This is a genomic window from Mucilaginibacter sp., assembly GCF_039925265.1.
Lineage (GTDB): Bacteria > Bacteroidota > Bacteroidia > Sphingobacteriales > Sphingobacteriaceae > Mucilaginibacter.
Genome location: NZ_JBDSZG010000007.1, coordinates 115,344 through 173,014, shown reverse-complemented (window position 1 = coordinate 173,014; position 57,671 = coordinate 115,344). Strand labels below are relative to the sequence as shown.

The following is a 57,671-nucleotide window of genomic DNA, read 5'->3' as shown; positions in this document are numbered from 1 at the left end:
AGTGGACAAAAGCAAGTGCCTCATGTCATGTTGACTTGTTTCACCACCCCGTCATAAAGGTAGCCACTATATTTGCTCCTATGCATGCTGCCTGCCATGTGAGGTGCTGAAATAAATTCGGCATGACGGTTTGGTTAACCGGTTGCCTTAAATATCTGTTTTATAACTGAATATTGCAACAATTATCGGGACGCCTCTTAGCTCATAAACTTCTTCCACCAATTGGTAACCAATGGCAGCACTTCGGTAGGTTTACCGGGTTCAGGGAGGAAGAGTTTGATATTTTTGTCTTTACCAAATTGCACCAGGCGTTCGGCGGGTTCGTACCAGGCGTGTGGAGCCAGGTTAAAAGTGCCCCAGTGGATCCCCATCATGATATCGCCCTTCAGGTCGATATGGGCGTTGGAGGCATTATCGGGCCCCATGTGGATATCCGGCCAGTAGGTACCATAGGCGCCTATCTCCAGCATCGTCAGGTCGAAAGGGCCAAAGGTTTCGCCAATTACTTTAAAATCTGGCGAGTAGCCGGAATCGGCACCAAAATAAATATTATGCTGCGGCCCTTTGATCACAAAAGACGACCACAAAGTTTCGTCCCTGTGCGTAATGCCCCTGCCCGAGAAATGCCTCGCAGGTGCGGCTATAATGCTGCAGTTGCCAATCATCACGCTATCGCCCCAATCTACCTCGTGGATAAAAGCCTTGTGTATACCCCAGCTTTCAAGGTAGGTACATACACCTAATGAGCAAATAAAAGGAACGTTCTTATCCGCAAAAAACTTAATGGTGGCTTTGTCAAGATGGTCGTAATGGTCGTGAGAAGAGATGATTACATCTATTTTTGGCAGATCGGCCAATGCTATGGGCGGCTGAAAAAAGCGTTTTGGCCCAAACGATTGGGAAAAGGATACCCGCTGGCTCCAAACCGGGTCGGTAAGGATGCGGATGCCGTCAACTTCAATCAATAAACTGGAATGCCCCACCCAGGTAATACGCAGGCCGCTTTCCGGCGGGGTATCGTAAATGGAAATATCGGTTTTGAACGGACCCAAGGTTATCTTCGGCGTGTTTTCTGCCTTATTATTGATGTATTCCTTTAATATCGGCAGCATTTTGCCCAACCCGGCAGATTCGGTAGGGATAGTATTGATGAATTTGTTTCCTTTCTTGCGCGATCCGGATAAGCTCATATAACAAGTATTTAGCGCAATAACGCAAAAAACCATGTTATTGATTGCAACATCTGACCTATTCTTTCAAAAATTCAATAGAAACATCACAAAATTGCAATAGCGTGGCAGGCAGCTCGTTGGTAAGGTAAGGGTGCACAGCATTAAACACATGGTCGGCACCTTTTATAACCGCCAATTTAGCATTGGGTTGGGCGGTATGCAGTGCCTCCGCATGGCTCAAAGGCACGCTGGTATCTTCGTCGCCATGAACAATTAACCAGGGCTGTTTAATATGGGCTGCTTTTGCAACAATGTTTAGGCGGTCGGGGTTCTTCTCCAGATCCTGCAGCAGGCTTACTTTGTAGGGCATATTTTGGCCGGTGCGCGAGTTGCGCATGTACATTACGCCCTGTAGCTTCCATTGCTGCTCGGCTTGTTTTGGCCAGAGGTTATAAAAGCTGGAGATAGCCGCCATGCTAACCAGTTTGGTAATGCGCTTATCTTCGGCGGTTTTAACAATGCTGATACCGCCGCCCAAGCTGTGCCCAATCAGGTAAACTTCCCTAACAGCGGGCATGTACGATCCACCGCAGGCAAAATCAATAACGGCGGTCAGGTCCTCCAGTTCCATGGTGAAAGTATTATCGCTGAAGGCGATCAGGTCGGCAAAATCTGTGGGGCTGTCCGTGGTGGTTCCGTTATGCGAGAAATTGAATTTAAGGAACCGGAACCCACTCTCCGCAAAATATTGGGCAACAAGATTATGCGTACCCCAATCTTTAAACCCGCGGATGCCATGCGCGAAGATCACCAGCGGCGCTTTCGGGTTGGTATCGTTATAGGTAACATCGGCCAGCATTGCCCTGCCTTTGGCGCCCGGGATGGTATAGTAGTTTTTGCGGATCATGGCCGCAATTTAATAATGATTAAGCAAGATTACTTATACACTTATGCTATTTACTCCCTGTGCCACCATGCCCAAAGTATGAGCAATGGTTGTAATATTACCAGGCGGATCCAGGCAACCAAAAGGGACACCTTTAGCGTACCTAATATTACAGGAGCATCAATAACCATTTTGATATGTACCGGCAAAAAAGCAAGGAGCATTAAAATGATGCCATACGCCGCGAGCCGCCTTGTTCTTTGGAATATGAGCATCAGGGCGAATAATATTTCAAAAATGCCGGCTAAAATATTTAATGCTATGGGATAAGGAAGATATGACGGAATTATATGGTAATACGATTGCGGGTTATAAAAGTGGTTGCATCCGGCCAAAAAATAAAATATGACCAATATCACAAGACTGATTTTTTTGATATTTGTATTTTTTATAGCCATAATGTTGTTTAAAAAGGAAATATTATAAATTTAGTGCGCTTAATAAGTAAATTCTATTTTATTTATAAGCATTCTAAATACCTCTGTTTGACAAAGCCTTGACATTGCATCCTCTACAGTATGCTATTTTTGTTGGGTCAAATTTAAAACTGCTTTGAAGTATCTAAAGGTAATAGCTTTTACGCATAAACAAATCGAGCTGAAGGAATTGGGAAAGTTGGTATTATGCCAGGAAAATCTTACCGATAAACTTCATGAAGTTAAGGCCCGTTTTGGTATAAACGAAATATTTTACCTTGCTACCTGCAATCGTGTAGAATTTGTACTGTCCACACCGCAAAAGGTAGATAAGGAGTTTGCTCATCAGTTTATCGATTCTTTAGGAATGGGCCTTTGCCACAATTCCATGGGGACATTCCTGGATGCTGCTTCTATATATGAAGACCATGCCGCTATGGAGCATTTACTGCGTACTTCATGCTCTTTAGAAAGCCTTATCGTTGGCGAAAAGGAGATCCTTGCTCAACTACGCAAAGCTTATGAAAGTGGCCGCGAAGCTGGCCTCACGGGCGATAAGCTCCGTTTGATAATGGAGTGCGTGGTGAAAACCGCTAAAGAAGTTTACACCCATACCAATATCTCTAAAAACCCAATTTCGGTAGTATCATTGGCTTACCGTAAATTAAAAGACCTTAAACTTTGTTCAAACGCGCGTATCCTCATCATTGGTGCGGGCGAAACCAACAGGAATATATCTAAATACCTGCAAAAACATAAATTTTCTAACTTCTCTGTTTTTAACCGTACGCTTTCTAAGGCGCAGCAGCTTGCCAACGATTTAGGCGGCGAGGCTTTTGAACTGGAAGATCTGAAAACGTATAAAAGAGGTTTCGATGCTATTATTACCTGCACATCAGCAGTGGAGCCTATTATTACTACAGAAATTTACGCTTCTCTTTTAAACGGCGATACCGACAGGAAAACTATCGTAGATCTGGCTATCCCGAATGATACAGCCGCCGAAGTTCTGGAGCAATTCGAGGTGAACTTTATTGAAGTGCATTCGTTAAACGAGGTTGCTAAAAAGAACCTGCAGGAGCGCTACCACGAATTATCGCACGCCGAAACCATCATTGAGCAAAACATCAACGAGTTTTTGGTGATGCTTAAACAACGCAGGATAGAATTGGCGATGCGCCAGGTACCCGAGAAGATAAAAGAGATCCGCAATAACGCCGTAAATACCGTATTTGCCGAAGAAGTACAGAGCCTCGACAAAGAATCGCGCGAGATCCTCGAAAAGGTGATGAATTACATGGAGAAAAAATATATCAGCGTGCCTATGATCATGGCTAAGGATATATTAATCAACAGTAATTAACAAGCAAATTTCTTAATTTGGCGTTCAGAATGAATGAGCGCCTTTCCCTAAAATACAACCTGTTTCAAAAAATAATATTGGCCGTAATGATATGGTTTGTATTATCGCTACCTTCCCCCGTTGCCATATTTGAATATGTGGTAATTAAAACCGATTACGATCTTCTCAATCTGCTGCAACGTGCAATACATTTTAGCATCTGCCTGTTTATCTCTTTTTACATCTATCGCGATAGAATAGTTTTGGAGTATAACGCTACCAGCCTGATAGTTATTGATAAACGCAATAAAGAAACATACACTATCCCCCTTAGCCGGTTTACTGCTGTAAAGCTAAAGCAAAGCTACGTTAAGAGTCAGGCCCGGTCTTTTGAGATTACTTATTTAACCGCAAATAAAGACGAAGAAACGCTTACTTTTAAGGCTTACAGTGGTAAAAAAATTAATAAGTTTATTGAAGCATTGAAAAGCGCAAACCCTAATGTCGACGAAAAGTATTGGAGTTTTTATTAATAAGCATGTAGAGAAAACCCCCTTTTGCGCCACGAGTTACGCTGCGCTAAACTCGCGGCAGCAAATAGCTTTATTGCATTTTTTACTTTTTACTTTCAACTTTCAACTTTTTACTTAATACAAAGGTCATTTTGTTGCAATTCATTCAATTCCTGTTCTCTACCATCCCCATAAAAAATTAAATTTGCAGGAAAATAGAAATCCCTTTGGACAGAAAAATAATTATAGGAACGCGTGGCAGCGAATTAGCTTTATGGCAGGCCAACTTTGTAAAGGATAGCCTGGAAGCGATACACATATCCGCCGAACTTAAAATTATAAAAACACAGGGCGATCGCATCCTCAACCTCAGCTTTGATAAACTGGAAGGTAAGGGCTTTTTTACCAAGGAGTTGGAGGAAGAACTGATTGCCGGCACCATAGATATCGCCGTGCATTCGCATAAAGATCTTCCTACCGAAAACCCTCCTGGATTAGTCATCGCAGCGGTGTCCGAACGTGAAGACCCGGCTGAACTGCTATTGGTGTTGAAGGACTGTACAGATGTGCGCCAAAAACTATCCGTAAAGTTTGGCGGCCTGGTGGGTACTTCGTCTAACCGCCGCAAAGCACAATTGCTGGCCGTTCGCCCCGATCTGGAGATAAAAGACCTTCGTGGAAACGTACCTACCCGCATAGGCAAACTGCGCGACGAAAAGTACGACGCTATTATGCTGGCCAAAGCGGGCGTAAGTCGTTTAGGTATTAACCTGGATGAATTTCATGTGGAGGAATTAGGCGCGACGGAATTTATACCGGCACCCGCGCAAGGTGTTTTAGCTATACAAGTTCGCGAACGCGACCATATATTATATGAGGCTCTGCAAGACCTTAACCATCCAGATGTGGCTGCGGAACTGTCTGTAGAGCGTACCGTACTTAAATTATTCGGCGGTGGCTGCCACCTGCCGCTTGGTGTTTATTGCCGCAAGGACGATGATAAATACCAGGTTTTTACCAGCAAAGCCGAGGATGGCGAAGGCTTCCCCGACAGGCTTTTTATTGAATCTGACACGCTGGAAGGCTTGCCGGAACGGATAGTAGCCAAATTTGCCAAAGACCGCAAATTCCCGCTGAAGGTTTTTATATCCCGCGATATTTCTGCCGGAAGTTATTTCCGCAGAGCATTAGAAAAAAATAAGATAGAGATAGAGGCCCGCTCGTTAATTCGTACGGTACGCACCATTACCCGTTTTGATAGCTACATCCTTAAAAATATAGATTGGGTGTTCTTCAGCAGCAAAAACGCGGTTGAATACTTTTTCCAGTTAAATCCAACTTTCCCCAAAAAGGTAAAGTTTGGCGTAATGGGTACGGGTTCTGAAGATATGCTGCGCAAAAACGGCCACTTTGCCGATTTTGTTGGCGAAAGTACCGATACCGCAGATGTAGCCGCAGATTTCGCGGCCATGGCAAATGGTACAGCTATATTATTCCCGGGGGCGGATAGCCCGATGAGGAGTATTCAGCAGGGTTTATCGGCAGAAACGAAGATTATCGACCTCCCTGTTTACGAAACCGTATTGGAAGAGAACGTACAGCCAACCGGAGCCGATATACTGGTATTTACCAGCCCGAGCAACGTAGAGGCGTATTTTATAGATAACCTGTTACAGCCACAGCAAAAGGTAATAGCCATAGGTAAATCAACCGGCAAAAAGTTCGAAGAAATGGGTGTAAGCTATACGCTCCCCTTCTCGCCGGATGAAATAGGCCTGGCAGAAGCGGTGTTTGGGATATAAGGTAGTTCATGGGTGATGGTTCATAGATCATAGTGAGCTACGGATTATCTATCACGAACAAACATTTAATTTAGAGGTTGCCGGTTCTACCATGAACTATCAACCATGAACTATGAACTCAATGTTACAACGACCAAGAAGAAACCGGAAGAGTGAAGTTATCCGCCAGATGGTGCAGGAAACGCATGTTAGCGCGGCTAACCTGATATTCCCGCTGTTTATTGTGGATGGCGAAAAGCAGAAGACAGAGGTGGCATCCATGCCCGGTATCTTCCGGTATTCGATAGATAATTTGCTACGCGAAGTGGAGAGCTGCATGAATTTGGGCTTGAAATCATTCGACCTGTTCCCAAACATCCACGACGATTTTAAAGACAAATACGCTACCGAAAGCTACCGCGAGGAAAGCCTTTACCTGCGCGCTATCCGTGCGGTAAAAAAGGAATTCCCGGAAGCTTGTGTAATTACCGATGTGGCGATGGACCCGTACAGCAGCGACGGCCATGATGGGATTGTAGAGAACGGCGAGATCCTGAACGACGAAACGCTGGACGTATTAGGTAAAATGGCCCTCGCCCACGCACGCAGTGGTGCAGATATCATTGCCCCAAGCGATATGATGGATGGCAGGGTTGGCTACATCCGCAAAACGCTGGATGATGCCGGTTTTACCAATGTATCTATCATGTCGTACTCGGCAAAATACGCCAGTGCTTTTTATGGTCCGTTTAGAGATGCCTTAAACTCGGCACCAAAATTTGGCGATAAAAAAACCTACCAGATGAACCCCGCCAACCAGCGCGAAGCTTTAATTGAAGCCAACCTGGATGAATTGGAAGGCGCCGATTTCCTGATGGTAAAACCTGCGCTTGCTTACCTGGATGTAATAAAACTGATAAAAGATAACACAGAACTGCCTGTTGCTGCCTACAATGTAAGCGGCGAATATGCCATGATAAAAGCCGCCGTACAAAACGGCTGGCTGAACGAGCAGCGCGCTACCATGGAGGTGCTTACCAGCATCCGCCGGGCAGGCGCAACAGCCATATTGAGCTATCACGCTAAGGAAGTGTTGTTGAACAAGTGGCTTTGATAAAGTCAAAAGGTTAAAGTCAAAAGTAAAAGGCTTTGGACTTTCACTAAAATAATAAAGCGTCATTGCGAGGTACGAAGCAATCTCCCGATAAGCAAATCGGATATGCAAAGTTCAGAGATTGGTTCGTTCCCCGCAATGACGAGTAGGATAACATAACAAAATGAGTATACCCGATATAAGCAGAGCAAAATCTGCAGAACTGTACGAGAAAGCAAAAACCTATTTCCCCGGTGGGGTAAACTCGCCTGTGCGCGCCTTTAAATCTGTTTATGGTACGCCGCTTTTTATTGAAAAAGGCGACGGCAGCCATATTTGGGATGCCGACGGCAACGAGTTTATTGATTTTTGCTGCTCGTGGGGGCCACTTATTTTAGGACATAACCACCCGGCTGTCCGCAACAAAGTGATAGAAGTGATGCAGAATGGGATGTCGTTCGGTGCGCCAACGGCGTTGGAGAACGAACTGGCAGAGCTTATCATTAGCAATAACCGTTTTATTGAGAAAATACGGTTTGTAAGTTCGGGCACCGAAGCGGTGATGTCGGCCATCAGGTTGGCGAGGGGTTACACCAAAAGGGATAAGATCTTAAAGTTTGAAGGTTGCTATCATGGCCATACCGACGCTTTGCTAGTAAAAGCAGGCTCGGGCCTGGTAACGTTTGGCGAAACCTCATCCGCCGGTGTACCAAAAGCTTTTGCAGATGAAACCATCGTGGTAGCGCTTAATGATAAAGAGGCATTACTAAAAGCCTTCGCGGATTTTAAGGATCAGATAGCTACGGTTATTATCGAACCTATCCCCGCTAACAACGGCTTGCTGTTGCAAACCAAAGAATACTTAAATTTCTTGAGAGATACCTGTACCCAAAATGGTACGCTGCTGATATTTGATGAAGTAATATCTGGTTTTCGTGTTGGTTTTGAGGGCGCTGCGGCATATTACGGCATCCAGCCTGATATTCTTACCTATGGAAAAATTATTGGTGGTGGCTTGCCGGTTGGTGCCTATGGGGCATCGGCAGAAGTGATGGATCATATCTCGCCGGTTGGTTCGGTTTACCAGGCAGGTACGCTATCAGGTAACCCGGTTGCTATGGCGGCAGGTATTGCACAGCTCAGCGAATTACTGCAGCCAGGTTTTTATGAGGAACTGCACGCAAAAACTGCCGACTTTGTAAAATCGATACAAAACTTTGTGGCCCAAAAGGGTTATGAGTTTAAAGTGTTCACCATCGGCTCGATATTTTGGTTTGCCTTTACGGATAAGGATGCTATCAGCTCAGCGGATGATATTGACCCGGCAAGTATGCTCAAATTCAAAACAATGCACCGCGAACTGATAAACCGCGGTATATATTTAGGCCCTTCGGGTTACGAAGTTGGCTTTATATCATCGGCCCATACAATAGCCGATTTGGAAACAACAAAAACAGCTATATTTGATAGCCTTGATATTGTATTTAACCAATAATAATTTGCTTTAGCGGTAAGCAGTTTCCATTAAACTACTCACCACTCACCATTCACTACTGAAAAATGAAAAGATCGCTTGTTATATTTTATGCCATTATCATTTACGCGCTGGCGGAATTGATGTGGTGGGGGTACATGCTGGTGAGCCTACAGCCCCGTCGTTTCGCCATGATTATGGGCGAGGGTTCGATGTTCATTATTGTATTTTTATTGGGTGCCTATCACATGCAAGCCTCCGTAAAAAAAGAACGCAAGCTGATGGAGCAGAAGAAAAATTTCCTGCTATCGGTTACGCACGAGTTGAAATCGCCGCTGGCGTCTATCAAAATCTTGCTGCAAACTATCCAAAAGCGCGATCTGACCAAGGCGCAGATATTGGATTTTATTGATAAATCCTTACTGGATGTAGAGCGATTGGATGATATGGTGGAGAATATGCTGCTGGCCTCTAAAATAGATAACCGCTCTTATAGTTTCCCCAAAGCGGAGTTTAACCTGTCGGTTTTGGTGGATAGCATTGTAAACCGCTTGCAGATAACCAAATGCGACTGCAACCAGCAGATCATCAATGCCGAGATCGAACCTAAGATTGAGATAACCGGTGATAAATTCGCGCTTACTTCGGTGGTTACCAACCTGGTAGAGAACGCCGTAAAGTATTCAAAACCTTGTATGGCGGTGGATGTTAAACTTTTTCAGAAAGACGGTAAGGTGTTCTTCCAGGTGGCCGACCACGGCATCGGAATATCTGACAGTGAAAAAACACGCATTTTTGACAAATTTTACCGTGTTGGCAGTGAAGATACCCGAAATACCAAGGGAACCGGTCTTGGCTTGTATATTGTAAAGGAAGTACTGGACAAACACCAGGCCAGCATTAAGGTGAGAGACAACCGCCCTGCCGGCAGTGTTTTTGAAGTTGTATTTGCATAATACCTAAATTTATAGAATGATGCCTAAAAAAAGAATTTTATTAGCCGAAGACGAAGATCATTTGTTGGAAGCCATCAAATTAAACCTGGAGCTGGAAGGTTACAAAGTTTCTACAGCAAATAATGGTAAAAAGGCGCTCCAGATCTTTAAAGAAGAGCGTTTTAACCTGGTGATACTGGATGTAATGATGCCGGAGATAGACGGCTTTGTGGTTGCAGAAACCATCAGGCTCGAAAACTCTGAGGTGCCTATTATGTTCCTTACCGCTAAAAACACCAATGAGGATAAAATTTCGGGTCTTAAAAAAGGCGCGGACGATTACCTTACCAAACCTTTTAACCTCGAAGAGCTTATTTTACGGGTGAACAACCTGGTAAAACGCAGCCTGAAAGGTGACGAGCTAAAAGAGTTTAACAGCTACAAAATCGGCGAGAAAACCATCCATTTCAACTCGTTTGAGTTGGTGAACGAGGATGCCAGCATCACCCCATTAACCAAAAAGGAAACTATGCTGCTGAAGCTTTTGATAGAGCGCCGCAATGAGGCCGTATCGCGCGAGCAGATCCTGGAAACCGTTTGGAACTATGATGTGTACCCGAGTACCCGTACCATAGATAACTTTATCCTTACTTTCCGTAAGTATTTTGAGCCGGATCCTAAGAACCCGGTTTATTTTCACTCCATCCGTGGGGTAGGTTATAAGTTTACAGATCAGCATTAATACATGTTCACAAAAAGGGCACGCATATTAGTCACCGGTCTTTTTGTGGTACTGCTTTCGGTGGTATTATACATGCACATCTATCCATTGGCGGCGGTGTCGGTAATGTTTATTGTGCTGCTGGTTTGGGGCTATTTTAAGCAGGGGCCGATAGTATTGGCGGCTAAACATTTCCACAACAAAGATTACCGCGGTGCCGAACGCCTGCTGAGCGAAGTGGGTCGCCCGGAGTGGCTAAGCAAAAGGCGCAGGGGCTTTTACGAGTTTATTTACGGCGGTATCTGCCTGCAAAAGAAAGAATACGAAGAAGCCGAGCGGCATTACGAAATAGCCGCCCAATATCCGCTGCGCAGTGCTAACGACCACGTTGCAGCCCTGGTACATGTGGCCAACATAAACGTACGCAACGGTAACTACGACAAGGCACGAGCCTACCTGCAGTTAACCGAGAAACATAAAGACAATATAACTGCTAAAATGAAGGACGTGATAGATCGCGTTGAGCAGGAACTGAGAAAACACTAAAACAGAGACAAGAAATAAGAATCAAGAAACAAGAAGAAAAAGAAGTCTTGTCTCTTGGTTCTTAACTCTTGCCTCTCTACTAATTATGAGAGATTCGTTATTTTTAAAAGCCGCATTTTCTGAAACTACCGAGCGCCCACCCGTATGGATGATGCGCCAGGCTGGCCGTTTTATGCCCGAGTATTGGGAGATCAAAAACAAGTACTCCTTCCTGGAAATGTGCAAAACACCCGAGCTGGCTGCGGATGTTACCATGCTGCCGGTAGACCTGTTAGATATTGATGCTGCCATCCTCTTTTCGGATATCCTGGTAACAGGTGAAGCCATGGGCGGCGATCTGAGCTTTACCCAAGGCGTTGGCCCTAAATTTGCCAACCCTGTGCGTACACAAGCCGATATTGATAACCTGCAAACCAACGTTGGCGATAAGCTGCAATATGTTGCCGATGCCATAAAGGTTATTCAACAACGACTGAATGGTAAGATCCCTTTGATCGGTTTTGCAGGGGCACCTTTTACCGTAATGAGTTATTTGGTAGAAGGTGGTTCCTCAAAAGATTTTAAGCTGACCAAACTGATGCTGCATAACCATCCCGAAATGGCGCATCAACTGTTATCGAAAATTGCCACCGTTACTGCGGATTATTTAAACCTACAGATAGCTGCCGGCGTAAACGCGGTGCAGATCTTCGATAGCTGGGCGCAGGCATTATCGTGGGATGATTATACCGAATTTTCGCACCGCTACATTGTAGAGATCATCAGCAAGCTTAACCGTAAGGATATCCCGGTGATATCGTTCTGTAAAGGCAGCTCGGTTTTTGCACCGCTGATGGCAGAAGCTAAACCGGATGTAATTTCTATCGACTGGAATGTTGACCTGCTGGATATCAAGAACCGCTTATCAAAAGGCATTGCGGTACAAGGTAACCTCGATCCGCATATTTTGTATGCCGATAAAAAGGTAATCAAAGACCGTATCCACCGCCTTTTCGAGCGTATGCGCGGCGAGAACGGCTTCATCTTCAACCTTGGCCACGGCATTATGCCCGATATTCCGTTTGATAACGTGAAGTACGCGGTAGAAGTGATAAAAGAATATAAGTACTAAATCCAGCCCCCTAACCCCCTAAAGGGGGAACAGGAGTTGGTTATTTTAATAGAAGTTCAAAAGTACCCCCTTCAGGGGGCGGAGGGGGCATGTATCCATACGTTTTAGCCATTCATATCATATTTGTTGTCTGCTGGATGGCGGGGCTGTTTTACATTGTGCGCCTGTTTATTTACCACCGCGAAGCACAGGATAAAACCGAACCGGCACGCACCATCCTGTCCGATCAGTTTGAGATCATCGAGAAGAAGCTGTGGTGGATCATCGCAACGCCGAGCATGTATCTCGTTATTGCGGCCGGCGCAACCATGCTGCACCTCAACCCCGGCTTGTGGACAATGCCCTGGCTGCACGTAAAGCTTACTTTTGTTGTAGGTTTGATTGCCTATCACTTCACCTGCCAAAAAATAATGAGGCAGATGGCCAAAGGTACCTACAAATGGACCTCCATCCAATTGCGCCTTTGGAACGAACTGGCTACTATATTGCTCTTCGCCATCGTATTCCTCGTGGTGCTTAAAAGCGCGGTGAACTGGATCTTTGGCGTTATCGGGATTATCCTTTTCAGCCTCATCATCATGTCGGCCGTGAAGATTTATAAGTATTTTAGGGAGAAGAAGTAGTTATCTGATCAACCCGTTGTGCAAGTCATGCAACGGGAATATGAGGTCGTAATCGTTCCAATTGAGGTTACCATTAGCTAAGTTGAACTGCTTAAATAAATCTTCATTCAAGTATTTCGATATGGAAGGGTGTAAAGATTTGGTGAGAAAAGCTTTAAAGTCCACCAACTTTTCATGGCCATCATTGAAAGATATTCTGATAGCGTAATCACCAATATAAGTTGCCGATGTAATTTCTATAACATCAGCAACTGATTCAAATTCGGTATAATCTTGGATGATCTTCATTTTAGTTTTTCGGTGATTCTTTCAAATTCTATATTCTTGTGATATACAAAATAGTCAACCCATTTTTCAACTATTTTGTTGGCGTAGGCTTCTAAGAACTTTTCAAAATCTTTTAGTTTGGCCCCCTTTAATGGTTTTCTATCTTTTACCAGCTTAATCTTTATTTCTGATATTTCGCCATCTATAATATAAAACTCAGCCTTACTTTCCAATCCGCCATACGTTGCATGCACATGTATTGGTTCGTGTTCATTCGAATAGAAAAAAAGGATAATCCCTAAGTATTCAAATATTTTTGGCATAATTTACTAATGCTAATATACCAAAAATTGGCGTTAATTCTTTATTTCCCTCTCACCGCTATTAAAACACTATTCCTTCCACTCCGCGCATCGGGGTTTAGGCCAACGGTCATCAAAAATTTACCAGAGTAGGTTGCAGTAGCGAAGCTGGAATTGTGGCCTGGCATCATGTTTACTTCGCTTACTTCGTACATCTTATCTTCCTGCAAACCCTTCATGCGGATAGGCAAATGGCTGCCGGCCTGGTAGCGCTGGTTCACTAAATAGTTGAACATGATAGCGTTGTTTTTAGCAGAATCTACATACATGATGGATGCTACATCATTGGTTTTGGGGTCCTGCAGGCGGTATTGCTCGCCGTGCCAGATGGCTTCGCTGAATTCTTTATAGGTTTTTAGGGCACCCTGGCAATAGGCCAGTTCTTCGGGCTTTAACTTGCTTACCACAATATCAAAACCAAGTTTACCCATCATGGCTACATCCGTACGGAACTTGATAGGCTGCTTGCCCCAGTCGGTAACGTGGTTGCTGCTGGTTAAGGCGGGGTAAAAGTACGAGTATTCCCACTGGATAAACACCCTTTCGATAGGCTCGGTGTTATCGCTTGGCCAAAACTCGGTAAAGTATTTAAGCGCGCCATAATCTACCCGTCCACCGCCGCCGCTGCAAAGCATCATAGGTACTTTAGGGTACTTGGCACGCAGACGGTCCAGCACGCTGTACAAACCGCGTACATAGTCGGTATAAAAGTTGCCCTGGTTTTTTTGATAAGGCGAGTAGGCGTTATACATCAGCGCGTTGCAATCCCATTTAATGTAGGCCAGTTCGGGGTTCTCTACAAAAAGTTTATCTACCACACCAAATACAAAGTTTTGTACGGCGGGGTTGCTCAGGTCGAGCACCAGTTGGTTGCGCATATAAAATTCCGGCCGGTTTGGCTGTTTTACCACCCAGTCCGGATGCTTTTCGTAAAGCTCGCTTTTGGGGTTCACCATCTCTGGTTCTACCCAAATACCAAACTTTACGCCGTTTTGTTTAGCGGTTTTTGTAAGGAAGGGGATGCCTAATGGGAGTTTAGCTTTGTTCACTTCCCAATCGCCAAGCCCGGCGTGGTCGCCGTTGCGGGGGTATTTGTTGCCAAACCAGCCATCATCCAATAAAAACAGGTCAACACCCAAATCCTTGGTGTCTTTAAGCAAAGCCGAAAGCTTATCATTATTAAAATCGAAGTAGGTAGATTCCCAGTTGTTGAGCAGCGTTAAACGCGGGCCCTGGCCGTCCAGTACTTTATACTTGCGCGCCCAGCTTTGCAGGTTACGGCTGGCTTCGCCTTTGCCTTTATCGCTTAGGGTGTAAACAAATTTAGGGGTTTCAAAAGCTACGCCCGCTTTAAGGGTGTAATTGGCCGCGTAATTGTTCATGCCGGCTATCAGGCGCAGGTTGTTGGTGGGGTCAACCTCCAGATCTATACGGAAGTTACCGCTCCACTCCAGGTTACCGTAAAGTACAAGGCCTTCGTCTTCCCCGGCGGGTTTGTTAAGCGATACCATAAAAACCGGCGGCTGAAAAATATCCGCGCGCGAGCCCAACTTGCTATCCAGCGTTTTAATGCCGTGGTTCAGCTGTTCTTCCTCGGCGCGCATTTCCTGTGCCCATTCACCATGGTAATGGTTCAGCCAGTAGCTATCGGCCTGTATATACAAATTGGCCGAAGCATATTTATTAAGCACCACGTCCTTTTTCTCGTGATGGGTGATCACGCTCCATTGCTCGGTTACGTTCTCGTTATAGTAGGTTTGATAGTTTAGCGTTACCTCAAAATTGTAAAGCGAATCTTTCAAACGGATGCTCAGCAGCGATACATCATCATTTATTTTAGTGACGGTATGATCTACATACTGCAATTCCAATGACTTATTGCCATCGGCATGGGTAACTTCAATGGCCGGCTCCAGCAGGTTATGCGTGCCCGAAGTAGTGTACGCTGAATTGTACACGTTATCGTATTTATCCTGTTTGGTTACTTTGGGTACAGCGGCATATTCGGTGTTATTTGCCAGCTTGCCACCAAAGTAAACCATGCTCAGCCTTTTATCATCACCCACACGCAGTACAATGGCGTTGTTTTTTGTTTCGATAGGGATAACGGTTGACTGCGCGTTAGCGCCGAAGCCCTTTAGTGTCATTAAGACAATAATTACAGATCGCGAAAAGGAGCGTACAAAGAAATTCATATAGGATTTATATTGGTTGGCTTTATTTATTTGGCTGATAGATGATGCCATCTTTCATCACCAAAGTTACTTGTTTTAGGGCTTTAATGTCAACAGAGGGGTCGCCATTAACGGCCACAATATCGGCTAAATAAATTGGTTTGATATTACCGAGGCCTTTCAATTCAAAAACTTCGGCGTTAACAGAAGTCGCGGAACGCAAAACATCTATCGGTTTCATACCATATTCTACCATCAGCAGCATTTCGCGGGCGTTATCGCCGTGGGCGTATACACCCACATCGCCACCCATGCAAATAGTAACGCCGGCTTTAAGCGCTGCGCTAAAGATGTTTTTTTTAATCTTCACGCTTGCCGGGTCGGCGTCTATACCCTTTTTCCAACCGGCATAGGTGTTGTAGGCTTCCGTTGCCGCCAGGGTAGCACACAGCGCTATGCCCTTTTCTTTCATCAGTTTAAACAACTCCGGCGTGCCGCCGTCGCCGTGTTCAATGGTACTGGCCCCGGCCATAATCGCCCTGCGCATACCTTCTTCGCTGCTCGAATGCATTATAACCTGCCTGCCGCTTGTATTGGCTACCTGCACCGCTGTTTTCAGTTCGTCCAGCGTAAAAGTTGGGGTTGTTGCGTCGTTCAGCCCCCAGCGGTAATCGGCGTATATTTTAACCACGTCGGCACCATGACCAATCTGTGATCGTACCACCCGGCTTATACCCTCGTTGCCATCCGCTTCCTCGGCACCTTTTACCAGACTAAGGTCGGTAACATCACTTTTTGGTCCGTAGCTCCCGGTGGCTACAATAGCCCGGGTGGCTACCAGCATCCTCGGCCCGGGTATAATGCCTTTGTTAATGGCGGTCTTTAGGCCCACATCGTCATATGCGGCGCCTTCTGTCCCCAGGTCGCGCACGGTAGTGAAGCCTGCCAATAAGGTTGCATTTGCGTGTTGAACCGCGCGTGCGGTGCGTTCTGCGCGGCTTTCGGTAAGTACCTGGTTGTCCCAGCTGGTTTCGTTATAAGGGTGCAGAAACAGGTGCGAGTGCCCTTCAATCAACCCCGGCATTAATGTAGAGCCTTTGAGTTCGATAACGGTTGCAACGGCAGGCACCTTCATTGCAGAGGCTTCGCCAACGCTGGCTATTCTTTTGCCCTTTACCAGCACCCACCACCCGGTGTGCATTTCTTTCCCGTCGAAAACCCGATCGGGCTTTAAAAGGGTGTAATTTACAGTCTGCCCCGGTTGAGCCACTAATTGCAGGCATGGCAAAATACTTAACAACAGAACTAAGCGAATTATTTTCATTGTAGATAGGATTTAGCTTACTTTATAGCGGGGGAGAAAACGAGTGGAAATTTACTTAAAATTATTTTAGATGCCATGCAACCATTTTAACGAGTTGCCCATCTTACCTTTAAATGATGCGTTTGGAACCTAAGCTTACTATTGACGAACTGGTACACCGGTGTAAAACGGGGCAACGGAAAGCGCAGGAAACGCTTTACAAGCTGCTGGCTGCAAAAATGATGGGCGTTTGCCTGCGTTATGCTGCCGACCGTATGGAAGCCGAAGACATGCTGCAGAATGGCTTTATCAGGGTGTTCCAGAAGATAGCAGATTACAGGAGCGAGGGTTCTTTTGAAGGATGGGTAAGGCGGATAATGGTGCACAGCTCTATAGAATATTACCGCAAACATCACCGCATGATGCAGGTTGTAGATATCGACGAGGCCGGGCAGGAGCCATCGGTAAATGCAGCGGCAGCATCAAGCCTGGAGGCGAAGGATCTATTAGTACTGATAACAACCCTTTCGCCGGGCTACCGGATGGTGTTTAACCTTTACGCCATCGACGGCTATTCGCACAAGGAAATCGCGGAAATTGTGGGCATTAGCGAGGGTGCCTCCAAATCGCAATTATCAAGGGCAAGGGCTATTTTAAAAGAACAAATATTGAAGGCCGAAAAAAAAAGCTATGAATATGCAGGATAAAGAATTTGATGAATTATTCCGCTCGAAGTTGGAAGATTTTGAAGTTGAGCCTTCCAAAGGCTTATGGGATAATATAGCTGCAGAAGTAGTTATCGATAGTAAAAACCGTTCGGCGTTGCCGTTCATCAGCATAGCTGCCAGTGTGCTGGTATTGGTAACTGCGGGCGTGTTTTTTATTCCGAAATTAAAGCAGGTGGATAACACAAAGCCTCCGGTAACTGCAGGTGTTAAAACGGGTATTAAGCCGCAAATAAATATTGCGCCTGTTAAAGCAGACGCTGTAATTAAAACAACAGAGCCCGCCCAGGTTCTGGCCGTATCGGTAGCTCCGAAAGTGCAACGTACTAAGCAAAGCATCAAAAAACAAAACAACAGCCTGCCCGCTGTAAAAGTTGAAGAGGTGAACAACCAGCAGCAAATCGCAAAGGTCGCACCAAAAGCAGCGCCACAAAGCGATTTGATCTTAACACCGGTAAAGCCTGATATAAACAATACCATGGTAATTGCCCAAACAACTATTGCCCCAACCATTACCGACGAGGTAAAAGTGATCCCGGTAAACAGCCTGACTGCCCAACAAGTGCCTGCCAAGACTGTTACAGCTGTGCAGCCAAAAAAACACCGTATCCGCAGCTTTGGCGACCTGATAAACGTAGTGGTAAGCAAGGTGGACAAACGCAAAGACAAGCTGATAGAATTCAGCAGCAAAGACGATGATGAATCGCTGATCACCGGGATCAATCTCGGTATCATAAAAGTTAAGAAAGAAGAAGTTATAGCAACCAATAAATAACCATGAAACCAATCATATTTACCCTCCTGATCTGCTTTGCAGCAACAACATTGTTTGCGCAAACCGATACCATAAAAACACGGCATACCGAAGGTGGTGACGCCGATACCATCATCATTATCAAAAGCAAGAAAAAGCATAAGTACAAATTTGGCTTTGGTAAGGATGTAGCAGAAGTTAACATCAATAACGACCAGAATGATACCACGTACACCGCATCAAAGGAGCCAGGCTTTTCAATGGGGCTTACCTTTACCCGGTTTGATATTGGGTTAACTACGCTTAACGATAATGGCAGCTTCAAACTGTCGCCGCAGAACCAGTTTTTAAATTACCGGTCGTGGAGGAGCAGCAGCATCGGGTTTGATGTGTTGCAGATCAGCTACCGGTTTAGCAGCGCGTTCAGGATCTACACTTCGGGCGGCTTCGACTGGCTCAACCTGCGCCTGCGCGAACGCGGCACCATCCTGCGCGACCAGGACGTGCTCACCTTTGTGCCCGACGATATTAAATACAGCAAGAACCGCCTCTCGGCAAGTTACCTTCGGATACCCATTGCCCTTGATTTTCGCACGCATGACGATGCCGACGGCCGCAGGTTCCATTTTATTACCGGGGTGGATATGGGCTTGCTGTTAAGCAGCAGCCTTCTACAGGAAAGCGACGTGAATGGCGACCAAAAACGCAGCGGAGATTACCACTTTACCAAATTCCGTTATGGCCCGTTTGTGCGTGTAGGTTATGGTGCTATCGGCGTGTTTGCCAGGTATTACGTAAACGATATGTTTGACGATAGCCCCGCGCAGAAAGGTTTGAGAAACTTCTCCTTTGGGATGAGCGTGGGCTGGTAGGTGCACGATTTAAGGATTTGGGGATTAATACGATTACGGCGCAAGGTTCTATGATCCGGTGATTGCAAGGTGGACGGCGATTGATCCCAAAACCGAAGCGTATCCTAACTGGAGTGGTTACAATTATGCCTTAAATAATCCAGTAAAATATATAGATCCTAATGGAGAAGATGTCTATCTCACAATTTGGGGGACACATGATGGAAATATTGGACATGCTGGAATCGCAGTCGATAACTATAGAACCGAGGAAGTCAAGATAAACACGGGAATACAAAATTAGATAAGCATGGAACGCGATCACAAAACAGGTTAAAACTGGTACCGTGACATACTATGATCTTTGGCCAGGCGGCTCTGATTTGCAAAAGAGGGCGTTTTATATGCTGCTCCCCCAGGAATGCCTTTAACTAATTATAGAGAAAAAATTGGTTCAACTAATGCAACGACTCCTCATCAATTATGGAAGGCTGCGTCTGAACTAAAAAATGCAACGATTATTAAAGACCCTGGAACAAAAGTTCAAAAGACGTTTATAGAAGGTGTTACAGGTGGTGGAATGCGTCAAAAAGCTGCAGAAAAAAGGGTAAATTGAAAATCATGAAACATACAATAATTGTAATTTGTATTTCAATTGTAAGTATATTGGGGTGTCAGAATAGCTTTATAATCGACAATAATAATATTAGGGCTATCAAGTTTTACTTGAGTAAAGACAACCAAGTTCCTTCTGATATAACAGATAAAAATAATATACAACGAATAGTTGCTGAATTGAATAAAGCTAAAAGAGAATTAGCAGTTTTTAAGGCAATTTTGACTTTGAAAATTCTTTATGCCGATGGGAAGGAGCAGTTAGTATTATGTAATAATAATCGGATAAAAGTAAATGGATTAACTTATACTCTTAATAAGCCGATTACTGAAATAATGGATGAAAAATAGCCTCCAACTGGCGCGAGTATCGGCATCGGGTAGAGCGTTTGCAGTACTCGTGACTAACCAACATACCCTTTGCCAGTTTTAGCATCGCGATAATGGCGTTTGAGGAGCCAATATTGTTTTAAAAATAAGTGTTCTATTTAAATTGGAACACCTGTTTGCAAAATTCCAGCTATAGCTTGCGGCACCGTTGTAATTAAACAAGGAAATCGCTTTTAAATCTGGTGGTTAACAGGAGGCACCTACGGAGCCAATTTCGTTGCTTAATTATTTCTATAAACAGGTTACTCCTCCGGAGTTACAGACAAATGAGTTCTTTAGTTCCGTAGAAACTCGCTGTTTATAGCATCATTCAAAATGATTTTGGCTCCGTAGGTGCCCCCTGTTTTAAGAGCGATTTCCCTGGGTAATTAAACGGTGAATCTTAAAATCCCGTAATCGTGTGTATCTTAGCAGCCAATGGCAGATGTACCTTTTTTAGAGGCGGTTTCGATAAGTAAAATATATCCGGGGGTAACCCAATCGGGCGTTAAAGATATCAGTATCGAGATCCAGCCCGGTAAAATAACCGCCATTATTGGCGAAAGTGGCAGCGGCAAAAGTACCTTACTGCGAATGCTTTATGGTCTGCTATCGCCCAACCAGGGCACTGTGTTATTCAAAGGCGAGCGCATTTGGGGCCCTGAAGAAAAGCTGATACCCGGGCACAACGAAATGAAAATGGTTACCCAGCATACGGATGACCTTAACCTCTTCGCCCGTGTATGGGATAACGTAGCCGCCATGCTGCCCAGTACCAACGTAAAGCTAAAGGAAGAAAAAACTGAGGCGGTACTCACCCAGCTCAACATGATGCAAATGGCCTACAAACGCGTTGCCGACCTTAGCGGTGGCGAAAAACAACGTGTAGCCATTGCCCGCGCCATTATCACCCGCCCCCAGGTTTTGTTTTTAGATGAACCTTTTAACCAGGTTGATACTTCGTTTAGGGAAGGACTACAGCACGATATCCGCCAGATAGTGCGCGAAAGCGGTATCACCGTAGTCATGGTATCGCATGACCCTGCCGAAGTGCTTTCTATGGCCGATGAACTGGTGGTAATAAAAAACGGCGAAATAGTGGAGGCTGGTCCCCCTAAAGAACTTTACCAAAACCCGCAACAACTTTATACCGCCGAATTGCTGAGCAACTGCAATGTGCTCAGTCCCGATGAAGCGAAATTATGCGGAATAAGTACCGATTCAGAATTTGTAGTGGTGTACCCCGAATGGATCAGGCTAAGCTCCTCGCCCGACAGCTTACAGTGGACGGTGCGTGAAGTGCTTTTTAAAGGCTTTTATGAAGACCTTTTACTGGAGTATGAAGATGTGATCATTCGCGTGGTAAACGGCGAGAACGGGCGCTTTAAGCCAGGAGATACCATTGGGATAAAAATTAAAAAGTATCTGGAATATTGAGGGGGATGATCCTAACGGTTTCATAATAAAAAATTGAAAATTGTGGTGATACTAATATCGAAAAATATGTTAACCCTGTATTTTTTTAATGAATTGATTATTAGTAGGTTAAAAAAAATTTATTGAAATTGTGTTAAGTTATGTTAACCCTTAACCCGCCTTTTCCGGTGGCCTCACCAGAACTATTGCCATAGGCTCCATTGAAATAAGAACGGCGCAGTAAAATTATTTACTGCGCCGTTGCTGTGTTAAGCTGGGTTGCTTAATTATATTGCGAACGATGACAGGCGCACAAATTGTTGTACTCGCGCAGCTACTTCTTCATCGGTTAAGTTCTTGATTTTTTCGGTACCAAACTTCTCTACACAGAAAGATGCCAATGCCGAACCAAAGATGATGGCATTTTTCATATTGTTAAAATTCACGGTGCCAACTTTGGCCATGTAGCCTATAAAACCGCCTGCAAAAGTATCACCAGCTCCGGTAGGGTCGAACACTTCCGCCAGCGGCAGGGCCGGTGCCGAGAAGATATGGTCCTCGTGGAATAATAATGCGCCATGCTCGCCTTTTTTTATGATGAGGTATTTTGGGCCCATCGCCAATATTTTGTTGGCAGCCTTTACCAAAGAGTACTCGCCGGATAGCTGGCGGGCTTCGGCATCGTTAATGGTTAAAACATCTACCATTTTAATGGTTTCCAGCAAATCATCCAGTGCAATGTCCATCCAGAAGTTCATGGTATCCATTACAATGAGTTTAGGGCGGTTTTTAAGGCGTTTAATAACCGTTTGCTGCACTTGCGGACTCAGGTTGCCCAGCATCAGGTATTCGCAGTCCTGGTAGCTTTCCGGGATGATCGGGTCAAAGTCGGCCAAAACGTTCAGGTCGGTAACCAGCGTATCACGGCTGTTCATGTCGTTATGGTATTTACCGCTCCAAAAGAACGATTTTTCACCTACTTTAATTTGCAATCCATCGGTATTGATGTTATGGGCGTTAAAGTCAGCAATTTCTTCGGCGGGGAAGTCGTCGCCTACCACGGCAACGATATTTACCTTGTCAAAAAAGTACGAAGCGGCCAATCCTGCATAGGTTGCGGCACCGCCAACAATTTTATCTGTCTTTCCAAAGGGGGTTTCAATTGCGTCAAACGCCACAGTACCAATAACTAACAAACTCATGCGAAAATATTTTAATTTTTTTTTGCGCAAATATTGTGAATTTACCTCAATAATCATACTTTTGCACACTCCAAACCGGAAAATACTACAGAGGCCAGCAACGCTGGAAGAATGGTAGCCAAAAGGTGAAGAGAAATAACCAGATTCCTGAGTAGCTCAGCTGGTTAGAGCATCTGACTGTTAATCAGAGGGTCCCTGGTTCGAGTCCAGGCTCAGGAGCACTCAAAATCAATGATTTAACCCCACTCTGGCGAGTGGGGTTTTTTTATTTGCATAAAATTTGCATACTTTTCTGGTAAGGCGATAATTCGCGAAAAAGCACTACAAAAAGGTAGATGGTACTTGAAATGTTAAAATTTATATGTACCACGACGCTGTAAGGGCGTACATGGATAGGGGCCATTATGTCACGGATAAGAAGCAGACCAAAGACCTGCAAATAAAAGATGCCTTTTTATTATGTATTCTTAACAGTACCTTGAATGAATATCGGATATCGATAATTGATTTAGGGCCGAAACGTGTCTTTTTCCATCTGGTACCAATGCTCCCATTGGAAAAGAAGCCGTAAACTATGGTCTTAAAATAAAAGGCTGCCCCTTGCGGGCAGCCTTCATAACTATTAACGTGAAGTAGAAAAAAAGAAGATCAGTTAGGGTTAACAATTGGCGCGCTGCCTGTAGCCGGTGGATTCAATACAGATTCATCCGCAGGTACATCCCAGTAGTCCAGGAAATTGTAGTTGATAGTGGCGTGGGTATTTACCGTACCTGTGCTGCCCACAACCACTGCATTGGTTACGCCTCCGCCTTTAGCAATATCGTATATGATGCCGTAGCGGCGCGCATCGTAAAATGCCAACCCTCTAAATACCAAAGCTACACGGCGCTCGCTTCTCAGTTGCGCGGTAGCTTGCAAAGCATTTAAGCCCGTACCAGCCAGTGGTGCCAGGCCAGCTCCCTGCGCTGCGCGTACATTATCGATACTTTGCAACGCTGCCGGAATACCACCCGTACTTATTAGTGCTTCGGCTTTCATCAGCTCATTTTCTTCGTATGATGGGCCAATGTACAGCTGGTAATTGCCCGGCGTTCTGTCGCTTAATACCTGCACGCCAGCCATGTCGTTGCCGCCATCAACCAACTGCCAACGGGTGCTGAAAGTAAACCCGCCTACCTGGTTTAAATAAGGCGTTATAGCCGTGAAGTTATTGCTCAGCCGTTTATCACCGGCCTGGTAGCTTTGAATAAAACGCTCGCTGATTTTAAAGGTGCTGCTTTTTGGCGGGCCGGTAGTAAGCGCCGCAACGGAGCCGCCCGTGGCCGAGAAGAAGCCGTTAGAGACAGACGTGCGGCCGGCAAATACATTGTCGCTACTTGCTATGCCGCCGTTCACCAGCGTAAGCACTGCAGTCCAGTCGGCGGCGGTCATGTCTGCAGCTTTTTTGTTGGCTACAATGTTTCTGGCCTTTAAGGTATTTATACTATGTACAAACATTGCCGGGGTTGGTACATTGCCATTGCCGGTTTGCACAAAGCTTGGTATCAGCTTAGACATTACAACGGTATAATCTGCAACATTTGCCATGCCTGTTAATAAGGCGGTAGAAGCATCCAGGTTTTTGTTTGATTCCGCAATTAACGCGGCGCTATTTACATAATTCGAAGAGATGCCGTTCACTTTATCGCTTATCAGCCCAGCGTAATATAACGATCCCAGCTTGCTATAGGCAAAGCCTTTCCACCAATAGCACCACGCTTTTATCGTATTCTTTTTTGCTGTAGCATCACCGCTAAAGCTAATACCATCCACAAGGGACAGTACCTGATTACAGGCGTTGTTTAACCCATACATATACGTCCACTCTAAAAAGAATACGTTAGAAGGGCGCTTATCCCTGGTGTTACTAATGCGCAGGACAGATTTTTGTGGCGATGAGTTGGTGGTTTTGCTGTTATCATCAAAAACTGCATAATCGGGCAGGTTCACTACGTTGATGTTTATATTGGAAGCTTCGGCACCGATGTTATCGCCCAATAATTCATGGTATTGAATGCCTTGAGAAAAATAACTGTCGCCCAGTGCATTTAGTCCGTTTAAAACCGAAGGATTGCTGCCATTAAAGCCGCTAAGGTAAACCCCGCCGGATGCCAGAGATGTAATACCTGTTTCTGTCAGCGCCTGCTCCAGCGTAGGGGAGTTTGGATTTTTTACATCCAGTTCTTTTTTACAAGATGCGGTACCCAGCAAAACCGCTGTTAAAAGCCAGGTTGATAATATTTTATAGTTTTTCATTTCTAAAAATTTAAGGTCAATTAAAATCCAAGGTTTAGGCCTACCTGGTAAGACTTCAGGTTGGGCGAAGAGCTGTTATCAACTCCTCTGTCGAACGCAGAGTTAGAGTTACCGGTGCTAATCTCCGGGTCGAAACCAGTGTATTTAGTAAAAGTTAACAAGTTGCGGCCGGTGAAGGTTAACTGTACTTTTCTAAAAACCTTGCTTTTTATCAATCCTGTAAAATCGTAAGAAAGGCTCACGTTCCTTAAGCGTACAAACGACGCATCCTCGTAAAAATAATCCTTGGTACCGTTACGTGCGGGGCCGTTACGTGCTCCAAAATAATCGGCGTAAATGCTTCGGTAATACGCGGTGTAGGCTGCGCTTGTACCATTAATGTTTACCGGCACATCATAGTCGCTGCTAATACCATCCCTGTACATCCATTCTTTGGTTTGGTTGTACAGGTGGCTGCCATGCACCCAATCAAACTGGAAGCCAAAGCTGAGTTGTTTATAGCTAAAACTGTTGATGAACGACATGTTAAACTTAGGGTTAGGGTCGCCAAAAGAATAAGCTTCGTTGGTGAACTGAACGCCTTTGGTGGTTTTATTAACAACCCTGCCATTCACAATTTCGTACTGGTCAAGGTCCGCATCAGCAATATATCTAACGCCTTGCTGGTTCACCTCGGTTAAGCTGGTTAATGCTTTATAACCGTAGATCTGGCCAATCTTAGTGCCGGCATTCAGGGTAAGCTGCGTGCTTCCTGCCGAACTTGCCAGGATAATTGATGGTCCGTCAATAGCATCAATTTTGGATGTTTGACGGCTAAAGTTGGTAGTTAGGTTCCAGTTAAAATCTCGGGATTTTAAAACATTTATGTTTAGTGATGCCTGGAAACCGTTTGACGAAAGGGAAAGTGCATTGGTACGGATGGTGCTTGCACCGGTTGAAGGCGGAACCGCTACATCATAAATTACATTTGTACCCTTACGCGTCCAATAGGTTGCGCTAAAGTTGAAAGTTGATAACCAATTGCCGCCAAAGCCGTTAACGGACATATCTGTACCTATCTCGATCTCGCGCGATACCTCCACATTCAGGTTGGGGTTTTTGCTGGCGTTCTGCAAGGCGAAAGCAAGGTTTGTACCCACGTTTTGAGGTGCCAGCACCGGGTACCTGTCAAATGGCTGTGGTTGTATACCGGCCTTGCCATACGCTGCTCTCAATTTAAATTCAGAGATCCTGCGACCTAACGCACCATTTTTCCAGAAACTGAAAGAAGACGGGCGGATGTAAACGTTAGCATTTGGAAAGGTAAACGGTTTTGAACCCTGGCCGAAGGCCGAAGAATAATCGCTGCGGAATCCTCCCGATACACCGCCAAAGTCGCCGACATCAATTTTTTGGTTCACCACATAACCATAGGTTACAAATGGCTCGGTATAATCAAAGGCAACTGCCTGGGTTTGCGTTTGGTTAAAGTTGTAAATAGGGTAGCTTGGTAAACCTAAACCGTAAGTATCAAACTCCTCATAAACGTTTTTGCGGTAATCGTACTGCAATAGTGTTGAAGTAGTAATAGGGAGGTTGATATGGAAGTCCTTCTCAAAGTCCGTACGGATGGTTGCAGAACCGTTAAAGTTCTTAAAGGTAGTTTTATAGATGTTTTTATTTAACTCACCTGTGTTTTCGCCATTATAATTACTGATAAAAGTATTGAGGTTTTGCGAAGCGACATTGCCCGACTGGTTTTCATAAATGTAATTAGCTTCGCGGTTGCTGTAGTTTAAGCCGTACTTAGCGTTTAACTCCAGAAACTTGTTCACCTTATAATTAGCCTGTAAATTTTGCAAAATATCAACCCGGTTATCCCGCGTGCGGCCATATTCGGTGTAGTAAAAAGGATTGTCGCCGTTTACACTTACCGTGCCCGAGTTGAGAGAGAACGGAAGCGTGCCGTCTGGCAGCGTTTGCGTAAAGTCGTAGAAAGGAGAGGCGTTGAGCGCGTTGAATAAACCACCTGAATTACCTACGCCCAGGTTTCTGTTAAGGGTGCTGCGGTTGTAAATCAACTGGGTAACAGATCTTAAGGTAAAGCCTTTGAAAAGCTCTATACCTAAATTGCTTACAAGGTTAGTGCGATCATTATAACCATTACTCCGGATTGTGCTTTGCTGGTGGTTGTTGGTTACGCCTATGTTATAATCGAATTTATCTGTTGCGCCCGATACATTAACACTATTATTGGTAGTGTATGCTGTGCGGAACAGTTGCTGGATATGATCGTAATATTTAAGATTGGTACCGTATTGTTTATCGGCTATGTTTAACGGATTTGACATTGCAGTTGGGTTGCCGTTACCCGCGGGGAATGCCCAGGTAACACCCGGAAAAGTTCCGTTTTCATCTATCGAAATAATGTTGCCGCTATTATCAACCAGGTTACCGCTTGCATCGGTTTTAAAGCTGTGGAGCTTGGCCTGGTGCACATCGCCGCTGTTAATAATGCTGCTGGCAGCTACACTGCTGGATACATTTATCTGCGGTTTGCCTGCCTGCCCTTTTTTGGTGAAGATCTGGATAACACCGTTTGCACCCTGTGCACCATAAATGGTAGATGCCGCTGCGCCCTGTACCACCTCGATGCGGTCTGCGCTGCTCAAGTCAAGCAGGCTGATGTCTGTAGCGCCCGACTCAACACCATCAACCAGTATCATAGGTGAAGTACCACGTTGTATAGTGTTGATACCTCTTAATACAATGTTGGTGCGGGCACCGGGGGTACCGTCTACCGACGAAATTTGCGCGCCGGGAATTTTACCCACCAAGGCCTGGTCAATAGAGGCCGTAGGGGTTGGCGGGAGGTTTTTGGAAGAAATAGATTCTACCGAGATCCCCAGTTTAGCTTTACTGGTTGCCACGCCCGAACCAGTAACAACAACCTCTGAAAGTTGTCGATTGTCGGGAGTCAGTTTTACATTAATAATACTGCTGGTGATTGGCACTACCGTACCGGTATAGCCAATGAAACTGAAGGTGAGTGAAGTAGCGTTTGCCGGCACAACCAAAGAGTATTTACCCTCGATGGATGTTTGGGTACCAATGCTGGTGCCTTTTACGCTAACGCTTACACCGGGGATCGGTAAGCCATCGTCTTGTGCGGTTACAGTTCCTGTTACTGTACGGTTTTGGGCCCATGTTGCGGTTCCTGCAAAAAGCAGAAACAGGCATAGCAAGTACCTTGGTAAGTTTTTTTTCATGCGTTTTTGTTAGTTAATAATTAATATTCACAAGATAATGTGTAATACGTTAACTACAAATACGCCTTGAATTTTTGATAAGTTGGTAATTTTTACAGTTTAAATAGCATTTAATTGCGGTATTGTGTCTTGTAGTGCAGTTTTATTGAATATTTGATAAGAAAAATTCATGTTTTTTATAATATTTCATAAACAAATTCGACATTATTCTACATTTTGGTGATAATTATCAGTTATTTGTCTCTTAAAATCAGAATGTTTTTAAAAAAAGGCATTATTTAGACGTTAAAACGCCTTTTATTTGTTCATAACTTTAAAAAAAGGACTATTTTACATTAAAGTATTGTTCCTTTTTAAAATTTATCGCTTTTGCCTGTCGATGATTGCTTGTGGCGCCTATTAATTATTAGTTGAGTGTTTTCAGGGTAGATTTGGTTGAACTATACTGTCTCAACCTGATATATCGTCAATAAGACAAAGTAGCCAGCAATTGAGGTCGAACAAGACACCTAATGGTGATGGCGGCTTATTAAAGCTTCAGGGGATTAAATTGTTGAATTGAATGCTCCTAAGCAACATTTAGTTCGCTCAAAAATTTTAACTGTTCTATCAAATGGTTCGAATTATGTCCAGACTGGGGAGCAAAGTCCCGCACGTCTGCGGGGCTTTTTTTAATGCGTTATATTTTTTAGATAGGTAGCGGTGATACCACAAGCGTCAAAAAGATTAAAGTTTCTCCTTAGGGAATGCGTGTGGCCGCCTTGCGCGCAAATGCTGGGAGGGCTTTAGATACTCACCTACAATAGCATAGCCTATAACCCCATCTCCCTCTATCCCCAGGAAAAGAATTGCACGTCCCCCGCTTTTATTTCTTCTGGCCACGTATGGCGATAACACCAATCATAGACTGAAATTGAAAATAAATTTGCGCAACTGAAAAGTTGCATATATATTTGCAACCTGTAGGTTGCTTAATTGAACATTGTAAATGAAACAAGATATATTCCAGGCCATAGCCGACCCAACACGCAGGGCTATTTTAACTTTAATTGCTATCCAGGCATTAACACCAAATGCTATGGCAGAAAAATTTGATATGAGCCGGCAAGCAGTATCAAAACACATTAAAGTATTGCACCAATGCGAATTGATTAAACCTGAGCAGAGTGGCAGAGAGATTTATTATCACTTTAATGCGAAAAAAATGCAAGAATTTGACAATTGGTTAGCCCAATTCAGGAAAAACTGGGAAATTCAATTTAATCAACTTGACGAACTATTATCAACAATTAAAAAACAAAAAAAATGAACAACGATTTGCTATTTGATTTTAATGTTGACAAAGCAGCGAAAACGGTATTTATAATCAGAGAATTTAATGCCGGACTTTCTTTAGTATGGGATGCTTTTACTAAGCCAGAACTACTGGACCAATGGGGGGCACCTGCACCAATGCGCGCCAAAACTAAGTATATGGATTTCAAAGTTGGAGGGCGAAGATTCTATGCGATGATAAGCCCCGACGGACAAGAGCGTTGGGCGGTTCAGGAATATACTTCCATTACCCCGAAAATCAATTTCAAAATGTATAATTCTTTTTCAGACAAAAACGAAAACCGGGAATTGCAGGGTTCTGAATGGGATTACACTTTCAACGAAGAAAATGGCAGGACTAAAGTGAACATAACCATCTTTAATGAATCGTTTGAACGAATGGAGAAATTATTGGAGGGCTTCAGGATAGGCTTTACCATGACATTAACAAACTTGGAAAACCTGTTATCAGCCTTATCGGAAAAACAATAAAGGAAAATTTACAATCACATTTAAAATAAAAATCATGAGAACAATTAACCCCTGGATTAACTTCAACGGAAATGCTGAAGAAGCATTCACTTTTTACAAATCAGTTTTTGGTGGCGAATTCGCAAAGATCATTCGCTTCGGCGACCTGTCGAGCGCTGAATTCCCGGTATCAGAAAATGAGGCAAATAAAATTATGCACATTGCTTTGCCTGTTGGCAAATACAATGTGCTAATAGCCAACGATGTTCCCGAATTTATGGGACCGACAAACGAAAACGAAAATAGGTCTAAAATATCAGTTAGTGCCGACAGCCGCGAAGAAGCAGACAAAATATTTAACGGATTATCTGCAGGCGGAGATATTGAAGGGCAGATTGGCGACACTCCCTGGGGTTCATACGCCGGAATGTTTAGAGATAAATATGGTATTGAATGGATAGTGGAATTTGACCCAACTGATAACCGGCAAATTTAACTGACGAAAACCACGAGCGTCAAATAATAGTTTAAAGGCCCCACAGCAATGTGAGGCTTTTTTTGTTTGGATGAATTGTGTGTTTATATTCTTTATCCTGATTACACTGACGCAACCTGGCCAACTGTTTTGGACAGCCGAAATGCTGCAAGCAGATAGTAGAAGGCGCCGAAAGCGGCATACCCGGCCAAACTTGCAATTCCCTTTGTAGGATCGTGTGCCAGGATGATGAACGAAGTGCCACCTATGATAGACTGGGCACCGCTAATGATCATAGGCCATTGGCCGCCTAAAAATTTCCTGCGTTGTAATCCTAATATCAGTTGGATTAATCCTGTTCCAATTGCCCAGGTACCAAAAACTATCAATGTTTCAGGAACGCCTTTCTGTAAAGCGATGCATACAGCTATTGCAGTAGTAGTACTGATTAAGGCGTTTACATATTGTGGCGTTTTAGATGAATTGTTGTGATTGGCGCGGATATCGAGGAAGGTGCCCACAACATCCCAGGCCGGGTAAATGATGAGTAAAACGCTGGCTATCCCCAGTGATGTTTTTGCGAAAAGGGCGATAAGAATAACCCATGTAACCGAAAATGCGGCGCGTATGAAATAAAGTTTGCGTAACGATTTGGCAGTTTTTACGGCTTCCCCGGTTGCTACTGCATTAAGTTGAGTACTTGCTGTCATGATTTTAATTTAAGTGCTATGTTGGCTCAAAGGTCTGCGGAAATGCCCGGCGAGTTTTTCACTTAGGTTAAAATGCAGGTGGAAGATTACTTTACAATTGCAGTTCTATCGCTTGTAATAGATCTCACTTGGTATTAGAGATTTCTTTATTAACTTAAGTTAAAAAGCTAATCGCGAATAATGCAGAACTTTGCTGAGTTTGAATTGCATGTTTATAAATTGCCCATCTATAATTATTTATACAATTTAAATAATGATGAAATGACAGATAGAAACCATCATATATTTCAGCATCTGAGGGGTTTTGCCCCGTTAAACGATAAGGATATTATCGATAGCCAGCCATTTTGGAAAGCGCGAAAAATCATTAAAGGGGATTTTTTTAATATGCAAAGCATGGTTTGTAACGACCTCGGACTGATTGTAAAAGGCATATTCCGAATCTATTTTCGAGACCCGGACACCAAAGAAGACAAGAACATTTTCTTTTTCTCTGAAGATCAGTTTGTCGTTTCGTTCAGAAGCTTCGTATCACGCAATCCCTGTTGGTATTTTATTGAAGCGATGGAGGATTCGGAAATTTTCTTCATCTCTTATCAAGACCTTAACAGCCTTTATGAAACCCATCCAAACTGGGGAAAATTTGGCCGGTTGCTGGCCGAATTATTTTTTTCTGTTGCGCAAACACGTACCGAAGAATTCATTTTTTTCTCGCATGAACAGCGTTATATCAGGCTGCTGGAAGAACATCCCGATATTGTTGAGCGTATCCCCGCTTATCATATCTCGTCTTATCTTGGCATTACAAACCCCTCGCTAAGCCGGATCAGGAAGCGTATAGAAAGAAAGAAAACAGAATGAGCTGTTACGCATCAGCCCCAATGTAGCCATTTGTACCTGCCAAACTTCGAATATCACCTGCCAAACTTCGTTTTAATGCGTTTTGATCACTTTACCCGTGTGCGCACCGAACACGCTTTTGCGGAAACCGTATTCCAGTTGTTGCATAGTAGTGGGTATTTCGCCGGGGAAGAATGGGAAATATTGTGGTGAAGCTTCTATTACTGTCGGACTTACCGCATTTATCCGTATGCCGTTTGCCAGTTCAATTGCGGCAGCACGTATAAATGCTTCTACAGCGCCATTGGCAGCCGAAGCATTTGCAAAGTTTAACTGGGGTTCGTTTGTCAACGCGCCGGTGATCAGCGTAAATGAACCTTTGGGGTTGATGTAGTGCTGGCCGATGAGCACCAGGTTTACCTGTCCCATTAACTTGCCTTCTAATCCCTTCCAGAATTCGTCGTTGCCCATTTTTGCCCAGGGGCCCACATAAGTAGGCCCTGCGGTGGAGATCAGCGCGTCGAACGGGCCAACTTGCTTAAACATGTTTTCGATGGATTCGGCAGAGGTGATATCTGCCTGGATATCGCCGCCTTTTGAAGAAACCCTGATGATCTCGTGTTCTGTTTCAAATACGCCGGCCAGGTATTTGCCCATGGTGCCCGTTGCGCCTACAATGATGATTTTCATATTAATAACTATTTAAAAGTTTTCGGTAATTATTTCTTTATTAAGGACCATGCCGGCTGTTGTGCCGGTGGCAACGGCATTGGCCAGTGTGCGCATGCGGTTGGTGTTGTCGCCGCAGGCATAGATCCCGTCAACGGTGGTTTTTTGAAAGGAGTCGGTTTGCAAATAACCTTCGGCGTTTAATGCACAGCCTAAGGCCTCAGGGATGGGGCAATGCTGTTGGAAGGGGCTTGGCGCATAAAGCGCTTTAACGGCCGCCTTGGAATTGTCCTTAAACAATATATATTGAAGCTGCCCTTTTACGTGTATCAGTTTTTCAGACACCTTCTCAACTACCTTGATGTTATGCTGGTCCAGCTTTGCCATTTGGTCTGCTGTTAGTGTTGAGGCGCCGTTTGTAAAAAGTGTTAGATCCTTTGTCCAGTTGGAAATGAGCTTGGCCAACTCGAAGCCAAATTCACCGTTTCCAAAAATACCTGTTTTCTCATGTCGCACTTCGTAACCATGGCAGTACGGGCAATGGATAACAGAAATGCCCCAGCATTCGGCAAAGCCGTCAATATCCGGCAGCAGATCTTTGATACCTGTCGCAAAAATTAATTTCTGTGCGCTGAACGTTTCGCCTGTCCCGGTTTGGATCTCAAAACCATTTATAGTTTTTACTCCTTTGGCAGCGATACCGTTGAAAAACGATACGGTTTCATAGGCAGCTACCTGCTGTTTGGCAATAGCCGAAATTTGAGCAGGTTGCATCCCATCATGCGTGATGAAATTGTGCGAGTAAGGGGTTTGGCGATTACAGGGGACACCGTTATCAATAACCAGTGCTTTTCTCAGCGCGCGCCCCAGTGCCATAGCAGCGGCAAGTCCCGAATAGCTGCCGCCAATAATGATCACGTCGAAATTTTCAGGCTTTTTCATTTTTTGTTGTGGTTAATTGGATAATAAAATTGATAAGCGGCAAGCCGGCGAACACAACAAAAGGCACTAAGGCGATGGTCAACAAGAAAGTGCGCTGATAGAGCGGCAATAAAGAGAGAGCGGGGCCAAACAAGTACAGAAAGAGGGTGATGGATGGATAGATAGCCATCCAAATTTTTGCGGAGCTGATTAATTTACCTTTCATTTTCATAACACCACAAAAGTACCCGGTGCTGAAAATTGGCGATAGGACGAAAACTGAGTTGAATGGTATTTATCCGGAGTTGTGACGGAATGCGTCTGGCGAGTAGCCGGTTTGCTTTTTAAAGAATCGGATAAAATAGGAGGGGTCCTCATAACCCATGTGGTAAGCAATTTGATTCACCTGGTAAGAGGTCGCCAGTAGACACCTTTTGGCCTCCAGGATGATCTGTTCGTTAATCAGCGTTGAAGTAGTTTTACCCAACAATTCTTTAGTAATGGCATTGAGTTGGTAAGTAGAGATGTTTAGCATATCAGCATACTGACTAACCTGTTTTTGCGTGAGAATATGCTGTTCTAAAAGGGTCATAAATTTATCCAGCCGTTCTTGCCGGTAGCGCGTTTCCGCAGTGGCGGATGAGGGAGGTAACTGCCGTATCAGTCGGGTAAAGAATATACTCATATTAGCTTGGATCACTTCTTTAAAGCGTTCCTGCTTATCCCTATGTTCCTCAAATATGGAAGCCAGCACATGCTGCAGTTTGACAGAAACCGTCTCGCTTAACTGGTAGTGATTTTGCTGCCCTGCCCGGCGCAGCAGCTCAGCAGCGCTCGGGTAAAAATCACCGCTGAATTGCAAAATATAACCAGTGCTGCCTGCTTTTAGTACCAATTTATGTAGCTGCCCGGGCCTCATAAAAAAAATGATATGATCAGCAATGGTGTAAGCTTTAAAATCTATATCGTGTTGGCCGGATCCGCTTTTTAAAGCGATGATTAAAAAGAAATCATGCCGGTGCAGTTCCTGGAGCATATCTTTTCCATCGAGCAATTTTTCAAGATCGCGGATGCTGAAGCTACCCGAAAGTTCCGGCTCCTGGATATGTCTTACTGGTATCTGCTGCACGCCCTTCACCATTAACTATAAATTTGTTTTATCATTACCTCGCCCCGCACATTCTCGGAGCCTTACTCCCTGTAAAATAGTGTTTTTTATAAACTCGTTTCTTTACAGTGTATTTTTCTGAACCCGGAGGGATTGATGCCTTTGTGTTTTTTAAATGCCCGGTTCAGGTGGCTTTCGTCTGTAAAATTAAATTCATAAACAATTTCATTGATCCGCATATCGCTATGCAGCAGTCTTGTTTCAACCAATCGCATTTTATAATTAGCGATATAATTTTGTAGCGTATCGCCTGTTTGTTTTTTAAAATACCGGCCTAAATAGTTGGGGGAAATATTAAAAAGCTGGCTCAGTTTTTCGGATCTTAAATTTTTAGGGTCGAGAATGTTTTGCTGAATATAATTCAACATATCCAGGATAGGCTCACCGGTAGCTTCGTTGATATTCTTTGGGAGCTTTAAAGCGATGTTTCTTGCAACAATGGTAATAATTGTATTGATGATCTGTTCTGATATGCGGTTGTAATATAGCTGCTGATTGGTTTGCTCATCAAGTATACTATTGATAAGTGATGCGATTAACGGCTTGTCGGCTTTGTTTTTTAGAATACAGCCCGGCCTGTGACTTGCATTTTGCAAAATATAGGTTACCTGCCTTACAGCGTCTTTGTCTTTGCTAATATTATCCTTCACATACAATTCATTGAATCGAAGAAAAAAGAACATTGTAGGTGTTTCAATATCAAATGAATACATATCCTGCGGCGTAAGTAAAAACAAATTACCCTTGCGGTAATTGAAATGGTTTTTATTTACGGTTTGGATGCCTGTGCCATCTTTTACATAGATCAGCTCAAAAAAATTGTTGCGCTTTGCAGGCTTGTTGTAGCGTTGCAGCTCTTTCCATTCTATTTCATACTGCCTGTATAAAGTTGCTCCGTTCATGGTTGTGAATGTACAGAATAAGTGTAGAAATGTACAGATAACCAGGGAAGTAAAATGTACAATTTTGTCTTAATGCAAATAAGCAGTTTGCAAAGTTTTAACAAGAGCACCGCACGGAATTTATCATCATAAAAAAGAAAAAAAAATGAAAAAAGTATTCGCAGTTATTTTATTGGCCGCATCACTTTATTCGGCAATGGCCCAAACCAATAATACCCATTCATCCCAAAAGAAACGAAAGATCACGACGGCAATGGGAGACAAAGCCCCCCTATTCTCTCTCGCCGGAACATGGACACTTAAGGCCGCCGAGGTAATTCTTCCGGATGGTACCCATATTACCGACCCAGGCTTGGGTAAGGATGCTAAAGGTATTTTAATGGTTGATGCGGATGGACAATACTCCTTGCAGATCTTTCGGCCCGACCGGCCGAAATTTGTATCGGGCGATAAGAAACGCGGCACACCTGAAGAATACGAATCGGCCCTTTTGGGGCTCAGCACCCATGTTGGCCACATTAAAATAGATACAGCCAATAAGTTATTGCAGTTTGACATCGACTACGCCGCATTCCCAAACTGGAACCGTACGACTCAAATACGGCAGTTTACTCTTAAAGGAGATGAACTATATTATCAATTGCCCGCCACAGCAGGAGCCGGAACTATTGCAGCCTCCATTTGGACACGTGTTAAATTTAAATAGTTACTTTGCCGGGATTTATTTTCTCACTATGTGCTCAATTGCAATTAGTGCCCCTGCAGCTGCTATTCACTTCTCAAACTCTTCACCGGGTTTGCCAGTGCCGCCTTTATTGCCTGGAAGCTGATGGTTGCCAACGCAATAATTATCGCAACAAGCCCGCCTGCAGCAAATAGCCACCAACTAATGTTGATGCGGTAAACATAATCCTGCAGCCATTGGTACATGTAATACCATGCAATAGGTGTAGCAATGGCAAAAGCAATGGCAATGAGAATGATAAATTCTTTTGAAAACAGGTAAACGATACTGCCCGCCGTGGCACCCATTACTTTACGAATGCCAACCTCCTTTATCCGCTGCACGGCCATAAACGAGGCTAAACCATATAACCCAAGGCAGCTCAGTAATATCGCGATAGCGGCAAAAATTTTATACAAAGCCGCTAACTGGTTCTCCTGTTTGTAAAAGCTTTCTATCTTTTCATCCAAAAACCGGTAATCGTAAACAAAATCTGGAAAGGTTTGCTCAAATATCTTTTTGACAGACCCTATTGTAGCCGAAATGTTTTTAGTCGACAGTTTTATCCCGGCCTGGTTGTACATGGTAACGTTTGTAGTAACAAGCAATGGTGCAAGTCCATGGCGAAAAGACCTATTATTAAAATCTTTCAGCACGCCAACAACGGTACATTTTATCTGATCATCCCATATACTTATTTCTTTGTTCAGTATATCTTCCGGCTTTTTAATGCCTAAACTTTTCAGCAGCGATTCATTCACCAAAAACTCCCTTGTCATGTTGGATGGGTGCAAGTTTCTTCCGGCTATCAGGGTTAATTTATAAGCGGGTACATACCCTTCGTCTGCAAATTTGGTGATCACCTTAAAGTCTGTTTCTTTTATGGCATGGTTAAACCGGAGCGTGTTCCATGTATCATTATTGTCTTCAACCGGGGTGTTGGAGCTGTAGCTTATCGCCTGCACGCCGTTTACGGCTAATAACTGGTTCCTTAAATAATCCAGCCTGCTGATGCGAACGCTATCTACACGGAAAGGAACATTCACAATGGCATCTTTATCAAAGCCCAGGGGTTGGTCCATAAAAAAGTTCATCTGCTGCACAATGATGAGCGTGCCGATAATAAGCGCCTGCGCGATAATGAATTGAAACACCACCAGCCCCCGGCGTAATGAAATCCCTTTTACCGTATTTGATGTTACCTTGCTCTTTAAGGCGTTAACAGGGTTGAAACGCGATAAAACGATAGAAGGGTAAAAACCCGCAAGTGCTGTTACCACAACGGTTACCGCCAGCAAAAATAAAATAATTGCAGGATTGCCGAGTATATTGAAGGACAGCGAAAGTTCTAAAAGCCGGCTTACAGAAGGCAATGCAAAAATGGTGATGACCGCTGCAAGTAACACCGCACCTGCTACGATCAAAAATGTTTCTACAATGAACTGGATCTGCAACTGGGAATCGCTGCTTCCCAAAACTTTTCTTACGCCCACTTCCTTTGCACGGTTAACTGCTTGTGCAGTGGAGAGGTTAACAAAGTTTACGCAGGCAATTAACAGGATAAACGCCGCGATGAGCCACAATACATTTAGTAATTGGTGACTGATGGTTTTGTTGCTGTAATTGCTAACCTGGGTATCATAATGTATCGCGCTTAGTGGCTGTATAATATGAGTATCCTTATTTACCGGAGATTTTACCTTTTGTGAATAGGCCCGCAATTGCTGATTGAGATCGTCGGAAGTAACATTGGGCGGCAGCAAAACATAGCAGCCAAAATCGGCTATGGTTGCATTCCATTCGGTAGATTTTGCGAGGTAGTCCCCGGTAAACCCTGTGCCAAAACTAACAACCAATTTTAGCTGAAAGTCGGAATTTGCGGGGACGCTTGCGAGGATGCCCGACACCTTCAGTACATCGGTGCCGTGTTCAAACATAAAGCCGCCCGTTTGGAGTTTGATGGTTTTACCCATGGCGGTTTTCCAGTCGCCAAAGTATCTTTCAGCGGTTTCTTTTGTCAGGAACACGTTGTCGGGGTCTTTTAACGAGGCGTACGAACCGGCAAGCAGCGGAAAATCGAATATTTTAAAAAAGGAGGGCGACGTGTAAAACAGTCCCCTTTGCTCCTTAAATGTTTTTACGGTAGTGCCGTTAGCATCGGGTATCAGCACCTGGTCATCGTGGCTTGCAAAAATTGGGGCTACTTGTTCTATTTGCTGGAAGGCAGTTTTCAGTCCTACAGGTAATGGGAAGGGGAGGTCTTTCCCATAAGAAATAGTTGCCGATTCCGCGTGGTGATATTCTGTTAACACCCTATAGATGCGGTCTTGCTTTGCGTGAAAATTATCGAAGCTTGTTTGGTATTGGATAATGATAAAGATGGTCATGCAAACGGCAATACCAACGGCCAGGCCAATAACATTAATAGCGGTATAGCTTTTATGGCGCGTTAGGTTGCGCCATGCTATTTTGAAATAATTTTTAAACATATAAATGCGATCTGATCTATCAGGAGACCACCTTTGGCTGGCTTCCTGAGACGAAACTACCGCAGTAAGCCGCGGATAACGCCCCAAATTATAAGATGGGCGCTCTTTCTTCAGATCGGTTTTATATTCGGCCGGGCTTATGCCGGTTATTTGTTTAAAAGTGCGGTTAAAAGTAGTTTTGGAATTGAAGCCCGATTCGAATGCGATACCCAGCAGGGTAATATGATCGTAACCCCGGGTCTGCATTTTCTGAACCACATCCGCAACGCGATATTCATTAATGAAATCGTTAAAGCTTTTTTTGAGCGCAGTATTGATAATGCGGGATAATTCATGCGGACCCAGCTCAAGCTTTTCGGCCAGCGAGCTTAAACTTAGTTCCGGGTCCTGGTAATAAAGGCCAGCCTTCATGGCATTCTTTAACCAAGTCCCCCTATGTTTCATGTCCTCAGGGAGCGGGGGCTTTAAAAAGGTGGGGGTTGCGGCCTGTACGCCAGCCGTCGGCCTTAAAAAAGCCACAACAGCCGTCCAAATGGTTATTGCCGCCAAAAGGAGATATAACGGATAATAATCCCTGAGGTCTGGCTGGTGGTGGTCATAAAAATAGTGTATCGCTACAAATGGGATCCACAACAGCCACAACAAGCCGAAACCGGCCAGTAAGTTACGCAGCCACTTCAATTCATACCGATGGCGGTCGCTCCCGTTAAACTTTTGCTCCCGGTAAAAGCGTTCTATTAACCTGTTAGACAAATACAGATAGGCACTGACCGACACAAACGTAAGCAGGGCTAAACTTGCCTTGACCTCCATTACCTCGGCGCCCAGTTCCAGCAATAGCGGGAAAAAGTGCAGCAGATCCTTAGGCCGAAATTTGTATTCCGGCTGGATTATTTTAAGCACATAAAAGAAGATCAATGGGCCAAGCGCCAGCGAAAATTGCAGCGGCAGACCGCTCCAATTAGCCATGTAAGTGGATAGCCCGATATCAATGCCTAAGATCCTGACTATCCACAAAACAATCGTAACCATTGCCAGTGCCAAAAAACGGTTCGCGGCTTGATTGATGCTTTTGGTAAACCATAAAAGCAGGGAAAAAGTAAGCCCGATAAATACCGTTCCGAGGAAACCGAGGTCGTACAGGGTGATATGGAATGTATAGGGAGTCAAGTTGTTCTATTGCGTCAATCTCTGTTCCAAGTTAGTAAATTTTGATCTGCAATAAATAATGATTTATTTATTGCAACTCCTGTAACGAAAGCGACATCTGGCTGTTCGATTTGGATTTCAAACAAACCAGCGAGCAATAGCCTCCTCAAGTTCATCAAGGTTCGCCCCGTTTTCAGCAGATGCCCAGGCAATAATCCCATCTGGGCGAATAAGTAGCGCGCTCAAGCCCAATTGCTCCTTCGCCCGGCCCGAAATGTACTTTATTTGATCGTTATACTTATCCCCTAAGGCCTTTTGGGAAGTGTTCTCGTTAAAATCAAGCAGTATGCCCTTACCATCGTGCATGAGTTCACCAATATTAGTGCCGTCTTCCATCTCAAAGTTGGGTACACTGTGGCCAGTTAGCGGGTGACTGCCGACAAGATAGTAGTGCGTGTTAATACCCCAAACCCTTCCTGCAAAATAGGTGGCTCCATCGCGCGTGTTCATCAAGTCGCGGATAACGGCGTTCAGCGCGCGGGCAGTGGGATCAGGTTTCATGATGGCAACCTGCGCACGTGACCAATCCAGCACCTGCGCGCCGATTGGATAACGTTCGGTATAATAACTATCCAGCAAGCCTTTCGGGGCTTTCTCATGAATGGTTGCCGCGAGCTTCCAGCCCAGGTTCATGGCATCACCCAATCCAAGGTTTAGCCCCTGGCCTCCCAATGGCGCGTGAATGTGTGCGGCATCGCCGGCTAAAAGTACCCGCCCGTTTCGGTAGTTAGTGGCCTGCCGTGCCCTGTCGGTCCAGGTGGTGGCGGTATGCAGGGCGCTGATGGTAACGTCGGTATTTGAAACACGGCGTAGAACCTCCTGCAGGTGTTCAAGCGTGATCGGCTTTTCTGAGCCGTGAAACGCCCCACCATCAAAATCCTGTATCAGCACGTAACCAGGCTGCGATTGGAGGTACATACCCGCTGGTGTCATGTTTCGCCCCGGGCTCAGCTTCTGCGGGTCGGCAATGTCGATCCGGGTGGAGTAGCCGGTAAATTCAGGTTCCGTACCGGCGAATTCAAAAGCACCAGCCTTGCGAACCACGCTACGGCTACCGTCGCAACCCACCAGCCATTTACCTTTAAATGACTGGTCGCCAGCTTGAATACTTACCTCATCGGTGCTTTGATGGAAGCCGGTAGTGGCAATCCCCCGTCTGATCTCAACGCCCAGTGCTTCGGCACGGCTGCCCAGCACCGTTTCGAGTTCCTGCATTTCAGAAATTAGACTGGGATCGGTAGAGCTCGGTAGGCGATACTCCCACTGCGAGGTGTCGATATTACCTTCGTGAAATGGAATGCCTGCGAAATGCCCTACCTGGCGCTGCCGCCCGCTTCCCGCGTTTTGGTGAGGGTTTTTAAGGCGTTTATGTAATTCGAGCTGGTTTAGCAGATTTCGGCGGTAGAGCGCCTCAATTGTTGGTGCCGAGAGCCCTCTTATGCCAAAGGGAATTTGTTTTATGGGGGAATGCGGATCTTGCGCCTTCTCAAGTATCAGGACGGAACATTTGGCCAGGGCCAGTTCGCAGGCGAGAAACAGGCCTACAGGCCCCGCGCCGGAAATGATCACATCGTGTATAGTTTGGTTTTGTGTAGCTTTCATATAAATGATTAGGCCACAAAATTCGGGAACGGGCCTGCCTTAGGCTTGTACAAACGCGACAAAATCGGTGCTTAAAGCCTGTTTGCCTTTTTTTGTCTTTCGTGCGAATGCGGCAGGCGTAGTGCCGCTGTAGCATTTAAACTCCCTGCTCAGGTGAGATTGATCTGTATAACCCAGCTCATGAGCCAAGCCGGCAAGGTTTGAATCCGGATATGCCCATAATCGGTTTCGCACCTGTTCAAAGCGCATCAGGCTGGTTACGTCTTTAACCGTATAGCCGGAAGATTGCTTGAATTTTCTTTCCAATGTACGAACCGTTGCATGAGCCGCCGCCGCTACCTGGCTTACCGGCATAATGCCTTTAGCATCCCGCATGGCATCTCCCGCCTTAGATAGCATACTGTTAATAGCAACCCGCGACCTCGCACTCAGGAAATACTGTTTTATCTCGGTCAGCGCTTCATCTATCTTTTCAGCACTAATCAGTTTGGCCAGGGTGGGTTGGAGTTGGGCGATAGGGTGCTCAAATACGCGCACCCCGTTTTTATCGGGTGATAGGCCGAGCAAATCGAACACGGTCCAGGGAAAGCACCTGATACCGATGATCTCTAAACGGTTTTTAGAGTAAAAATTAACAGGCTGATTGAGCAGTCCCATCAAAAATGGGGATGGCAGTGGCTTCAGGCCTTCGTTAGTAGAAATGCTACAGCCGTCGCCAAAGTGAAAGATAATTTCGGCATAGCCATCGGGTTGTACCTCAAACGCAGATGGTTGCTCCCCGGAATCTCTACTGTTGTACCAAAAGCACTTTATGGTATCCCGAAGCTCCTCAGGAGGTTCAAATTCTTGGTGCTGCATTTTGAAAGATAGCGTATTTGGATGTATCTGATGCAAGAAGATCAATACCTCTTGCTAAAGATAAAGCGGAGGCTTACGTTATAGCGCTCATCAGCACAATAACGGGTTTGGGTAATTATCAGTTTGGTCCTCTGCTACGTTATCAAGGCAAACAAAATCTTTTTCCACCAATAAATACATGGCGCTGTTACTGTTTTCAAAGCCAATACGGTCGGTATACACCCATTCCTCTATCATCTGGTCGGGCATATGGATGGTTATGGTATTATCCTCAAAAGTTGCCGATAAGGAATTGACCATGCCCCGGCGCAAAGCATACCGGAACACCTGGGTGCCAAAATTGGTGACTTCTTCTACGAAACCGTTCATGGCAAGTGCGGCTACATCGCTTTTAGTAAGCCGGTACCGCAGCGAATTGCCCTTTATCCTTATCTTCATAACATAATATTTCTTGTGATTGAACGGTTACCACATCGCCTATTATAATAATAGCAGGGTAGCTTAATTGATGTTGCTCTGCCAGCCATTCCAGGTTGCGGGCCATGCCAACCGCGCTACGCTGGCTTGGCAGCGATGCATGTTGAATAATAGCAGCCGGGGTATTGCCAAAGCCGGCATCTACATAGCTTTTAGATATCTCCGCCAGTTTTTTCATGCCCATATATATAACTACGGTGGCATTGCTTTGCATGGCCAGTTTCAGATCGGCTGATAGTCTGCCATCCTTCTTGGTGCCGGTTATCATCCATACGCTTTCGCTTACCGAGCGATGGGTGAGGGGAATATCCTCAAAACCGGATGCTTGCATACTGGTAATGCCCGGGATGAAATGTGTTTTAATGCCATGCTGCCTTGCATAGATGATCTCCTCGAAACCACGCCCGAAGATAAACGGGTCGCCGCCTTTAAGCCTTACTACCATGCCTTTGGTGAAAGCATAGTGGCGTATCAGCTCGTGGATGTTTTCCTGTGGGGTGTAATCGCCATACGGGCGCTTCCCAACGTACACCTTTTCGCAATCCTCGCGGCAAAGCGCCAGTAATTCGGTGTTGGCCAGATTATCATATAATACTACGTTGGCTTGCTGTAGTATTTTGTATCCCTTTACAGTTATCAGGTCCGGGTCTCCCGGGCCGGCTCCCATCACAAATAATTCGGGTTTTGTTGATTTATTTTGCATTTCGTAAAAAATTAGCGTCAAAAAATGAATTTTATCAATCTATTTATCATTTAATGGGTCTTTTTAGATGAAAATGTAATTAAAAGACAACTGAAAATGATTTATATTATATTAATTGTTCTAATTTAAGGATAAAAAACTAAAATAGCATGATTTATTTAATAAAAAATTGATGTTTTATTTCTTTTTGATGTTTTTTTAAGTTATAATTGTGATGTAAATGCATTTAAGGTCGCAATTCGATGTATTTTGCTCTAAAAAAATTGCTTTAACATATTAAAAATATCAGAATGTCAAAACCAACCATTATTGTTGCAGGAAACGGCATGGTAGGCTACAAGTTTTGCGAAAAGCTATTGGCCCGCTCATCACAGTTCCAAATAATTGTTTTTGGCGAAGAGCCCCGCCATGCTTATGATAGGGTGCATCTCAGCGAATACTTCAACGGTAAATCTGCCGACGATCTTTCGCTCTCTACCCATTCGTGGTATGCCGATAATGGTATCACACTGCACCTTGGCGATCCTATCCAGGAAATTAACCGTGTTCAAAAAACCATCCATTCTTTACAGGGCGTAACGCTGCATTACGATTACCTGGTATTAGCTACCGGTTCCTCTGCATTTGTGCCCGATATCCCGGGGATAGAAAAAGAAGGTGTATTTGTTTACCGTACTATAGAAGATCTGGAATTGATCAAGGCCTGTGCGGCTACGGCAAAGTCGGGCGCGGTAATGGGTGGCGGCTTACTGGGGCTGGAGGCTGCCAAGGCCTTGATGGATCTGGGTATAGCCGAGCCGCATGTAATTGAGTTTGCGCCAAGGTTGATGCCAAGGCAGATTGATTCTGCAGGTAGCAACATGCTGCAGCTGAAACTTAACCAGTTGGGTCTGCATATTCATTTAAATAAAAGTACAGCCGCTATAGTGGGCGATAAAAAGATAGATGCCCTGCGTTTTAACGATGACAGCCTGCTGGTGGTAGATATGCTGGTGATTTCGGCGGGGATCCGCCCGCGCGATGAACTGGCAAAACTCGCCGGTTTGCATGTGGGTACCCGTGGTGGTATTATAGTGAACGAAAAAATGCAAACCAGCGACGAGCATATTTACGCCATTGGCGAATGTGCCCTTTACGAAGGCATGATATACGGGCTGGTTGCGCCTGGTTATGAAATGGCCGACATTGTTGCCGCGCATTTAACAAAAGCCGATAAATCTTTTTACGGTTACGATATGAGCACCAAGCTTAAGCTGATAGGTGTTGATGTGGCCAGTTTCGGCGATGCTTTTATAACTGAACCTGACTGCCGTACCATATTGTTTGAGGATACGCATAAAGGCATTTACAAGCGCATTAACATCAGCAACGATGGTAAGCAGCTTTTGGGTGGTATATTAATAGGTGAAGCAGAAGCTTACAATATGTTGCTGCAAACCGTAAATAATAAAATTGTGTTGCCGCCCGATCCGGAGGATTTGATCCTGGGTTCGCGCGGTGGTGCGGCCAGCGAAGGCGCGGGTGTAATGAACCTGCCCGATGACGCGCTTATTTGTTCATGCGAGGCGGTTACCAAAGCGGCAATTTGCGGTGCGGTAAATGAGCAGGGCATTACCAATATGGATGGCATGAAAAAATGCACCAAGGCCGGTACCGGTTGCGGTGGCTGCGTGCCCCTGGTAAAAGACCTGATTGCCGGAACGATGAAGGCCAATGGCCAATACATTAAGAATGTAATATGCGAACACTTTGATTATTCGCGCCAGGAGCTTTTTGACCTGGTGAAAATAAACGGCTTGAAGAATTACGACCTGGTGCTTGATCATTATGGTAAAGGTGATGGCTGCGAAGTTTGTAAGCCGGTTGTGGCCAGTATTCTCTCCAGCTTATGGAACGATGTAATTGTAAAGCAGGAAGTGATACAGGATAGCAACGACCGTTTTTTGGCTAACATCCAAAAAGGTGGTACATATTCTGTAGTGCCGCGCATTCCCGGCGGAGAAATTACACCCGATAAACTGATAGTAATTGGGCAGGTAGCTAAACGATACGGGTTGTATACCAAAATAACCGGTGGCCAGCGTATAGATATGTTCGGCGCGCATTTGAATGATCTGCCGGCAATTTGGGAAGAACTGATTGACGCTGGTTTTGAAAGCGGGCACGCTTACGGCAAGGCCCTGCGTACGGTTAAAAGTTGCGTGGGTAGTACCTGGTGTCGTTTTGGGTTGCACGATAGTGTAACCTTCGCCATCGAAATTGAAGACAGGTATAAAGGCATTCGTGCGCCGCACAAAATAAAGGGCGGAGTAAGCGGCTGTGTACGCGAATGTGCTGAAGCGCAATCTAAAGATTTTGGTATCATCGCCACCGAAAAAGGCTGGAACTTATACGTGTGCGGCAATGGTGGTTCTAAACCGCAACACGCGCAATTACTTGCCACAGATATTGATAACGCAACGGTTATAAAATATCTCGATCGCTTTTTGATGTTCTATATCAAAACTGCCGATCAGCTTACCCGCACCGCAACCTGGTTAAACAAACTGGATGGAGGGATGAGTTATCTAAAAAACGTGGTTATTAATGATAGTTTGGGTTTGGCGGAGCAGCTGGAAGAAGAAATGCAGGCCCTGGTAAACACCTACCATTGCGAATGGAAGGAAGTGATAGAAAGCCCGACCGCACGCAAACGCTTCTCGCATTTTATAAACGCGCCCGAAGAAAAAGACCCGCACGCCCAATTTGAACCCATGCGCGAGCAGGTACGGGCTAAAGAGTGGTAGAGGGTTAACATAGCTTAACATAATTTCAATATTTACTTTATAAGTATTTGATAATCAATAATTTGATGTTTGAGTTGGGTTAACATAAATTGACACCTGATAAATATAAAAACAATGGAAACAGCGCTAACAACTAACTGGATACTGGCTTGCTATGTGGATGATGTGCCGGATAATGGCGGATCGTGTATTAAACATGGCGACGAGCAAATTGCCATCTTTAACTTTAGCCGTCGCGGCGAATGGTACGCCACCCAAAATCTTTGTCCGCATAAACAGCAGATGGCGCTTTCTCGCGGGATGATCGGTAGCGCCGGCGAAAGCTGCGAGCCAAAAGTAGCTTGTCCGTTTCACAAAAAAACATTTTCATTGCTTACCGGCGAATGCCTTGGCGAAGACGATATGGTTATTAAAACCTACCCGGTAAAGGTGGAGAACGGCAAGGTTTTTATAGGGGTTGATTAATTACAGGTTAGTATCCTGTGTTAAAGCAAATAGTTTTGCCGTATCGGTGATGCTTATTTTTTTGCCGTTAGCAATAATGGCTTCCTCCTGTATCATTTCATTAACCACCCTAAAAACGGTTTCGTAGGTAGCGCCCGCGTAGGAGGCCAGGTCCTGCCGCGTTAGTTCTATATTTACATGCCCCTGCTCGTTTGTTCCAAATTGCTCTTGAAGAGATATCAACGCCTGCGCTACCCGCCCCTTCACCGACATGTGCGCCAGGTTCCGCATTTTACGTTCAGCCTCTTTCAGTTCCTCGGCAAAAAATAACATCAGATCATAAGTAAAGCTTGGGTTTACTTTTAAACTGGCCTCAAAAAATTCCATATCTACGTAGCATATCAGGCTTTCTTCTAAAGCGGTGGCCGAGATGGGGTAATTGGTAGCTTGTTTGCCCAGTACCCTGTGGCCAAAAATGGCGCCTTTATTAGCAAAGCGAATAATGAGCTCTTTATCGGCCCCCCATTTCTTGTGTACTTTTACATTGCCCTCGTAAACAAAATAAATGCCAGTAACCGGGTCTCCTTCGCTAAAAATCACCTGCCCTTTCTTGGCAACAAAGTTTTTTTTGTTGGCGGCAACCGCTGGCAGCCACTCCTTTACGCAGCTTCGGCACAAAAAGCATGACTGGTTATCGCACTGGGTGTTTTTTTTCATTTGTTTCGCTGTTTTCGCGCTTTTTGTGAGCTAAATTATAAAAAATAGGTGTTTTCTTAGTGTTTTTAGTGTGATATGCATGTAAAATATTAATTACATCATAAAATTTTAATCAAAAATACACTTTTGTATGGCTGTAAAATTATCAAAACTATATTTTGAGCAATTTTTATTGATAGTTATTTAGGTTTTTGATAAAAAATGACTTATTGTATGATTTTAATCATAAAAATTGATTTTAAAACTATGAAAGTTGCTTTTATTCATTAATTATGATATATTTATAATAATAAATCATTTAAAAAAACAGCAATAGCCCCTGCCTATGATGAAAATAGAAAAGTAACAAAAAAGCCCTGCCGGGAGGTCGCATTCCCAGACAGGGTTAAACAGTTTTTAATCGCTTTAACAAATAAAAAACCAAACCAAATGTATAAAAATGTACGTTATAAAATCATAATATTTGCCGTATTTTTAATTATCGGCAGTTTTCAAATTACCACTGTAAAGGCTCAGTTTAGCTTGGTTGGGCAACTGCGCGTACGCGCCGAAGACCGCAACGGCTATGGTAACCTTGTACTAAAAGGCGCAAAAAATGCCAACTTTATTTCGCAACGCACACGCTTAAATTTTGGCTACAAATGGGATCTGCTAACCTTTGGCGTTAGTGTACAGGATATACGCGTATGGGGCGCCGATGCTTCTACCATATCGCTGGCAGATGGAAACCGCTTTATGCTGCACGAGGGCTGGGCAGAATTAACCCTGGCAAACAAAGCCGATACAAATGTAAGATTCAAGTTATTAGACATGCTTACCTTAAAAATAGGTCGGCAGGAATTGATCTACGACGATTCTCGCCTTATTGGTAACCTCGATTGGCTACAGCAGGCGCGCCAACACGATATGGCCTTATTAAAGGCAGTGCACCACGGCTGGCAGGTAGACCTTGGCGTTGCATACAACCAAAATACCGATGCCGCCGGTATAACCAACAGTAATTATTTGCCGGGTAACTTGCCAGCTTATATTAAAAACAGCGCAGGTACGCTTGTACCGCTTCCGGCGGGCATGGTTCCGTTAGCAACCGGTGGCAGTGCGGCAAATAACAGTTCAAAAGCAGGAACGCCGGTGTTTACCAACCCCGCGGGTACTAATGGTGCAACGCAAAATTATAAGTCGTTCACCAGCTTATACATCAGCAAAAAAATCGATCAAACTAAGCTATCGATATTGCTTTTCAACGATAATTTTGGCAAATACCGCCTGGATTCGGTAGGAGCCGCAGCCACAGGATATGTTTATGGCCGTCGCTTTGTACCGAATGGGGCTGCCGATACCTATGATTATGGTATTAACAGGCGTTATACTTATGGTTTAATGCTTAGCCCTACAATAGGTAACGCATCGGGTTTTGGTAAGATAGCTGTGCAGGCTGCCTACTACCGCCAATCTGGTAAAGATAGAGACGAGAAAAAGATGAACGCCTATCATTATACTATAGCGGCCACCTATCAAAAAGGCCTTTTCAGCATAACGCCGGGTTACGATGTAGTTTCGGGCACTTCAACTTCTGATATCGCAGCAGGAAAAAACAACTCATTCGACCCATTGTACGGCACCCCGCACAAGTTTTGGGGCTACATGGATTATTTTTATGCAGGCACCGGAGCGCCTAAGGGCGGGTTAAACAACCCTTACCTAAAATTCAAATACACCGCAAATACTTTCGCTTTAGGGCTCGATCTGCATTCGTTTTCACTTAACAAGGATATGAAAAAGGCCGACGGAACAGTTATTGGCAAAAACCTGGGTAAAGAAGGCGATCTACTGTTCAGTTATACCGCAAACAAGTTTACCAATATAGAATTTGGTTACTCGCTGATGAAAGGTACCGATAACCTACCCTTTGCTAAAGCGCAGGCAGTAAACGATGCTACTGCGGCCACATTTAATAAAACTGCCACCTGGGCATATGTGATGATAAAATTCACTCCCGACTTTTTTTACGCCAAACCGGTTGCCATTAAACAATAATTTAAACAACATAAACTACCCCTACAATGAATATATACATACAAAAATATTGCAAGCCCGCACTGTTGTTGAGCTTGTGCATACTGATCCTGGCAAGCGGCGCTGCCGCCAGGCCACCTAAAAGGGTTATTAAACTGGGTTTTATTCCATTAACAGATTGTGCTCCCCTGGTTATTGCAAAAGAGATGGGCTTTTTTGCAAAGTACGGAGTTGATGTGCAACTGTCTAAAGAAGCGTCGTGGGCGGTGATCCGCGATAAAATTTTAAATGGCGAGCTGGATGCCGCGCATTGCCTTTTCTCGATGCCGTTCTCGGTTTATACAGGCATAGGCGGCAAGGCCGGGTCTGAAATGAAGATAGCCATGATACTGAGTAATAACGGCCAGGCCATTACGCTTTCTAAAGATTTTTGTGGACTGGTTGGTTTCAGAGATATTAAAAAAGTATCGGCGGCCATTAAATCTGTAAAAGCGCGCAAAGAGGTAACCTTTGCCATGACGTTCCCGGGAGGCACACATGATATATGGCTGCGTAACTGGCTGGCAGCGTGCGGCGTTAATTCAAAATCGGTTGGTATTATCACCATACCGCCGCCGCAGATGGTAGCTAATATGCGGGTTGATAATATGGAAGGTTTTAGCGTAGGCGAACCGTGGAATGGCGTAGCTGCCACCCAGGGTATTGGCTTTACACAGATCTCCAGTCAGGATATCTGGAAAAACCATCCCGAAAAAGCGCTTGTAGCTAATAAAGCTTTCGCCGAAACCGATAAGGAAGACCTGAAAAATGTAATGAAGGCCCTTATTGATGCCTGTAAATGGCTTGATGTGATGAGCAACCGTAAAAAAGCGGCGCTGCTGCTAAGCAAACCAAATTATGTAAATGCGCCGGTACAGGTAATTGAGGCCCGCTTAATGGGTTCTACAGAAATTGGCTGCGATATGGGCGTACAAAAGTATAAAGACGACTATATGATGTTTTACAATAACGGTGTGGTAAATACGCCAAAGCTATCGTACGGTATATGGTTTATGGCTCAGTATATGCGTTTTGGCATGATCAGCAATGCACCGGATTATAATGCAGTAGCACAAAAATTAATTATGAGCGACCTGTACAACGAGGTTGCCAAAAGCATGGCCGTACCCATACAGGAGGATATGAAACCCTTTAAAACCAATTTGGAGACGATCGTATTCGACCCGAAAAATCCTGCGCCATACATAGCAGGTTCAAAAAAATAGTTAGTAGTTAATTGAGGTAGATTTTTGCCGGGTGCTGTTTATCCCGGCAAAATTTGCTAAAAAACTTAAAATGATATGAAGAATTTATTTTCGATAAAAACAGCGGTATCGGTAATGTATTTTGTGGCAGGCATGGTAATTATGGGCGGTATTTGGGCCCTGATAGCCAAGCTTACCAAAAACGAGATCCCAACGCCACTGGCTACCTGGGCGGTATTTAAAGAGGTGATACAGCAACCTTTTCAAAATGATGCCGACCAGAAAGGTATCATGACCAAGCTGCTAAGCTCGCTGGCCCGCGTGGGTATTGGTTTTGGCTTAGGCAGCCTGTTCGCTATACCTATTGGGCTTATAATGGGCAGCAGCAAAATAGCCATGCGCATTATTAACCCGATGGTGCAAATTTTAAAACCTGTTTCGCCGCTTGCCTGGTTCCCACTTGGATTGGCCATTTTTCAGGACTCGCCAAAGGCCAGCATCTTCATGATCTTTATCTGCTGTATCTGGCCAACGTTAATTAACGCCGCTTTTGGCGCATCCCATATCCCTCAGGATCATAAAAACGTGAGCAAAGCCTTCGGTTTTTCTACCTGGAGCTACCTCAGCAAAATACTGTTGCCCTTTAGTTTGCCACATATTATTACCGGGCTCAGGCTCTCTATTGGTATTGCGTGGATGGTTATAGTTGCCGGCGAAATGCTATCAGGCGGAATAGGGCTGGGCAATTTTGTTTGGGAAGAAGGATTTAACGGGGGCAGCGTAGCCAAAATTTTGGTGGCGATAATTATCATAGGAATAGTAGGCTCCCTGCTGGATATGTGTTTCACCTGGCTGCAAAAGAAATTCTCATACGCGGCTTAAAAATTAAGATTCATTTTTTAAAACATAATTTATGAGTAAAGCATCAACCATATCACTAACAGAGGAAGGCGTTTCGGTAACTACCGAAGAGCTTTTTGAGCAGGATATTAAACCGGTTAGCATCCAAATAAGCAATGTTACCGTTAGCTTTAAAACTCCTAAAGGGGTATACACCGCTGTAAAGGAGATAGATCTAACGGTACGTAAAGGCGAAATAGTGGCCCTGATAGGGCACTCGGGCTGCGGCAAATCAACCCTGATGAGCACCATAAGCGGCATGGTAAAGCCTACCAGTGGCGAAGTATTTGCTAATGGCAAAAAAGTAACCTCACCCGGGCCGGATAGGGGGATAGTTTTTCAAAACTATTCGTTGCTCCCCTGGCTTACGGTTTATAAAAACATTTATGTTGCGGTTGATGCCGCATTGAAAGACAAAACATCGGCCGAAAAAACGGAACTGGTGGAAACCAACCTTAAAATGGTTAACTTATGGGAGCATAAGGACAAGTTACCCGGCCAGCTATCGGGCGGTATGAAACAGCGCGTTGCCATCGCACGTGCCTTTTCAATCAATCCCAAAATACTGTTGCTTGACGAGCCCTTCGGCGCGCTCGACGCTTTAACAAAAAGCAGTATGCATATCGAATTGCTGAAGCTTTGGGTGATGGACAACAGGCAAAAGACCATCATTATGGTAACGCATGATATTGAAGAAGCCATATTTTTATCAGACAGGGTAGTGGTGATGAATAACGGCCCGGCGGCTACCATCAAAGAAATTGTTGACATACCGCTGAGCCGCCCCCGCAATAAAAAGGATATTGTACACGACCCCGCATATATTAAAATACACGATAAATTACTAAACCTGTTGATAGATAAGTTTTCTATCGCGGATATATAACAGGTGCATTAACAAAAAAAACAAAACAGCCCAATCATGAATCAAACGGCACAACCACTTACCAAACTCAAAATATTCTCGTTAACCGGGGTGCAAATGCGCACCTTCCACACCACCTGGCTCATGTTCTTTGTGTGCTTTTTTGGCTGGTTTGGCCTGGCACCGCTGATGCCTACCATCCGCGCCGAACTACATTTAACAAAAGGGCAGGTGGGTAATACTATTATCGCATCGGTGGCTGCTACCATTATCGCCCGCCTGATTATTGGCAAGCTTTGCGATACCTGGGGCCCCCGCAAAACAGCGGTGAGGCTTTTACTGGTTGGCTGCCTGCCGGTGTTTTTGGTAGGCCTGGCACACGATTATACTTCTTTCCTGCTGTTCAGGCTGGCTATTGGGGTTATTGGGGCATCGTTTGTTATTACGCAGTTTCATACCTCTATGATGTTTGCGCCGAACATAAAGGGCACGGCAAACGCGGTAACCGGTGGCTGGGGTAACCTGGGCGGCGGGGTAACCAATATGCTGATGCCGGTAATATTTGCCGCCATTGTTGGTTTTGGATATACCAAAGCAGAAGCCTGGCGCTACGCCATGATAGTGCCGGGGATGATGATGCTGGTTATGGCTTTTTTATACTGGAGATATACTAAGGATACCCCTAACGGTAATTACGATGAAATTGGCTACACCAAAGCAAACTCCGCAAAAACCGATTGGTCTATCCTTGGCGACTGGCGCATCTGGGCACTTACCCTGGCTTATGCCATGTGCTTTGGTATGGAGATCACTTTTGATAACGTAGCATCGCTGCACTTTGTAGATACCTTTAAACTCTCGCAAAGCTCGGCTGGTTTCTGGGCCGGTATCTTCGGTTTCATGAACATTTTTGCCCGTGCGCTGGGCGGTATCGTATCAGATAAAGTAGGCGGCAAATTCGGTATGCGCGGCAAAGGCTTGTTATTAGCCGGCGTGTTGTTGCTGGAAGGTGCCGGGCTGGTACTGTTTGCTCATTCGGGTTCGCTGGTAATGGCTATTGTATCTATGCTAACGTTCGCGCTGTTCCTCAAAATGTCTAACGGTGCCACTTATGGCATTGTGCCATTTGTAAACGCTAAAAATGTAGGACTGGTAAGCGGGATTGTGGGTGCCGGCGGGAATCTTGGAGGTATGATGTTCGGCTTTTTATTCAAGTCGGAATCTATTACTTACGTACAGGCATTTACCTATATCGGTTACGCGGTTATCGCGGTATCGGTAATTGTACTCATCACCCGGTTTCAGAAACAACCCTTGCTTCTAAAACAGGTCGAAGAGCCTGCTTTAGAAGCAAGCATCGCTTAACAAATACTATTTGATAACAATGTCTAAAGCAAAACTATCCGCTCATACTCAAAAAAGTACCTGCTGCTATTGCGGGGTGGGTTGCGGCGTTGTTATCAATAAGCAAAAAAACGGCAGTATAACGCTGGAGGGTGATACAAATCACCCGGTAAATAAGGGAATGCTTTGCAGCAAGGGATTAAACCTGCACTACACCGCTAACGATAAAACCGACAGGCTGCTGTACCCGCAAATGCGTTACAGCAAAAGCATGCCTATACAAAGGGTAAGCTGGGATGATGCCCTGGCACGTACAGCAGCGGTTTTTAAAACTTTTATTCAAAAATACGGGCCCGAATCGGTCGCGTTTTATGCATCGGGGCAATGCCTTACCGAGGAGTATTACGTGGTGAACAAACTGATGAAGGGCTTCATCGGCAGTAATAATATTGATACCAATTCGCGCCTGTGCATGAGCAGCGCGGTGGCCGCCTATAAAATAGCTTTGGGCGAGGACAGCGTACCGGTTTGCTACGATGATATTGAGCTTGCCGATTGCTTTTATGTAACAGGTGCCAACCCGGCCTGGTGCCATCCTATTTTATGGAGAAGGGTAGAAGCGCATAAGGCAGCCAACCCGGGCGTAAAGATCATTGTGGTAGACCCGCGCGCCACCGATACCTGCGGCATTGCCGACTTGCACCTGCAGCTGACCCCGGGTACCGATATTACGCTTAATCATGCTATTGGCCGTGTGCTGATAGAAAATGGCGATATCGATGTGAATTTTATCACCAACCATGCCGATGGCTTTGAGCAATACAGTCGCTTGGTATTTGAACGCAGCGTGGCCGAAGCAGCACAGATCTGCGGCATACCCGAACGCGATATTCGCCTTGCCGCCCAATACATAGGGCAGGCCAAAGGCTTTATCTCTATGTGGACGATGGGGCTAAACCAGAGCAGCATTGGGGTAAACAAAAATTTAAGCCTTATAAACCTAAATTTAATAACCGGGCACATTGGTAAGCCGGGCTCGGGCCCGCTATCATTAACCGGGCAGCCAAATGCAATGGGCGGGCGCGAAGTTGGCGGGTTAGCCAACCTGCTGCCCGCTCATCGCAACCTGGCCAATCCGCTGCACCGTGCGGAAGTACAAAAGTTTTGGGGTGGGACAGAAATTGCCGCCAAGCCGGGGCTTACCGCTATCGAGATGTTTGAGGCGCTGAACGATGGCCGCTTAAAAGCCATCTGGATAATGTGTACCAACCCACTTACCAGCTTGCCCAATGTACGTTTGGCAGAGGAGGCGCTCAAAAAAGCGAAGTTTGTGGTGGTACAGGAGGTGAGTAATAAGCCCGAAACTTTGGCTTACGCCGATGTGATACTCCCTGCCGCTGCCTGGGCCGAGAAGGAGGGCACTATGACTAACTCTGAAAGGCGCATTAGCTATTTAGAAAAGATTTTAGATGCACCCGGCGAGGCGCTGCCCGATAGCGAGATCATTTGTCGCTTTGCACAAAAAATGGGCTATAAAGGCTTTGATTTTAAAAACGCAGCCGAAATTTATGCCGAACATGCCAAACTCACCGCGAAAACAACCATTGACATTAGCGGGCTGAGCTACGAGATATTAAAACAACAGGGCACTGTACAATGGCCCTATAAAGCAAAAAAGGGAACAGGGACACCGCGTTTATTCACCGATAAACGCTTTTATACCGAAAATAAAAACGCCATCATTAGCGCCGTGCCCGATGCCCTGACCAGCGAACTGCCCGATAGCACTTACCCGTTTATCCTTACCACCGGCCGCATCCGCGATCAGTGGCACACCATGAGCAAAACAGGTAAGGTTAATAAGCTGAACCAGCACATTAAGCAAGCGTTCTTAGAGATCCACCCGCAGGATGCCGCGCAATTGGGCATCAAAGAGGGCGAGGTAGCGGTTATTACATCCCGCAGGGGCGAGGTAAGGGTAAAGGCAAAGCTATCCGCAGAAATAAAACAAGGCGTAGTGTTTATGCCGATGCATTGGGGTAAAATATTGGGTAATGATCTTAACCGCGTAAACAACTTAACCAACGATGCGGTAGACCCTATTTCCAAAGAACCTGATTTTAAGTATTGCGCGGTAAGCGTTCAAAAATATAAAAAGCCTTTCCAGCGGATTGTAGTGGTTGGGGCCGGGGCCGGGTCTTATGGTTTCGTTAAATCGTACCGGGAACTGAATAAAGATGATGAGATCACCATTTTTAGCAAGGAGGATTTTCCGTTCTACAACCGGGTAATGCTGCCCGATTATATTAGCGGCGAGCAGCGCTGGGAGCAACTGGTTAAAATGACCGATGAGGAAGAACCGGGCTACAATATTCGTCTGCTGCGCGGCGTAAGCGTAGAAAAAATAGACCGCGTAAACAAATTCGTGATAGATAGCCGTGGCGTAAAAACTTATTACGATGTATTGCTGCTGGCAACCGGCAGCCGGGCATCTGTCCCCAAAAACGTACCGTCGCTGCCCGGTATATTTACTATGCGTAACCGTAACGATGCCGATAACTTTAAAAGGCACGTGCCCAGGGGCGGGCATGTGGTTATTGTTGGCGGCGGCTTGTTAGGGCTGGAAATGGCCGCCTCGCTCCGCGAGATCGGTATCACCATCACCATTATCCAGCGAACTTCGCGGTTTTTAAACCGGCAGCTTGATGAATTGGGCAGCCGGTTGCTGCACGAGGAAATGGCCGACCAGGGCTGCGATATTTTTTACGATGATGAGGTGCAGCTGTTCTTCGGCAGATCCAAATTAACAGGCATAGGGCTAAGGAGCGGGCGCAAAATAAACTGCGATGCCATGATACTGGCCATTGGTACCACGCCCAACCTGGAGATAGCCAAAGATTGTGGCTTGGATTGCAAGCGCGGCGTTTTGGTAAATGAACGCCTGCTCACCAGCGACCCATCCATCTACGCCATTGGCGAGATAGCCGAATTTAACGGAACTTTGTACGGCATAACCGCCGCCGCCGAGCAACAGGCAGAAGTGGTTGCCGCTTATATGAACGGTGATATTGCAAGCTATTATAAAGGCAGCCTGTTCATGAATATCATCAAGATCCACGGGTTCGACCTGTGCAGTATTGGTTTGTCTGACTGCCCGGACGATAAGGATTATGAGGAGATCGTATTTATTGATAAGGCCAAGCGCTATTACAAAAAATGCATCATCCACCAGGATAAGTTGGTAGGCACCATATTGGTGGGCGACAAAAGCGAGTTTTTAGAATTTAAGGAACTGATAGCCAACAAAACTGAACTGAGCGATAAACGACTAAAGCTGCTTCGCAGCGGCAAAACTGCCGAGCCTGTTTTAGGTAAGCTGGTTTGCAGCTGCAACAACGTAGGTGCGGGTAATATCCGCAACAAAATAAACGCGGGCTGCGATAATTTAACCAGCCTTTGCACAGCCACAGGTGCCGGCATGGGTTGTGGCAGTTGCAAGCCCGAGGTAAAACGGTTACTGGAAGAAATGCAAACAGTTAGCGCGGTATGATGCAAAGCAACAATAAAAAG

General features: G+C 44.9%; 52 protein-coding genes and 1 tRNA gene (1 of these 53 only partly in view). 31 read left to right on the top strand and 22 right to left on the bottom strand.

What is annotated here, in order from left to right:
* Positions 1-197: 197 nt before the first annotated feature.
* The 3 genes from ABIX36_RS01985 to ABIX36_RS01975 are packed head-to-tail and all read right to left on the bottom strand — an operon-like array spanning position 198 to position 2,516.
* Positions 198-1,190, bottom strand: a complete 993-nt coding sequence (locus ABIX36_RS01985) for an MBL fold metallo-hydrolase (protein ID WP_348080482.1) — start codon at positions 1,188-1,190, stop codon at positions 198-200.
* Positions 1,191-1,248: 58 nt separating this feature from the next.
* Positions 1,249-2,079, bottom strand: coding sequence for an alpha/beta fold hydrolase (locus tag ABIX36_RS01980; RefSeq protein WP_348080481.1), 831 nt, complete (start codon positions 2,077-2,079; stop codon positions 1,249-1,251).
* Between the two features lie 50 nt (positions 2,080-2,129).
* Positions 2,130-2,516: a DoxX family membrane protein gene (locus ABIX36_RS01975; RefSeq protein WP_348080480.1), complete on the bottom strand. Its 387-nt coding sequence runs from the start codon at positions 2,514-2,516 to the stop codon at positions 2,130-2,132.
* A 154-nt stretch (positions 2,517-2,670) separates the two neighbouring features.
* On the opposite strand from ABIX36_RS01975, the gene hemA reads away from it, so the two are divergent.
* From hemA to hemJ, 10 genes are all read left to right on the top strand, one after another.
* Positions 2,671-3,897 carry a glutamyl-tRNA reductase gene (hemA, locus tag ABIX36_RS01970; protein ID WP_348080479.1) on the top strand — a complete coding sequence of 409 codons (1,227 nt, stop codon included), beginning with the start codon at positions 2,671-2,673 and terminating at the stop codon, positions 3,895-3,897.
* A 29-nt stretch (positions 3,898-3,926) separates the two neighbouring features.
* Positions 3,927-4,409 (top strand): hypothetical protein, encoded by a 483-nt coding sequence (locus ABIX36_RS01965; RefSeq protein WP_348080478.1) that lies wholly within the window; start codon positions 3,927-3,929, stop codon positions 4,407-4,409.
* Between the two features lie 206 nt (positions 4,410-4,615).
* Positions 4,616-6,190, top strand: a complete 1,575-nt coding sequence (gene hemC, locus ABIX36_RS01960) for a hydroxymethylbilane synthase (protein ID WP_348080477.1) — start codon at positions 4,616-4,618, stop codon at positions 6,188-6,190.
* Positions 6,191-6,311: 121 nt separating this feature from the next.
* Positions 6,312-7,283, top strand: coding sequence for a porphobilinogen synthase (gene hemB / locus ABIX36_RS01955; RefSeq protein WP_348080489.1), 972 nt, complete (start codon positions 6,312-6,314; stop codon positions 7,281-7,283).
* A 163-nt stretch (positions 7,284-7,446) separates the two neighbouring features.
* Complete coding sequence (hemL, locus tag ABIX36_RS01950) at positions 7,447-8,757, top strand: glutamate-1-semialdehyde 2,1-aminomutase (protein WP_348080476.1); 1,311 nt, start codon at positions 7,447-7,449, stop codon at positions 8,755-8,757.
* Positions 8,758-8,822: 65 nt separating this feature from the next.
* Positions 8,823-9,692, top strand: coding sequence for a HAMP domain-containing sensor histidine kinase (locus tag ABIX36_RS01945; protein ID WP_348080475.1), 870 nt, complete (start codon positions 8,823-8,825; stop codon positions 9,690-9,692).
* A 16-nt stretch (positions 9,693-9,708) separates the two neighbouring features.
* Positions 9,709-10,413 carry a response regulator transcription factor gene (locus ABIX36_RS01940; protein WP_348080474.1) on the top strand — a complete coding sequence of 235 codons (705 nt, stop codon included), beginning with the start codon at positions 9,709-9,711 and terminating at the stop codon, positions 10,411-10,413.
* Between the two features lie 3 nt (positions 10,414-10,416).
* On the top strand, positions 10,417-10,938 hold the full coding sequence (locus ABIX36_RS01935) for a tetratricopeptide repeat protein (RefSeq protein WP_348080473.1): 522 nt from the start codon (positions 10,417-10,419) through the stop codon (positions 10,936-10,938).
* A gap of 85 nt (positions 10,939-11,023) precedes the next feature.
* Complete coding sequence (gene hemE / locus ABIX36_RS01930; protein ID WP_348080472.1) at positions 11,024-12,049, top strand: uroporphyrinogen decarboxylase; 1,026 nt, start codon at positions 11,024-11,026, stop codon at positions 12,047-12,049.
* An 89-nt stretch (positions 12,050-12,138) separates the two neighbouring features.
* On the top strand, positions 12,139-12,672 hold the full coding sequence (gene hemJ, locus ABIX36_RS01925; protein ID WP_348080471.1) for a protoporphyrinogen oxidase HemJ: 534 nt from the start codon (positions 12,139-12,141) through the stop codon (positions 12,670-12,672).
* Here hemJ and ABIX36_RS01920 read toward each other — a convergent pair whose 3' ends face one another.
* From ABIX36_RS01920 to ABIX36_RS01905, 4 genes are all read right to left on the bottom strand, one after another.
* Positions 12,673-12,960 (bottom strand): DUF2442 domain-containing protein, encoded by a 288-nt coding sequence (locus tag ABIX36_RS01920; RefSeq protein WP_348080470.1) that lies wholly within the window; start codon positions 12,958-12,960, stop codon positions 12,673-12,675. It abuts the gene before it with no gap.
* On the bottom strand, positions 12,957-13,262 hold the full coding sequence (locus ABIX36_RS01915) for a DUF4160 domain-containing protein (protein ID WP_348080469.1): 306 nt from the start codon (positions 13,260-13,262) through the stop codon (positions 12,957-12,959). The genes ABIX36_RS01920 and ABIX36_RS01915 overlap by 4 nt, the downstream gene beginning before the upstream one ends.
* A gap of 41 nt (positions 13,263-13,303) precedes the next feature.
* A complete protein-coding gene (locus ABIX36_RS01910) occupies positions 13,304-15,448 on the bottom strand; it encodes an alpha-galactosidase (RefSeq protein ID WP_348080468.1) in 2,145 nt (714 codons plus the stop codon).
* A 70-nt stretch (positions 15,449-15,518) separates the two neighbouring features.
* Complete coding sequence (locus ABIX36_RS01905; RefSeq protein ID WP_348080467.1) at positions 15,519-16,799, bottom strand: amidohydrolase family protein; 1,281 nt, start codon at positions 16,797-16,799, stop codon at positions 15,519-15,521.
* 116 nt (positions 16,800-16,915) lie between these two features.
* Between ABIX36_RS01905 and ABIX36_RS01900 the strand changes: the two genes are divergently transcribed.
* The 6 genes from ABIX36_RS01900 (at position 16,916) to ABIX36_RS01875 (ending at position 21,529) form a co-directional block, all read left to right on the top strand.
* Positions 16,916-17,485 carry a sigma-70 family RNA polymerase sigma factor gene (locus ABIX36_RS01900; RefSeq protein WP_348080488.1) on the top strand — a complete coding sequence of 190 codons (570 nt, stop codon included), beginning with the start codon at positions 16,916-16,918 and terminating at the stop codon, positions 17,483-17,485.
* Positions 17,475-18,278 (top strand): hypothetical protein, encoded by an 804-nt coding sequence (locus ABIX36_RS01895; protein WP_348080466.1) that lies wholly within the window; start codon positions 17,475-17,477, stop codon positions 18,276-18,278. The genes ABIX36_RS01900 and ABIX36_RS01895 overlap by 11 nt, the downstream gene beginning before the upstream one ends.
* 2 nt (positions 18,279-18,280) lie before the next feature.
* The gene (locus ABIX36_RS01890; protein ID WP_348080465.1) at positions 18,281-19,129 is read left to right on the top strand and encodes an outer membrane beta-barrel protein; all 849 of its coding nucleotides are present in this window, start codon (positions 18,281-18,283) and stop codon (positions 19,127-19,129) included.
* Positions 19,130-19,529: 400 nt separating this feature from the next.
* Complete coding sequence (locus tag ABIX36_RS01885) at positions 19,530-19,724, top strand: hypothetical protein (protein WP_348080464.1); 195 nt, start codon at positions 19,530-19,532, stop codon at positions 19,722-19,724.
* Positions 19,725-19,729: 5 nt separating this feature from the next.
* Positions 19,730-20,074, top strand: a complete 345-nt coding sequence (locus tag ABIX36_RS01880) for a hypothetical protein (protein ID WP_348080463.1) — start codon at positions 19,730-19,732, stop codon at positions 20,072-20,074.
* Positions 20,075-20,530: 456 nt separating this feature from the next.
* Positions 20,531-21,529: an ABC transporter ATP-binding protein gene (locus tag ABIX36_RS01875; RefSeq protein WP_348080462.1), complete on the top strand. Its 999-nt coding sequence runs from the start codon at positions 20,531-20,533 to the stop codon at positions 21,527-21,529.
* A gap of 266 nt (positions 21,530-21,795) precedes the next feature.
* Here the strand turns inward: ABIX36_RS01875 and ABIX36_RS01870 are convergent, their stop codons facing one another.
* On the bottom strand, positions 21,796-22,710 hold the full coding sequence (locus ABIX36_RS01870) for a PfkB family carbohydrate kinase (RefSeq protein WP_348080461.1): 915 nt from the start codon (positions 22,708-22,710) through the stop codon (positions 21,796-21,798).
* A gap of 145 nt (positions 22,711-22,855) precedes the next feature.
* On the opposite strand from ABIX36_RS01870, the gene ABIX36_RS01865 reads away from it, so the two are divergent.
* Positions 22,856-22,929, top strand: a tRNA-Asn gene (locus ABIX36_RS01865).
* 429 nt (positions 22,930-23,358) lie between these two features.
* Here ABIX36_RS01865 and ABIX36_RS01860 read toward each other — a convergent pair.
* Both ABIX36_RS01860 and ABIX36_RS01855 read right to left on the bottom strand, forming a co-directional pair.
* Positions 23,359-25,005 carry a RagB/SusD family nutrient uptake outer membrane protein gene (locus ABIX36_RS01860; RefSeq protein WP_348080460.1) on the bottom strand — a complete coding sequence of 549 codons (1,647 nt, stop codon included), beginning with the start codon at positions 25,003-25,005 and terminating at the stop codon, positions 23,359-23,361.
* A gap of 20 nt (positions 25,006-25,025) precedes the next feature.
* Positions 25,026-28,253: a SusC/RagA family TonB-linked outer membrane protein gene (locus ABIX36_RS01855; protein WP_348080459.1), complete on the bottom strand. Its 3,228-nt coding sequence runs from the start codon at positions 28,251-28,253 to the stop codon at positions 25,026-25,028.
* 988 nt (positions 28,254-29,241) lie between these two features.
* Here ABIX36_RS01855 and ABIX36_RS01850 point away from each other — a divergent pair.
* The 3 genes from ABIX36_RS01850 to ABIX36_RS01840 are packed head-to-tail and all read left to right on the top strand — an operon-like array spanning position 29,242 to position 30,534.
* A complete protein-coding gene (locus ABIX36_RS01850; protein WP_348080458.1) occupies positions 29,242-29,562 on the top strand; it encodes a metalloregulator ArsR/SmtB family transcription factor in 321 nt (106 codons plus the stop codon).
* Positions 29,559-30,059, top strand: a complete 501-nt coding sequence (locus tag ABIX36_RS01845; protein WP_348080457.1) for an SRPBCC domain-containing protein — start codon at positions 29,559-29,561, stop codon at positions 30,057-30,059. Before ABIX36_RS01850 ends, ABIX36_RS01845 begins: the two co-directional genes overlap by 4 nt.
* Positions 30,060-30,093: 34 nt before the next feature.
* On the top strand, positions 30,094-30,534 hold the full coding sequence (locus tag ABIX36_RS01840) for a VOC family protein (RefSeq protein WP_348080456.1): 441 nt from the start codon (positions 30,094-30,096) through the stop codon (positions 30,532-30,534).
* 101 nt (positions 30,535-30,635) lie between these two features.
* Here the strand turns inward: ABIX36_RS01840 and ABIX36_RS01835 are convergent, their stop codons facing one another.
* Positions 30,636-31,223 (bottom strand): hypothetical protein, encoded by a 588-nt coding sequence (locus tag ABIX36_RS01835; protein ID WP_348080455.1) that lies wholly within the window; start codon positions 31,221-31,223, stop codon positions 30,636-30,638.
* A 261-nt stretch (positions 31,224-31,484) separates the two neighbouring features.
* Between ABIX36_RS01835 and ABIX36_RS01830 the strand changes: the two genes are divergently transcribed.
* On the top strand, positions 31,485-32,084 hold the full coding sequence (locus ABIX36_RS01830) for a Crp/Fnr family transcriptional regulator (protein ID WP_348080454.1): 600 nt from the start codon (positions 31,485-31,487) through the stop codon (positions 32,082-32,084).
* 72 nt (positions 32,085-32,156) lie between these two features.
* On the opposite strand, the gene ABIX36_RS01825 is transcribed toward ABIX36_RS01830, so the two are convergent.
* The 5 genes from ABIX36_RS01825 to ABIX36_RS01805 all read right to left on the bottom strand — a co-directional run bounded on the left by ABIX36_RS01825 (position 32,157) and on the right by ABIX36_RS01805 (position 35,723).
* Positions 32,157-32,753: a short chain dehydrogenase gene (locus ABIX36_RS01825; protein ID WP_348080453.1), complete on the bottom strand. Its 597-nt coding sequence runs from the start codon at positions 32,751-32,753 to the stop codon at positions 32,157-32,159.
* A 12-nt stretch (positions 32,754-32,765) separates the two neighbouring features.
* Complete coding sequence (locus ABIX36_RS01820; RefSeq protein WP_348080452.1) at positions 32,766-33,674, bottom strand: NAD(P)/FAD-dependent oxidoreductase; 909 nt, start codon at positions 33,672-33,674, stop codon at positions 32,766-32,768.
* Positions 33,661-33,879 carry a hypothetical protein gene (locus ABIX36_RS01815; protein WP_348080451.1) on the bottom strand — a complete coding sequence of 73 codons (219 nt, stop codon included), beginning with the start codon at positions 33,877-33,879 and terminating at the stop codon, positions 33,661-33,663. The genes ABIX36_RS01820 and ABIX36_RS01815 overlap by 14 nt, the downstream gene beginning before the upstream one ends.
* 69 nt (positions 33,880-33,948) lie before the next feature.
* Complete coding sequence (locus ABIX36_RS01810; protein ID WP_348080450.1) at positions 33,949-34,794, bottom strand: helix-turn-helix transcriptional regulator; 846 nt, start codon at positions 34,792-34,794, stop codon at positions 33,949-33,951.
* A 74-nt stretch (positions 34,795-34,868) separates the two neighbouring features.
* Positions 34,869-35,723, bottom strand: a complete 855-nt coding sequence (locus ABIX36_RS01805; protein ID WP_348080449.1) for an AraC family transcriptional regulator — start codon at positions 35,721-35,723, stop codon at positions 34,869-34,871.
* A 145-nt stretch (positions 35,724-35,868) separates the two neighbouring features.
* On the opposite strand from ABIX36_RS01805, the gene ABIX36_RS01800 reads away from it, so the two are divergent.
* Entirely contained in the window at positions 35,869-36,429 is a 561-nt protein-coding gene (locus ABIX36_RS01800) for a lipocalin-like domain-containing protein (RefSeq protein WP_348080448.1), read from the top strand.
* A 62-nt stretch (positions 36,430-36,491) separates the two neighbouring features.
* Here ABIX36_RS01800 and ABIX36_RS01795 read toward each other — a convergent pair whose 3' ends face one another.
* The 5 genes from ABIX36_RS01795 to cobA all read right to left on the bottom strand — a co-directional run bounded on the left by ABIX36_RS01795 (position 36,492) and on the right by cobA (position 43,785).
* Complete coding sequence (locus ABIX36_RS01795) at positions 36,492-40,106, bottom strand: ABC transporter permease (RefSeq protein ID WP_348080447.1); 3,615 nt, start codon at positions 40,104-40,106, stop codon at positions 36,492-36,494.
* A 117-nt stretch (positions 40,107-40,223) separates the two neighbouring features.
* Complete coding sequence (locus tag ABIX36_RS01790; RefSeq protein WP_348080446.1) at positions 40,224-41,747, bottom strand: FAD-dependent monooxygenase; 1,524 nt, start codon at positions 41,745-41,747, stop codon at positions 40,224-40,226.
* 39 nt (positions 41,748-41,786) lie between these two features.
* The gene (locus ABIX36_RS01785; protein WP_348080445.1) at positions 41,787-42,605 is read right to left on the bottom strand and encodes a helix-turn-helix domain-containing protein; all 819 of its coding nucleotides are present in this window, start codon (positions 42,603-42,605) and stop codon (positions 41,787-41,789) included.
* 90 nt (positions 42,606-42,695) lie between these two features.
* On the bottom strand, positions 42,696-43,043 hold the full coding sequence (locus ABIX36_RS01780; protein WP_348080444.1) for a hypothetical protein: 348 nt from the start codon (positions 43,041-43,043) through the stop codon (positions 42,696-42,698).
* A complete protein-coding gene (gene cobA, locus ABIX36_RS01775; RefSeq protein ID WP_348080443.1) occupies positions 42,997-43,785 on the bottom strand; it encodes a uroporphyrinogen-III C-methyltransferase in 789 nt (262 codons plus the stop codon). The genes ABIX36_RS01780 and cobA overlap by 47 nt, the downstream gene beginning before the upstream one ends.
* Positions 43,786-44,075: 290 nt before the next feature.
* Between cobA and nirB the strand changes: the two genes are divergently transcribed.
* Complete coding sequence (gene nirB / locus ABIX36_RS01770; protein WP_348080442.1) at positions 44,076-46,571, top strand: nitrite reductase large subunit NirB; 2,496 nt, start codon at positions 44,076-44,078, stop codon at positions 46,569-46,571.
* A gap of 114 nt (positions 46,572-46,685) precedes the next feature.
* Positions 46,686-47,036, top strand: a complete 351-nt coding sequence (gene nirD / locus ABIX36_RS01765) for a nitrite reductase small subunit NirD (protein WP_348080441.1) — start codon at positions 46,686-46,688, stop codon at positions 47,034-47,036.
* On the opposite strand, the gene ABIX36_RS01760 is transcribed toward nirD, so the two are convergent.
* Complete coding sequence (locus ABIX36_RS01760; RefSeq protein ID WP_348080440.1) at positions 47,037-47,732, bottom strand: Crp/Fnr family transcriptional regulator; 696 nt, start codon at positions 47,730-47,732, stop codon at positions 47,037-47,039.
* Between the two features lie 429 nt (positions 47,733-48,161).
* Between ABIX36_RS01760 and ABIX36_RS01755 the strand changes: the two genes are divergently transcribed.
* The 7 genes from ABIX36_RS01755 to ABIX36_RS01725 form a co-directional block, all read left to right on the top strand.
* Positions 48,162-49,769, top strand: a complete 1,608-nt coding sequence (locus ABIX36_RS01755) for an alginate export family protein (RefSeq protein ID WP_348080439.1) — start codon at positions 48,162-48,164, stop codon at positions 49,767-49,769.
* A gap of 26 nt (positions 49,770-49,795) precedes the next feature.
* Positions 49,796-51,013, top strand: a complete 1,218-nt coding sequence (locus tag ABIX36_RS01750; protein ID WP_348080438.1) for a CmpA/NrtA family ABC transporter substrate-binding protein — start codon at positions 49,796-49,798, stop codon at positions 51,011-51,013.
* Positions 51,014-51,088: 75 nt separating this feature from the next.
* Positions 51,089-51,874 (top strand): ABC transporter permease subunit, encoded by a 786-nt coding sequence (locus tag ABIX36_RS01745; protein WP_348080437.1) that lies wholly within the window; start codon positions 51,089-51,091, stop codon positions 51,872-51,874.
* A gap of 31 nt (positions 51,875-51,905) precedes the next feature.
* Positions 51,906-52,778, top strand: coding sequence for an ABC transporter ATP-binding protein (locus ABIX36_RS01740; protein WP_348080436.1), 873 nt, complete (start codon positions 51,906-51,908; stop codon positions 52,776-52,778).
* Positions 52,779-52,814: 36 nt separating this feature from the next.
* A complete protein-coding gene (locus tag ABIX36_RS01735) occupies positions 52,815-54,122 on the top strand; it encodes an MFS transporter (RefSeq protein ID WP_348080435.1) in 1,308 nt (435 codons plus the stop codon).
* A 19-nt stretch (positions 54,123-54,141) separates the two neighbouring features.
* Complete coding sequence (locus ABIX36_RS01730; protein ID WP_348080434.1) at positions 54,142-57,651, top strand: molybdopterin-dependent oxidoreductase; 3,510 nt, start codon at positions 54,142-54,144, stop codon at positions 57,649-57,651.
* Positions 57,648-57,671, top strand: partial view of a rubredoxin gene (locus ABIX36_RS01725; protein ID WP_348080433.1) — the 5' end (the start) only. 1,449 nt of this gene lie beyond the right edge of the window; only the first 24 of its 1,473 coding nucleotides appear in the window; its start codon is at positions 57,648-57,650; the stop codon falls past the right edge of the window. The genes ABIX36_RS01730 and ABIX36_RS01725 overlap by 4 nt, the downstream gene beginning before the upstream one ends.

Coding starts and splice junctions, on each gene's coding strand:
- ABIX36_RS01985 (WP_348080482.1), bottom strand. CDS start 1,190: ATGAGCTTATCCGGATCGCGCAAGAAAGGAAACAAATTCATCAATACT.
- ABIX36_RS01980 (WP_348080481.1), bottom strand. CDS start 2,079: ATGATCCGCAAAAACTACTATACCATCCCGGGCGCCAAAGGCAGGGCA.
- ABIX36_RS01975 (WP_348080480.1), bottom strand. CDS start 2,516: ATGGCTATAAAAAATACAAATATCAAAAAAATCAGTCTTGTGATATTG.
- ABIX36_RS01965 (WP_348080478.1), top strand. CDS start 3,927: ATGAATGAGCGCCTTTCCCTAAAATACAACCTGTTTCAAAAAATAATA.
- hemB (WP_348080489.1), top strand. CDS start 6,312: ATGTTACAACGACCAAGAAGAAACCGGAAGAGTGAAGTTATCCGCCAG.
- hemL (WP_348080476.1), top strand. CDS start 7,447: ATGAGTATACCCGATATAAGCAGAGCAAAATCTGCAGAACTGTACGAG.
- ABIX36_RS01945 (WP_348080475.1), top strand. CDS start 8,823: ATGAAAAGATCGCTTGTTATATTTTATGCCATTATCATTTACGCGCTG.
- ABIX36_RS01940 (WP_348080474.1), top strand. CDS start 9,709: ATGATGCCTAAAAAAAGAATTTTATTAGCCGAAGACGAAGATCATTTG.
- ABIX36_RS01935 (WP_348080473.1), top strand. CDS start 10,417: ATGTTCACAAAAAGGGCACGCATATTAGTCACCGGTCTTTTTGTGGTA.
- hemE (WP_348080472.1), top strand. CDS start 11,024: ATGAGAGATTCGTTATTTTTAAAAGCCGCATTTTCTGAAACTACCGAG.
- hemJ (WP_348080471.1), top strand. CDS start 12,139: ATGTATCCATACGTTTTAGCCATTCATATCATATTTGTTGTCTGCTGG.
- ABIX36_RS01920 (WP_348080470.1), bottom strand. CDS start 12,960: ATGAAGATCATCCAAGATTATACCGAATTTGAATCAGTTGCTGATGTT.
- ABIX36_RS01915 (WP_348080469.1), bottom strand. CDS start 13,262: ATGCCAAAAATATTTGAATACTTAGGGATTATCCTTTTTTTCTATTCG.
- ABIX36_RS01910 (WP_348080468.1), bottom strand. CDS start 15,448: ATGACACTAAAGGGCTTCGGCGCTAACGCGCAGTCAACCGTTATCCCT.
- ABIX36_RS01905 (WP_348080467.1), bottom strand. CDS start 16,799: ATGAAAATAATTCGCTTAGTTCTGTTGTTAAGTATTTTGCCATGCCTG.
- ABIX36_RS01900 (WP_348080488.1), top strand. CDS start 16,916: ATGCGTTTGGAACCTAAGCTTACTATTGACGAACTGGTACACCGGTGT.
- ABIX36_RS01895 (WP_348080466.1), top strand. CDS start 17,475: ATGCAGGATAAAGAATTTGATGAATTATTCCGCTCGAAGTTGGAAGAT.
- ABIX36_RS01890 (WP_348080465.1), top strand. CDS start 18,281: ATGAAACCAATCATATTTACCCTCCTGATCTGCTTTGCAGCAACAACA.
- ABIX36_RS01885 (WP_348080464.1), top strand. CDS start 19,530: ATGCCTTTAACTAATTATAGAGAAAAAATTGGTTCAACTAATGCAACG.
- ABIX36_RS01880 (WP_348080463.1), top strand. CDS start 19,730: ATGAAACATACAATAATTGTAATTTGTATTTCAATTGTAAGTATATTG.
- ABIX36_RS01875 (WP_348080462.1), top strand. CDS start 20,531: ATGGCAGATGTACCTTTTTTAGAGGCGGTTTCGATAAGTAAAATATAT.
- ABIX36_RS01870 (WP_348080461.1), bottom strand. CDS start 22,710: ATGAGTTTGTTAGTTATTGGTACTGTGGCGTTTGACGCAATTGAAACC.
- ABIX36_RS01860 (WP_348080460.1), bottom strand. CDS start 25,005: ATGAAAAACTATAAAATATTATCAACCTGGCTTTTAACAGCGGTTTTG.
- ABIX36_RS01855 (WP_348080459.1), bottom strand. CDS start 28,253: ATGAAAAAAAACTTACCAAGGTACTTGCTATGCCTGTTTCTGCTTTTT.
- ABIX36_RS01850 (WP_348080458.1), top strand. CDS start 29,242: ATGAAACAAGATATATTCCAGGCCATAGCCGACCCAACACGCAGGGCT.
- ABIX36_RS01845 (WP_348080457.1), top strand. CDS start 29,559: ATGAACAACGATTTGCTATTTGATTTTAATGTTGACAAAGCAGCGAAA.
- ABIX36_RS01840 (WP_348080456.1), top strand. CDS start 30,094: ATGAGAACAATTAACCCCTGGATTAACTTCAACGGAAATGCTGAAGAA.
- ABIX36_RS01835 (WP_348080455.1), bottom strand. CDS start 31,223: ATGACAGCAAGTACTCAACTTAATGCAGTAGCAACCGGGGAAGCCGTA.
- ABIX36_RS01830 (WP_348080454.1), top strand. CDS start 31,485: ATGACAGATAGAAACCATCATATATTTCAGCATCTGAGGGGTTTTGCC.
- ABIX36_RS01825 (WP_348080453.1), bottom strand. CDS start 32,753: ATGAAAATCATCATTGTAGGCGCAACGGGCACCATGGGCAAATACCTG.
- ABIX36_RS01820 (WP_348080452.1), bottom strand. CDS start 33,674: ATGAAAAAGCCTGAAAATTTCGACGTGATCATTATTGGCGGCAGCTAT.
- ABIX36_RS01815 (WP_348080451.1), bottom strand. CDS start 33,879: ATGAAAGGTAAATTAATCAGCTCCGCAAAAATTTGGATGGCTATCTAT.
- ABIX36_RS01810 (WP_348080450.1), bottom strand. CDS start 34,794: ATGGTGAAGGGCGTGCAGCAGATACCAGTAAGACATATCCAGGAGCCG.
- ABIX36_RS01805 (WP_348080449.1), bottom strand. CDS start 35,723: ATGAACGGAGCAACTTTATACAGGCAGTATGAAATAGAATGGAAAGAG.
- ABIX36_RS01800 (WP_348080448.1), top strand. CDS start 35,869: ATGAAAAAAGTATTCGCAGTTATTTTATTGGCCGCATCACTTTATTCG.
- ABIX36_RS01790 (WP_348080446.1), bottom strand. CDS start 41,747: ATGAAAGCTACACAAAACCAAACTATACACGATGTGATCATTTCCGGC.
- ABIX36_RS01785 (WP_348080445.1), bottom strand. CDS start 42,605: ATGCAGCACCAAGAATTTGAACCTCCTGAGGAGCTTCGGGATACCATA.
- ABIX36_RS01780 (WP_348080444.1), bottom strand. CDS start 43,043: ATGAAGATAAGGATAAAGGGCAATTCGCTGCGGTACCGGCTTACTAAA.
- cobA (WP_348080443.1), bottom strand. CDS start 43,785: ATGCAAAATAAATCAACAAAACCCGAATTATTTGTGATGGGAGCCGGC.
- nirB (WP_348080442.1), top strand. CDS start 44,076: ATGTCAAAACCAACCATTATTGTTGCAGGAAACGGCATGGTAGGCTAC.
- nirD (WP_348080441.1), top strand. CDS start 46,686: ATGGAAACAGCGCTAACAACTAACTGGATACTGGCTTGCTATGTGGAT.
- ABIX36_RS01760 (WP_348080440.1), bottom strand. CDS start 47,732: ATGAAAAAAAACACCCAGTGCGATAACCAGTCATGCTTTTTGTGCCGA.
- ABIX36_RS01755 (WP_348080439.1), top strand. CDS start 48,162: ATGTATAAAAATGTACGTTATAAAATCATAATATTTGCCGTATTTTTA.
- ABIX36_RS01750 (WP_348080438.1), top strand. CDS start 49,796: ATGAATATATACATACAAAAATATTGCAAGCCCGCACTGTTGTTGAGC.
- ABIX36_RS01745 (WP_348080437.1), top strand. CDS start 51,089: ATGAAGAATTTATTTTCGATAAAAACAGCGGTATCGGTAATGTATTTT.
- ABIX36_RS01740 (WP_348080436.1), top strand. CDS start 51,906: ATGAGTAAAGCATCAACCATATCACTAACAGAGGAAGGCGTTTCGGTA.
- ABIX36_RS01735 (WP_348080435.1), top strand. CDS start 52,815: ATGAATCAAACGGCACAACCACTTACCAAACTCAAAATATTCTCGTTA.
- ABIX36_RS01730 (WP_348080434.1), top strand. CDS start 54,142: ATGTCTAAAGCAAAACTATCCGCTCATACTCAAAAAAGTACCTGCTGC.